The sequence below is a fragment of the uncultured Sphaerotilus sp. genome, from assembly GCF_963924895.1.
Classification (GTDB): Bacteria; Pseudomonadota; Gammaproteobacteria; order Burkholderiales; family Burkholderiaceae_C; genus Sphaerotilus.
In genome coordinates, this window is the sequence record NZ_CAWURG010000031.1 from 1 (window position 1) to 57,671 (window position 57,671).

General features: G+C 66.6%; 49 protein-coding genes and 1 tRNA gene (1 of these 50 running past the window's edge). 27 read left to right on the forward strand and 23 right to left on the reverse strand.

What is annotated here, in order from left to right:
* Positions 1-347: 347 nt before the first annotated feature.
* Together AABN02_RS12260 and AABN02_RS12265 are read right to left on the reverse strand one after the other, a co-directional pair.
* Positions 348-785: a hypothetical protein gene (locus AABN02_RS12260; protein WP_338415215.1), complete on the reverse strand. Its 438-nt coding sequence runs from the start codon at positions 783-785 to the stop codon at positions 348-350.
* Between the two features lie 93 nt (positions 786-878).
* Positions 879-1,757: a LuxR C-terminal-related transcriptional regulator gene (locus tag AABN02_RS12265; protein WP_338415216.1), complete on the reverse strand. Its 879-nt coding sequence runs from the start codon at positions 1,755-1,757 to the stop codon at positions 879-881.
* A gap of 407 nt (positions 1,758-2,164) precedes the next feature.
* Between AABN02_RS12265 and AABN02_RS12270 the strand changes: the two genes are divergently transcribed.
* Complete coding sequence (locus tag AABN02_RS12270; RefSeq protein ID WP_338415217.1) at positions 2,165-4,402, forward strand: NADP-dependent isocitrate dehydrogenase; 2,238 nt, start codon at positions 2,165-2,167, stop codon at positions 4,400-4,402.
* Positions 4,403-4,505: 103 nt separating this feature from the next.
* Here the strand turns inward: AABN02_RS12270 and AABN02_RS12275 are convergent, their stop codons facing one another.
* Complete coding sequence (locus AABN02_RS12275) at positions 4,506-5,438, reverse strand: YicC/YloC family endoribonuclease (protein WP_338415218.1); 933 nt, start codon at positions 5,436-5,438, stop codon at positions 4,506-4,508.
* A gap of 29 nt (positions 5,439-5,467) precedes the next feature.
* Here AABN02_RS12275 and AABN02_RS12280 point away from each other — a divergent pair, with 29 nt between their 5' ends.
* The 5 genes from AABN02_RS12280 to hemW all read left to right on the forward strand — a co-directional run bounded on the left by AABN02_RS12280 (position 5,468) and on the right by hemW (position 10,047).
* Positions 5,468-6,436 carry a serine/threonine-protein kinase gene (locus AABN02_RS12280; protein ID WP_338415219.1) on the forward strand — a complete coding sequence of 323 codons (969 nt, stop codon included), beginning with the start codon at positions 5,468-5,470 and terminating at the stop codon, positions 6,434-6,436.
* A gap of 38 nt (positions 6,437-6,474) precedes the next feature.
* Complete coding sequence (locus AABN02_RS12285) at positions 6,475-7,389, forward strand: PP2C family serine/threonine-protein phosphatase (RefSeq protein ID WP_338415220.1); 915 nt, start codon at positions 6,475-6,477, stop codon at positions 7,387-7,389.
* 26 nt (positions 7,390-7,415) lie between these two features.
* On the forward strand, positions 7,416-8,153 hold the full coding sequence (gene rph, locus AABN02_RS12290) for a ribonuclease PH (RefSeq protein ID WP_338415221.1): 738 nt from the start codon (positions 7,416-7,418) through the stop codon (positions 8,151-8,153).
* A 3-nt stretch (positions 8,154-8,156) separates the two neighbouring features.
* Complete coding sequence (gene rdgB / locus AABN02_RS12295; protein ID WP_338415222.1) at positions 8,157-8,804, forward strand: RdgB/HAM1 family non-canonical purine NTP pyrophosphatase; 648 nt, start codon at positions 8,157-8,159, stop codon at positions 8,802-8,804.
* A gap of 64 nt (positions 8,805-8,868) precedes the next feature.
* Positions 8,869-10,047, forward strand: a complete 1,179-nt coding sequence (gene hemW / locus AABN02_RS12300; RefSeq protein ID WP_338415277.1) for a radical SAM family heme chaperone HemW — start codon at positions 8,869-8,871, stop codon at positions 10,045-10,047.
* Here hemW and AABN02_RS12305 read toward each other — a convergent pair.
* Together AABN02_RS12305 and cheD are read right to left on the reverse strand one after the other, a co-directional pair.
* Positions 10,016-11,146, reverse strand: coding sequence for a chemotaxis response regulator protein-glutamate methylesterase (locus AABN02_RS12305; RefSeq protein ID WP_338415223.1), 1,131 nt, complete (start codon positions 11,144-11,146; stop codon positions 10,016-10,018). The genes hemW and AABN02_RS12305 overlap by 32 nt on opposite strands.
* A complete protein-coding gene (cheD, locus tag AABN02_RS12310; protein WP_338415224.1) occupies positions 11,143-11,832 on the reverse strand; it encodes a chemoreceptor glutamine deamidase CheD in 690 nt (229 codons plus the stop codon). Before cheD ends, AABN02_RS12305 begins: the two co-directional genes overlap by 4 nt.
* 202 nt (positions 11,833-12,034) lie before the next feature.
* On the opposite strand from cheD, the gene AABN02_RS12315 reads away from it, so the two are divergent.
* From AABN02_RS12315 to AABN02_RS12325, 3 genes are read left to right on the forward strand one after another with little or no spacing between them, the layout of a single operon-like run.
* Positions 12,035-12,826, forward strand: a complete 792-nt coding sequence (locus AABN02_RS12315; protein WP_338415225.1) for a GGDEF domain-containing protein — start codon at positions 12,035-12,037, stop codon at positions 12,824-12,826.
* Positions 12,823-13,629 (forward strand): AAA family ATPase, encoded by an 807-nt coding sequence (locus AABN02_RS12320; protein ID WP_338415226.1) that lies wholly within the window; start codon positions 12,823-12,825, stop codon positions 13,627-13,629. Before AABN02_RS12315 ends, AABN02_RS12320 begins: the two co-directional genes overlap by 4 nt.
* Entirely contained in the window at positions 13,626-14,024 is a 399-nt protein-coding gene (locus AABN02_RS12325) for a group II truncated hemoglobin (protein WP_338415227.1), read from the forward strand. Before AABN02_RS12320 ends, AABN02_RS12325 begins: the two co-directional genes overlap by 4 nt.
* Before the next feature lie 18 nt (positions 14,025-14,042).
* Here the strand turns inward: AABN02_RS12325 and AABN02_RS12330 are convergent, their stop codons facing one another.
* The gene (locus tag AABN02_RS12330) at positions 14,043-14,702 is read right to left on the reverse strand and encodes a Smr/MutS family protein (RefSeq protein ID WP_338415228.1); all 660 of its coding nucleotides are present in this window, start codon (positions 14,700-14,702) and stop codon (positions 14,043-14,045) included.
* Positions 14,699-15,367 carry a DNA repair protein RadC gene (gene radC, locus AABN02_RS12335; protein WP_338415229.1) on the reverse strand — a complete coding sequence of 223 codons (669 nt, stop codon included), beginning with the start codon at positions 15,365-15,367 and terminating at the stop codon, positions 14,699-14,701. The genes AABN02_RS12330 and radC overlap by 4 nt, the downstream gene beginning before the upstream one ends.
* 100 nt (positions 15,368-15,467) lie before the next feature.
* On the opposite strand from radC, the gene AABN02_RS12340 reads away from it, so the two are divergent.
* The 5 genes from AABN02_RS12340 to AABN02_RS12360 all read left to right on the forward strand — a co-directional run bounded on the left by AABN02_RS12340 (position 15,468) and on the right by AABN02_RS12360 (position 22,122).
* Positions 15,468-15,920, forward strand: a complete 453-nt coding sequence (locus AABN02_RS12340; RefSeq protein ID WP_338415230.1) for an FKBP-type peptidyl-prolyl cis-trans isomerase — start codon at positions 15,468-15,470, stop codon at positions 15,918-15,920.
* Positions 15,920-16,927 carry a 4-hydroxy-3-methylbut-2-enyl diphosphate reductase gene (gene ispH / locus AABN02_RS12345; protein WP_338415231.1) on the forward strand — a complete coding sequence of 336 codons (1,008 nt, stop codon included), beginning with the start codon at positions 15,920-15,922 and terminating at the stop codon, positions 16,925-16,927. Before AABN02_RS12340 ends, ispH begins: the two co-directional genes overlap by 1 nt.
* A gap of 29 nt (positions 16,928-16,956) precedes the next feature.
* A complete protein-coding gene (serS, locus tag AABN02_RS12350) occupies positions 16,957-18,261 on the forward strand; it encodes a serine--tRNA ligase (RefSeq protein ID WP_338415232.1) in 1,305 nt (434 codons plus the stop codon).
* A gap of 39 nt (positions 18,262-18,300) precedes the next feature.
* Positions 18,301-18,388, forward strand: a tRNA-Ser gene (locus AABN02_RS12355).
* Positions 18,389-18,564: 176 nt separating this feature from the next.
* Complete coding sequence (locus AABN02_RS12360; protein WP_338415233.1) at positions 18,565-22,122, forward strand: DNA methyltransferase; 3,558 nt, start codon at positions 18,565-18,567, stop codon at positions 22,120-22,122.
* Between the two features lie 154 nt (positions 22,123-22,276).
* Here the strand turns inward: AABN02_RS12360 and AABN02_RS12365 are convergent, their stop codons facing one another.
* From AABN02_RS12365 to AABN02_RS12375, 3 genes are all read right to left on the reverse strand, one after another.
* Entirely contained in the window at positions 22,277-22,633 is a 357-nt protein-coding gene (locus AABN02_RS12365; RefSeq protein ID WP_338415234.1) for an FKBP-type peptidyl-prolyl cis-trans isomerase, read from the reverse strand.
* 78 nt (positions 22,634-22,711) lie between these two features.
* Positions 22,712-23,632: a tRNA glutamyl-Q(34) synthetase GluQRS gene (gluQRS, locus tag AABN02_RS12370; RefSeq protein WP_338415235.1), complete on the reverse strand. Its 921-nt coding sequence runs from the start codon at positions 23,630-23,632 to the stop codon at positions 22,712-22,714.
* Positions 23,629-24,597 (reverse strand): LysR substrate-binding domain-containing protein, encoded by a 969-nt coding sequence (locus AABN02_RS12375; RefSeq protein ID WP_338415278.1) that lies wholly within the window; start codon positions 24,595-24,597, stop codon positions 23,629-23,631. Before AABN02_RS12375 ends, gluQRS begins: the two co-directional genes overlap by 4 nt.
* 114 nt (positions 24,598-24,711) lie before the next feature.
* Here AABN02_RS12375 and AABN02_RS12380 point away from each other — a divergent pair, with 114 nt between their 5' ends.
* Entirely contained in the window at positions 24,712-25,422 is a 711-nt protein-coding gene (locus AABN02_RS12380) for a pirin family protein (RefSeq protein WP_338415236.1), read from the forward strand.
* Positions 25,423-25,459: 37 nt separating this feature from the next.
* On the forward strand, positions 25,460-26,236 hold the full coding sequence (locus tag AABN02_RS12385) for a DUF599 domain-containing protein (RefSeq protein ID WP_338415237.1): 777 nt from the start codon (positions 25,460-25,462) through the stop codon (positions 26,234-26,236).
* Here AABN02_RS12385 and AABN02_RS12390 read toward each other — a convergent pair.
* The 3 genes from AABN02_RS12390 to AABN02_RS12400 are packed head-to-tail and all read right to left on the reverse strand — an operon-like array spanning position 26,211 to position 31,656.
* Positions 26,211-26,966, reverse strand: coding sequence for a sulfurtransferase (locus AABN02_RS12390; protein WP_338415238.1), 756 nt, complete (start codon positions 26,964-26,966; stop codon positions 26,211-26,213). The two genes, AABN02_RS12385 and AABN02_RS12390, sit on opposite strands and share 26 nt — an antisense overlap.
* 53 nt (positions 26,967-27,019) lie before the next feature.
* Positions 27,020-28,657 carry an OmpA family protein gene (locus tag AABN02_RS12395; protein WP_338415239.1) on the reverse strand — a complete coding sequence of 546 codons (1,638 nt, stop codon included), beginning with the start codon at positions 28,655-28,657 and terminating at the stop codon, positions 27,020-27,022.
* 8 nt (positions 28,658-28,665) lie between these two features.
* Positions 28,666-31,656: a tubulin-like doman-containing protein gene (locus tag AABN02_RS12400; protein WP_338415240.1), complete on the reverse strand. Its 2,991-nt coding sequence runs from the start codon at positions 31,654-31,656 to the stop codon at positions 28,666-28,668.
* Positions 31,657-31,907: 251 nt separating this feature from the next.
* On the opposite strand from AABN02_RS12400, the gene dnaE reads away from it, so the two are divergent.
* Complete coding sequence (gene dnaE, locus AABN02_RS12405; RefSeq protein WP_338415241.1) at positions 31,908-35,483, forward strand: DNA polymerase III subunit alpha; 3,576 nt, start codon at positions 31,908-31,910, stop codon at positions 35,481-35,483.
* On the opposite strand, the gene AABN02_RS12410 is transcribed toward dnaE, so the two are convergent.
* The 3 genes from AABN02_RS12410 to AABN02_RS12420 form a co-directional block, all read right to left on the reverse strand.
* Positions 35,462-36,784 carry a TIGR03862 family flavoprotein gene (locus AABN02_RS12410; RefSeq protein ID WP_338415242.1) on the reverse strand — a complete coding sequence of 441 codons (1,323 nt, stop codon included), beginning with the start codon at positions 36,782-36,784 and terminating at the stop codon, positions 35,462-35,464. The genes dnaE and AABN02_RS12410 overlap by 22 nt on opposite strands.
* Positions 36,785-36,957: 173 nt before the next feature.
* A complete protein-coding gene (locus AABN02_RS12415; protein WP_338415243.1) occupies positions 36,958-37,341 on the reverse strand; it encodes a PIN domain-containing protein in 384 nt (127 codons plus the stop codon).
* A 5-nt stretch (positions 37,342-37,346) separates the two neighbouring features.
* Positions 37,347-37,550 carry a type II toxin-antitoxin system VapB family antitoxin gene (locus AABN02_RS12420; protein ID WP_338415244.1) on the reverse strand — a complete coding sequence of 68 codons (204 nt, stop codon included), beginning with the start codon at positions 37,548-37,550 and terminating at the stop codon, positions 37,347-37,349.
* 125 nt (positions 37,551-37,675) lie between these two features.
* Between AABN02_RS12420 and AABN02_RS12425 the strand changes: the two genes are divergently transcribed.
* The 4 genes from AABN02_RS12425 to AABN02_RS12440 all read left to right on the forward strand — a co-directional run bounded on the left by AABN02_RS12425 (position 37,676) and on the right by AABN02_RS12440 (position 43,042).
* Positions 37,676-40,078, forward strand: coding sequence for a class I SAM-dependent DNA methyltransferase (locus tag AABN02_RS12425; RefSeq protein WP_338415245.1), 2,403 nt, complete (start codon positions 37,676-37,678; stop codon positions 40,076-40,078).
* Complete coding sequence (locus tag AABN02_RS12430) at positions 40,075-41,259, forward strand: restriction endonuclease subunit S (protein ID WP_338415246.1); 1,185 nt, start codon at positions 40,075-40,077, stop codon at positions 41,257-41,259. Before AABN02_RS12425 ends, AABN02_RS12430 begins: the two co-directional genes overlap by 4 nt.
* A gap of 539 nt (positions 41,260-41,798) precedes the next feature.
* The gene (locus AABN02_RS12435; RefSeq protein WP_338415247.1) at positions 41,799-42,173 is read left to right on the forward strand and encodes a hypothetical protein; all 375 of its coding nucleotides are present in this window, start codon (positions 41,799-41,801) and stop codon (positions 42,171-42,173) included.
* A gap of 8 nt (positions 42,174-42,181) precedes the next feature.
* Positions 42,182-43,042, forward strand: a complete 861-nt coding sequence (locus AABN02_RS12440; RefSeq protein WP_338415248.1) for a hypothetical protein — start codon at positions 42,182-42,184, stop codon at positions 43,040-43,042.
* Between the two features lie 126 nt (positions 43,043-43,168).
* Here AABN02_RS12440 and AABN02_RS12445 read toward each other — a convergent pair whose 3' ends face one another.
* Positions 43,169-43,291 carry a hypothetical protein gene (locus AABN02_RS12445; RefSeq protein WP_338415249.1) on the reverse strand — a complete coding sequence of 41 codons (123 nt, stop codon included), beginning with the start codon at positions 43,289-43,291 and terminating at the stop codon, positions 43,169-43,171.
* Positions 43,292-43,350: 59 nt separating this feature from the next.
* Here AABN02_RS12445 and AABN02_RS12450 point away from each other — a divergent pair, with 59 nt between their 5' ends.
* From AABN02_RS12450 to AABN02_RS12475, 6 genes are all read left to right on the forward strand, one after another.
* Positions 43,351-44,334 carry an alpha/beta hydrolase gene (locus AABN02_RS12450; protein ID WP_338415250.1) on the forward strand — a complete coding sequence of 328 codons (984 nt, stop codon included), beginning with the start codon at positions 43,351-43,353 and terminating at the stop codon, positions 44,332-44,334.
* 119 nt (positions 44,335-44,453) lie between these two features.
* Entirely contained in the window at positions 44,454-47,633 is a 3,180-nt protein-coding gene (locus AABN02_RS12455) for a type I restriction endonuclease subunit R (RefSeq protein ID WP_338415251.1), read from the forward strand.
* A gap of 6 nt (positions 47,634-47,639) precedes the next feature.
* Positions 47,640-48,389, forward strand: a complete 750-nt coding sequence (locus AABN02_RS12460; RefSeq protein WP_338415252.1) for a SprT family zinc-dependent metalloprotease — start codon at positions 47,640-47,642, stop codon at positions 48,387-48,389.
* Positions 48,386-48,835: a hypothetical protein gene (locus tag AABN02_RS12465; protein ID WP_338415253.1), complete on the forward strand. Its 450-nt coding sequence runs from the start codon at positions 48,386-48,388 to the stop codon at positions 48,833-48,835. Before AABN02_RS12460 ends, AABN02_RS12465 begins: the two co-directional genes overlap by 4 nt.
* The gene (locus AABN02_RS12470) at positions 48,832-50,151 is read left to right on the forward strand and encodes a ParA family protein (protein WP_338415254.1); all 1,320 of its coding nucleotides are present in this window, start codon (positions 48,832-48,834) and stop codon (positions 50,149-50,151) included. Before AABN02_RS12465 ends, AABN02_RS12470 begins: the two co-directional genes overlap by 4 nt.
* Positions 50,148-51,626, forward strand: a complete 1,479-nt coding sequence (locus AABN02_RS12475; RefSeq protein WP_338415255.1) for a hypothetical protein — start codon at positions 50,148-50,150, stop codon at positions 51,624-51,626. The genes AABN02_RS12470 and AABN02_RS12475 overlap by 4 nt, the downstream gene beginning before the upstream one ends.
* 10 nt (positions 51,627-51,636) lie before the next feature.
* On the opposite strand, the gene urtE is transcribed toward AABN02_RS12475, so the two are convergent.
* The 6 genes from urtE to AABN02_RS12505 all read right to left on the reverse strand — a co-directional run.
* Entirely contained in the window at positions 51,637-52,329 is a 693-nt protein-coding gene (gene urtE / locus AABN02_RS12480; RefSeq protein WP_338415256.1) for an urea ABC transporter ATP-binding subunit UrtE, read from the reverse strand.
* A gap of 28 nt (positions 52,330-52,357) precedes the next feature.
* Positions 52,358-53,242, reverse strand: a complete 885-nt coding sequence (urtD, locus tag AABN02_RS12485) for an urea ABC transporter ATP-binding protein UrtD (RefSeq protein ID WP_179634249.1) — start codon at positions 53,240-53,242, stop codon at positions 52,358-52,360.
* Positions 53,239-54,306: an urea ABC transporter permease subunit UrtC gene (urtC, locus tag AABN02_RS12490; RefSeq protein WP_338415279.1), complete on the reverse strand. Its 1,068-nt coding sequence runs from the start codon at positions 54,304-54,306 to the stop codon at positions 53,239-53,241. Before urtC ends, urtD begins: the two co-directional genes overlap by 4 nt.
* 50 nt (positions 54,307-54,356) lie before the next feature.
* Positions 54,357-55,919: an urea ABC transporter permease subunit UrtB gene (urtB, locus tag AABN02_RS12495; protein WP_338415257.1), complete on the reverse strand. Its 1,563-nt coding sequence runs from the start codon at positions 55,917-55,919 to the stop codon at positions 54,357-54,359.
* 11 nt (positions 55,920-55,930) lie between these two features.
* Complete coding sequence (gene urtA / locus AABN02_RS12500) at positions 55,931-57,217, reverse strand: urea ABC transporter substrate-binding protein (protein WP_338415258.1); 1,287 nt, start codon at positions 57,215-57,217, stop codon at positions 55,931-55,933.
* A gap of 71 nt (positions 57,218-57,288) precedes the next feature.
* On the reverse strand, positions 57,289-57,671 hold the final stretch of the coding sequence (locus AABN02_RS12505; protein ID WP_338415259.1) for an oxygenase MpaB family protein. It continues 532 nt past the right edge of the window; the window shows 383 of its 915 coding nt (coding positions 533-915); its start codon lies off the right edge, out of view; the stop codon is at positions 57,289-57,291.

The window sequence follows — 57,671 nt, forward strand, 5'->3', positions numbered from 1 at the left end:
GCCATGAACTCCGGCAGCGACATCCCCTGCTGGAACTGGATTCGGTTCATCGGCATGTGCTCGCTCCTGCGCTTGGTCTGTCCTCTACGCTACGCCTGACCTTCGGCTGGCTCCTTGCTGAAGATCATTGCTAATCAGGAAAGCTGATGGGATGAGGCTCAGGCTCGCCGACTGAAAGTCCACAGATCCAGGGTCTGAGCCAAACACAACACAAACACAAGTCGAAAATCCAGACTTACAGCTAAAGCCGGCGGTTTTAACCTTGAGATGGAAAATAAATCAAACAGTGACCGCCAATAGTATCCTCAATGAAGAACTTCGGCGATTTTTAGATACGATGACCCTATTCAATCGACAATCCAGACGGAACACAAATCCTCAACCACAGCAGGTAGCAAAAAATTAACCAGAACTGCCGCAACAATCCCAGCGATCACTGCAGGCCACCCAAACTGAGCCAAAAACAATCCAGAAACGACTTTGATAGCATCAGCGCTATCAACATTTTTTAAATTTAAAGCAGATTTAAGACGATCCAAACAGTTTACTGCCCCATCTTCACTGCACCCCCCGCAAAAAAATTCTTTCGCCTGCTTATTCAATCGTCGAAAATATAGCTTACCAACCGTCTCATCATTTTCATCCGATAAATTTTTTACTCCATCAACCAAAGTAATGGGACCATTAAGCGCTATCTCGTCTTCTTTATTTATTGCTCCGAGATGCGAATAAAGCTCATCTTCCGACATTTTTGCCAACTTACTAGCAGCAATACCAGTAGTCATGAGAATCTCCGGTTCAATCAAGTTGAAGTAGGATTAAGTATTTTCCCAAGCAGCCAACACTACATCGCATGAACTGATGACTTAATACAACCATCATCTAAGCCACCCCACCCTCTTCGCCTCAAACACTGCCTCATTCTTGCTATGCACCCCCAACTTCGCATAGAGCCCGCGAACATGCGTGCGCACCGTATCGACTGACGCCCCGAGGCAATCCGCCACCTCGACATAGCTGTAGCCTTTTGCCATCAGGCCCAGCACCGCCGACTCCTTGGGCGTGAGCTTCTCGGGTTTTTCCCAGGGTGGTGAGTCAGCAGCAGGCGCCGCCGCCTTTGTAAACACCGCTTGGCACTCACCCACATGCCGCGGCGGCTTAGCGATGATCTCGGCCGCACATCCCACCACAAGGTGCCCGACCACATCGCTCAGTGCATCGGTAGCGAACAAATCGCGGTACTCGAACAGCGTTTCCGCCGCGTGCCGCAGCAGCGTGGCGGTCGGGTGGGCGCAGGGCAGCGTGGTCGCGGTCGCGCAGTGCAGGTCCGGCACCAAAGCCCGGATCGCCTGTGCAGGCATGATCAGCACGGTCTGTTCGAAACTCGCCTCGAACGCCAGTTCATACGGCCGGTCACTGGTGTAGAGCGCCACATCACCCGGCACCAGCGCCGCTTCACGCCCGTCCTGGCGCACCGCCGAAGTGCCGCGTCGCTGGATGTTGACCAGCACCTGCTCCTCGCTGGACTGGGCGATGACCTCGGGGGTGAGGCGCAACCGCTGGGCTTGCGACCGGATACGGGAGACGCTCAGCGCGCCAAGCTGCCGTTGTTCGATGTGACCGGAGAACCGGGCGGGCTGCGTCACTTCGAGGCAGTTGACCTTCACCAGATGGGCACACACCAGATCGGCCCAGTAGGCGTGTCGTTCGGAGGCATCGACGTGGCTGGTCGAGATGCAGACGTGGCGATGCGACATCAGAACTCCCCCTGGAGACTCTCGACACCCTCGGCCAGAACATCTGACACCAGTCTGGATTGCGAAAAGTCAAAAGCAGGATATCGCGAGAGGTCACTCAATGTGACAAAACGCACGCCCCATTGACCTCGCCACATCATCAAATTTGATGACGTTTGCGACTGCACCCGATTGGCCAACACCACGATCGACCGCCGGCCAGCGCTCAGTCAGCACCTGCACAGGATCTGATGGCAAAGTGCTCCGTTCGGGTACAGGGTTCGCACATCGATCGGAACCTGATGCCCGCAGTGTCCTGCGACCTCCAAGCACCGGCCTGCACGTCACCCCATGGCGCTGACGCACCGGTCCGGCCGCCGCAGGCAGGAGACAATCGGGCCACAAGCCCCCTACACGGAGATTCGTGAATGACGACCAAGCAGCCGACCATCATCTACACCCTGACCGATGAAGCGCCCTTGCTGGCGACTTGCGCTTTCCTGCCCATCGTGCGCACCTTCACGGCGCCGGTCGGCATCAACATCCAGAAGGCCGACATCTCCGTGTCCGCCCGCGTGTTGGCCGAGTTCCCGGAATACCTGACGGCCCGCCAGCAGGTGCCCAACACGCTCGCCGAGCTGGGCAAGAAGACGCTGGAGCCGGACGCCAACATCATCAAGCTGCCGAACATCAGCGCCTCGGTCGCCCAGCTGGTGGCCTGCGTCAAGGAACTGCAATCCAAGGGCTACGGCGTTCCCGACGTCCCGGAAAACCCGACCACCGACGAGGAAAAGGCCATCAAGGCCCGCTACGGCAAGTGCCTGGGCTCCGCCGTGAACCCGGTGCTGCGTGAAGGCAACTCCGACCGCCGCGCGCCGCTGGCGGTCAAGAACTTCGTCCGCAAGCACCCGCATTCGATGGGCGAGTGGAAGCAGTGGTCGCAGACCCATGTCTCCCACATGGAGCACGGCGACTTCTACCACGGCGAAAAATCGCTGACGCTGGACAAGGCCCGCAACGTCAAGATGGAGTTGCTCACCGCCAGCGGCAAGACCATCGTGCTGAAGCCGAAGCTGGCCCTGCTCGACGGCGAGATCATCGACTCGATGTTCATGAGCAAGCAGGCCCTGTGCGACTTCTACGAGGCCGAGCTGGAAGACTGCCGCCAGTCCGGCATCCTGTTCTCGCTGCACGTCAAGGCGACGATGATGAAGGTCTCGCACCCCATCGTCTTCGGCCACTGCGTCCGGATCTACTACAAGGACGCCTTCGAGAAGCACGGCGCGCTGTTCGACGAGCTGGGCATCAATGTCAACAACGGCATGGTGAACCTGTACGACAAGATCAAGACGCTGCCGGAATCCAAGCGCGACGAGATCATCCGCGACCTGCACGCCTGCCAGGAGCACCGTCCGCGTCTGGCGATGGTGGACTCGGCCAAGGGCATCACCAACTTCCACTCGCCCAACGACATCATCGTCGACGCCTCGATGCCGGCGATGATGCGCCAGGGCGGCAAGATGTGGGGCGCCGACGGCAAGTCCTACGACAGCAAGTGCGTGATGCCGGAGTCGACCTTTGCCCGCATCTACCAGGAGATGATCAACTTCTGCAAGTGGCACGGCAACTTCGACCCGCGCACGATGGGCACGGTGCCGAACGTCGGCCTGATGGCGCAGCAGGCCGAAGAGTACGGCTCGCACGACAAGACCTTCGAGGTCGCCGAAGCCGGCGTGGCCAACATCACCGACCTGGACACGGGCGAAGTGCTGCTGAGCCAGAACGTGGAAGCCGGCGACATCTGGCGCATGTGCCAGGTCAAGGACGCCCCGATCCGCGACTGGGTCAAGCTGGCCGTCACGCGCGCCCGCAATTCCGGCATGCCGGCCGTGTTCTGGCTGGACCCGTACCGCCCGCACGAGAACGAGCTGATCAAGAAGGTGGAAACCTACCTGAAGGACCACGACACCACGGGCCTGGAAGTCCGCATCATGAGCCAGGTGCGCGCGATGCGTTTCACCCTGGAGCGCGTGGCCCGCGGCCTGGACACCATCAGCGTCACTGGCAACATCCTGCGCGACTACCTGACCGACCTGTTCCCGATCATGGAACTGGGCACCTCGGCCAAGATGCTGTCGATCGTGCCGCTGATGAACGGCGGCGGCATGTACGAGACCGGCGCCGGCGGCTCGGCCCCGAAGCACGTGCAGCAGCTGGTGCAGGAAAACCACCTGCGCTGGGACTCGCTGGGTGAGTTCCTGGCGCTGGCCGTGTCGCTGGAAGAGCTGGGCATCAAGGAAGACAACGCCCAGGCCAAGCTGCTGGCCAAGACGCTCGACGCTGCCACCGGCAAGCTGCTCGACAACAACAAGTCGCCCAGCCCGAAGACCGGTCAGCTCGACAACCGCGGCAGCCAGTTCTACCTGGCGATGTACTGGGCCCAGGAACTGGCCGCCCAGACCGAGGACGCCACACTGGCCGCCCACTTCGGCAAGCTGGCCGCCGTGCTGACCGAGAACGAGGCCAAGATCGTGGCCGAGCTGAGCGCGGTCCAGGGCCAGCCGGCCGACATCGGCGGCTACTACCTGGCCGATGCAGAGAAGACCAAGGCCATCATGCGTCCGAGCGCCACGCTCAACGCCGCGCTGGCGGCGGCGCGCAGCTAAGACCTGCGGCGAGCGGCAACGCCCGCTACGCCAAAAAGAAGGGCCACCCTCGGGTGGCCCTTCTGCCTTCTGCATTGCGACGGGCCGCCGGGCCCGCGCCCGTTCACTCGATGTTCTGCACCTGCTCGCGCATCTGCTCGATCGCGACCTTCATCTCCACCGAGATCTGCGTCAGCTCCAGCGCGGCGGACTTCGAGCCCAGGGTGTTGGCCTCGCGGTGCAGCTCCTGGATCAGGAAATCGAGCCGCTTGCCCAGCTCGCCGCCCTTGCGCAGCAGCCGGGTGATCTCGTCGAGGTGGGCTCCCAGCCGGCCGAGTTCTTCCGCGACGTCGATGCGGATCGCGAACGCCGCGGCTTCCGACATCGCCCGCTCGGCCAGCGACTGCGCGGAGACGCTCTGGTTGGCGCCCGCCGTGGCGAGTGCCTCGTTCCAGCGCTCCAGGAAACGCTGCTGCTGGCGCGCCACCACCTGCGGCACCAGCGGTGCCGCCTGGGTGGCCAGCCCGCGCAGGTGCTCGACACGCTCCATCAGGATCGCGACCAGCCGGTCTCCCTCGCGGGCGCGGGCCTCGCCCAGCCGCTCGACGCACAGGCGGGCGGCGACCAGCGCGACATCGTCGAGCATCGCCACCGGCGCGGTGCTGCGGCACCACTGCAGCACCTCGTGCACCGACATCAGCTCGGCGTCGCGCAACTGCGAGCGCACGGCCACCTGCAGCGCCGCCAGCCGGGCGAGCTGCTCGGGGTGTGGCAGCGCGGCGGCGGCGTCGGGCGCGCGGTCCGGGTTCAGGCGCAGCTCGATCTTGCCGCGCTTGAAGGTCCGGGTGAGCAGTTCGCGCAGCGCTGGCTCCAGCGCGCGGAATTCGTCGGGCAGGCGCAGCGCCAGATCCAGGAATCGGCTGTTCACGGAGCGCAGTTCCACCGTGACCGATCCTGCGGAGCCCGCTTGTGCGGCAGTGTTCTCGGTGTGTTCCCCGGCCTCGGGCAGCGCGCTGGAGGAGGCGCTGGCATAACCGGTCATGCTGTAAACTGACATCGCGGATTTCGCCCAATCAAAATACGATTATGTCAAAGCAAAAACCTGCCCCGTTGCCGCCCGGCACGGTGGTAGGCGGCTACCAGGTCATCCGGAAGCTGGCAGCGGGTGGATTCGGGGTGGTCTATCTCGCCGAAGATGCCGAGCGCCGTCTGGTGGCCCTCAAGGAATACCTCCCGTCTTCGCTGGCCGAGCGCTCTGCGGGGGAGTTGATTCCGCGCGTCAAACCGGAGAAGCAGCCGCTCTACCGCCTGGGCCTGAAGAGCTTCTTCGAGGAAGGCCGCTCGCTCGCGCAGATCAGCCACCAGAGCGTCGTCTCGGTGCTGAACTTCTTCCGCGAGAACGAGACGGTCTACATGGTGATGAACTACCTGCAGGGCGACACGCTGCAGGACTTCATCGTGACCGCCCGCGACCTCAAGCGCGACAAGGTCTTCCGCGAATCGACCATCCGCAGCCTGTTCGACGAGATCCTGCGCGGCCTGCGCATCGTGCACCAGCACAAGATGCTGCACCTGGACATCAAGCCGGCCAACATCTTCGTCACCAACGAGAACAAGGCCGTGATGCTCGACTTCGGCGCCGCACGCGAAGTGCTGTCGAAGGAAGGCAACTTCATCCGGCCGATGTACACCCCCGGCTTCGCGGCACCGGAGATGTACCGCCGCGACGGCCAGCTCGGCCCCTGGACCGACATCTACGCCATCGGCGCGTGCATCTACGCCTGCATGCAGGGCTACCCGCCGAACGACGCCCCGCAGCGCATCGAGAAGGACCGCCTGAGCCTGTCGCTCTCGCGCCTGCGCAATGTCTACTCGGACAACCTCATCGAGGTGACCGAATGGTGCATGTCGCTCGATCCGCTGGCGCGGCCGCAGAGTGTCTTCGCGCTCCAGAAGGAGCTGTCCCGGGAAACCGAACGCCGCTACACCAAGCTCAGCTTCAGCGAGCGCCTCAAGCTTCAGCTTGAAAACATCAAGTCCGGTGCCAAGGCGTGAGCGCCACCGCGCCGGAATCTTCCTCGGAACCCCTGCCCATGCGTTTTTCCGTCTACCAGATCAGTCGCCGTGGCGGGCGCGAGAAGAACGAAGACCGCATGGGGTATTGCTACACCCGTGACTCCGGCCTGTTCGCGCTCGCCGACGGCATGGGCGGCCACCCCGAGGGCGAAGTCGCCTCGCAGATGTCGCTGCAGACCATGGCCGGCATGTTCCAGCGTGACGCCAAGCCGGTGATCCGCGAGCCGCGCCGCTTCCTGACCGAGTCCATCCTCGCCGGCCACCACGCGCTCATCCGCTACGCCACCGAACGCGCCCTGCTCGACACCCCGCGCACGACCATCGTCGCCTGCATCCTGCAAGGCCGTGACGCCTACTGGGCGCACTGCGGCGACTCGCGCCTCTACCTCGTGCGCGGCGGCCGGCTGCAGGCCCGCACCCGCGACCACTCCTACTCCGAGCTGCAGGAATCGCTCAACGGCGTCGTGCCGCTGGGCGACAAGGTCAACCGCAACGTGCTGTTCACCTGCCTGGGCAGCCCGGGCAAGCCGGTGATCGACCTGGTCGGCCCCGTGACGCTGCAGCCCGGCGACAAGCTGCTGCTGTGCTCCGACGGCCTGTGGGGCGCCCTTGACGACGACACCATCACCCGCATCCTCGCCGACGGCACGATCACCGAAGCCGCGCCCGATCTGGTGGAGCGCGCACTGCGCATCGCCGGCGAGAAGAGCGACAACGTCACCGTGATCGCCGTCGAGTGGGAGTCCGCCGAGGACGACGAGACCCTCACCGGCATCGAGACCGACGCGCTCGGCGACGATGTGTTCGCCTCCACCATCCAGGCCGGTGCCGGCGTCGGCAACCCGGACGACCTGCTCGACGAAGCCGAGATCGAACGCTCGATCCGCGAGATCAACGAAGCCATCAAGCGCAGCGCCCAGAAGCGCAGCTAAGCCGACCAGACAGACCAGACATCCCCATGACCATGACCCGCCCCAACGACCGCGCCCCCGACGCCCTGCGCACCGTCCAGCTCACCCGCGGCTACACCAAGCACGCCGAAGGCTCGGTGCTGATCGCCTTCGGTGACACCAAGGTCCTGTGCACGGCGTCCGTCGAGGAACGTGTCCCGCCGCACAAGAAGGGCTCCGGCGAAGGCTGGGTCACCGCCGAATACGGCATGCTGCCCCGCGCCACCCACACCCGCAGCGCCCGCGAAGCCGCCAAGGGCAAGCAGACCGGCCGCACGCAGGAGATCCAGCGCCTGATCGGCCGCTCGCTGCGCAGCGTGTTCGATCTGAAGAAGCTCGGCGAACGCACGATCACGATCGACTGCGACGTGCTGCAGGCCGACGGTGGCACCCGCACCGCCGCCATCACCGGCGCCTTCGTCGCGGCACAGGACGCCGTCGGCACCCTGCTCGCCAAGGGCCTGATCGCCGAATCCCCGATCCGCGACCACGTGGCCGCCATCTCGGTCGGGCTGCTGGACGGTGTCGCGCTGCTGGACCTCGAATACGTCGAGGATTTGGCCTGCGACACCGACATGAACGTCGTGATGACCGGCTCGGGCGGCTTCGTCGAAGTTCAGGGCACGGCGGAAGGCACGCCCTTCAGCCGCGCCGAGATGGACACGCTGATCGCGCTGGCCGACAAGGGCATCCGCGACCTCGTCGCGCTGCAGCGCCAGACACTGGCCGCACCGATCGCGGGCTGAGCGATGGCGGGTCTGCGACATCGTCTGGTACTGGCGTCCAACAACGCCAAGAAGCTGAAGGAACTCGGCGCGCTGCTGGCCCCCGTGTCGGTCGAGCTGGTCACGCAAGGCGCGCTCGGCATCCCGGAAGCCGAGGAGCCGCACCACACCTTCATCGAGAACGCGCTCGCCAAGGCCCGCCACGCGGCAGCCGCCAGCGGCCTGCCCGCGATCTCGGACGACTCCGGCTTGTGCGTGGACGCGCTGGGTGGAGCGCCAGGCGTGCAGTCGGCGCACTACGCGGCGGTGGAATTTCCGGCCGGCATCGACCGCGAGGCGCAGCGCGCGCTTCAGGACGAGGCCAACAACCGCAAGCTGCTCGCCGCCCTCGACGGCGCCGCGACCCGCCGCGCCCGCTTCGTCTGCGCGCTGGTGGCCGTGCGCTCGGCGGACGATCCCGAGCCGTTGATCGCCTTCGGGCGCTGGGAGGGCGAGATCCTGGCCGAGCGGCGCGGCGCGGGCGGTTTCGGCTACGACCCGCTGATGTTCGTCCCGGCGCAGGGCCTGACCGCTGCCGAGATGCCCGCCGACGTCAAGAACGCCCAGAGCCACCGCGCACTGGCCTGTGCGCAGATGCTGACCCTGATGCGCGAGGTCTGGCAGCTTGGCTGAGTTCATCCCGATCCAGCCCGCCCAGGCCGCCGCGGACACCTCGGCCACCGCCAATGGCACCGACGTGGTGGCGCGCTACCTGCGCCCCGGCACGCTGCAACTCGGCGCACCGCCGCCGCTGGGGCTCTACATCCACCTGCCGTGGTGCCTGCGCAAGTGCCCCTACTGCGACTTCAACTCGCACGAGGCGGCCAGCGGCGGGCACCCGGAGGCCGCGTATCTGGACGCCCTGCGCGCCGACCTCGAAGCCGCACTGCCGCTGGTCTGGGGCCGCAGCGTGCAGTCCATCTTCATCGGTGGCGGCACGCCCAGCCTGTTCTCGCCCGAGGGCATCGAGCGGCTGCTGAGCGACGTGCGGGCGCTGATGCCACTGGCGCCGGGCTGCGAGGTGACGCTGGAAGCCAATCCCGGCACCTTCGAGCGCGAACGCTTCCGCGCCTTCCGCCACGCGGGGGTGACGCGGCTGTCGATCGGCGTGCAGAGCTTCGATGACGACAAGCTGCGGGCGCTCGGGCGCGTCCACAACCGCGGGCAGGCGCTCGCCGCGGCCGAGGAAGCCGCGCAAGCCTTCGACACCTTCAACCTCGACCTGATGTATGCCCTGCCCGGCCAGACGCTCGCCGAGGCTGCGGAAGATCTGCGCACGGCCCTGGCGCTGCAGCCGCCGCACCTGTCGGTCTACCACCTGACGATCGAGCCGAACACGCTGTTCGCCGTGCATCCACCGACCGTGCCAGACGACGACCTGGCCAGCGACATGCTCGACCAGATCGTGGACATGACCGGCGCGCAGGGCCTGTCGCGCTACGAGGTTTCGGCCTTCGCGCGGCCGGGTCACCGCTGCACGCACAACCTGAACTACTGGCAGTTTGGCGATTACCTCGGCATCGGCGCGGGCGCGCACACCAAGCTGAGCTTTCCGCACCGGGTCGTGCGGCAGGTGCGCTGGCGCGAACCGGCGATGTACATGCAGAAGGCGCTGGCCGGACAGGCAGTGTCGAACGACGAAGAGGTCGGCCGCAAGGCGCTGCCCTTCGAGTTCATGCTGAACGCGCTGCGGCTGAAGGACGGCTTCGATCTGGGGCTGTTCCGCGACCGCACCGGGCTGCCGCTGTCGAGCATCGAGGCGGCGCTGGCGCAGTCCGAGCAGCGCGGCCTGCTGGTGCGCGACTGGGAGCGCGCCGCACCCACCCCGCGCGGCTTCGACTTCCTCAGCGATCTGCAGGGGCTGTTTCTGGCCTGAGCCGCGTGCCGGGGGCCGTTGGCGCCGCCAGCCCCAGCAGCGCCATCACCCGTGGGCCGATGGCATCGAGCGGCAGCACCTCCTGGCAAGCCCCCGCCCGGATCGCCTCGCGGGGCATCCCGAAAATCGCGCTGGTCGCTTCGTCCTGCGCCAGGTTGTAGGCACCCGCCTCGCGCAGCAAGCGCATCGCCAGCGCGCCATCGCCGCCCATGCCCGTGAGCATGATGCCGATGGCGCGGTCGCCGGCCACCCTGGCCACCGATCGGAACAGCACGTCGACGCTGGGCCGGTGCCGCTGCACCAGTTCACCCGCCGAGACGCGCGCCACCAGGCCGCCGGCGGGTCCGCGTTCCACCGACAGGTGCTGCCCGCCCGGCGCGACATAGGCGTGGCCGGTCTGCAGCGGCTCGCCGTCGCAGGCTTCGCTGACCGCCAGCGGACCCAGTCCGTTCAGGCGCGCCGCATAGCGGGCCGAGAAGCCCACCGGCATGTGCTGCACGATCAGCACCGGCGGCACGGCCGGCGACAGGCCGGCGAGCAGGCGCGGCGTGGCTTCAGTGCCCCCCGTCGATGCACCGATGGCGATGAGGCGGCCGGACGTCGACGGGGCCGCCACCGCCACCGTGCCGGCAGCGCTGCCCCGGCGGAGCGTCTGGCGTGCGCGCACGGCGTCGCGCAGCCGGGCCACGATGTGCTTCTCGAAGGCTTCGAAGGTGCCCGACACTCCGGGCATCGGTTTCTCGATGAAGGCCACCGCGCCGAGCGCCGTGGCGCGCAGCACGTTCGTCTGGTGCTGGCGGGTCGCGGAGGCGACCACCACCACCGGGGTCGGCCGCAGCCGCATGAGCCGCTCCAGGAAGTCCATGCCGTCCATCCCCGGCATGACCATGTCGAGGGTGACCACGTCCGGATCGAGCCCGCGGATCATCTCCCGGGCCTGCAGCGCGTCGGCGGCCTCGCCGACGCAGACCAGGTCGCTGTGGCGGGCCAGCACGGCGCGGATCATGGCCCGCGCAGCCGAGGAATCATCGACCACGAGCACGCGGATGGGGGCGCCTGGCGCGGACGTGCGGAACGAACAGGCAAGGGGGGGGATCACGGCAGATCGGCAAACGACGTGTTCATGGTGCCGCCACCGGCCTTGCGCCGGGCCTCGCGTTCCAGCGCCAGCACGAGGTTGTGCTGGGTGGGGGGCAGTCGGCGCACCATCACCCGCCCGGTCTGCGGGAACAAGCAGACCTTGCGCGGGCTGCTGCCGAGCACGTCCTTCGAGATCAGCGTGATCTCGTGGTCGCGCAGGTAGTCAATGGCGAACCGGGTGTTGCGCTCGCCGACATTCAGCGAGCCCGGTCCCGGGATCATCGCGGCGCCGCCGAAGAGCTTGCACTCCAGCGTGCGGCGGGTCGCCCCCTGCCGCAGCAGCGTGCTGATCAGGCGCTCCATGGCCTCGATGCCGTAGCGGCCGGCGTCGGGCGCCGAGCCGGAGCCGCCGGGCAGCATGAAGTGGTTCATGCCGCCGATCTGTGCCTGGCGGTCCCACAGGCAGGCGGCGATGCACGAGCCGAGCGTGGTGGTGATGACGATGTCCTCGCCGTGCACGAAGAACTCGCCCGGCATGATGCGGACCGCGTCGGCGTTGAAGACCACCTCGCGGTAGAAGAAGTTCGCCTGCCCGTCGACCCGCGGCAACGCACGCAGCCGTTCGATGCGCCCGGGCACGACACGGGCCAGGGCAGGTTCGGCCCAGGAGGTTTCTGCGACCGGAGGAATAGGCAGTTGGGGCAAGGACAGCTCACTGTGCAATTCAGGGCACTGTGCTGCGCGCAGCCGCCGGCCCGCCCGTGGAGAAGCCCGCCAAACACCAGCCATCTCCCACTCAAGTCGAGGGGGTCATGCCGTAGACTGCAAATGCCTCACTTTCGGAGGTCTTTTTCCAGTCTTTTTCCAGTCTTTCCTCCGCCTTCGTCCCGATTTGCCAGCGCCCCCCATGTCCCAGACGTCCCCACTCGCGCGTGAATCGTCCGTGATCACGGTCGGCGGACACACGTTGCAGGTGGGACTCGCGCTGCAATTGCTGGAACGCGCCGGCCAGCACGACTGGATGGCCCGGCTCGAACCCGGCTCGCCCGCCTGGATGCAGGCGCTGATCGACGGTCTGTGCACCCTGTCCAGCCGCGACCCGCTGACGGGGCTGTTCAACCGCCGCCAGTTCGAGGCCAGCCTGGACAGCGAGATCGACCGCGTGGCGCGCACCGGCGAGTCCGCGCTGCTGCTGCTGCTCGACATCGACCATTTCAAGCGCGTCAACGACACCTACGGACACGGCGCCGGCGATGTCGTCATCCGCCACATCGGCAAGGCGCTGCAGGACAGCGTGCGCCCGATGGACACCGTCGCGCGGCTGGGGGGCGAGGAATTCGGCGCCGTGCTGCCCAACTGCCCGGCCAGTTTTGGCCAGACCGTGGCCGACCGGGTGCGCCATGCGATCGAGACCACGGTCGTCACCGCCGCAGCGGCGCAGCGCATCACGGTCACCGTCAGCGTTGGTGGCGCGTTTGCGCCGCGGTGGGTGCGCTCGTCGTCGCACCTGTGGATGGAGCGGGCCGACCAGCAGCTCTACCGCGCCAAGGCCGCCGGCCGCAACCGCATCTGCCTGGAGTCGCAGCCGCACTCCGAGGTGAGCACCGAGGAGCGGGACATGCTCTTCAGCGCGGTGTCGGCCTTCGTGCCGGACGCCATGGACACGAGCACGGACCCCACGCTGGATTCGATGCCATGAGCGCGGCCCACATCCTGGCCATCACCAGTGGCAAGGGCGGTGTCGGCAAGACCATGCTCAGCGCCAACCTGGCCGCGGCACTCGCCCGCCGCGGCGAAAAGGTGCTCGTCATCGACGCCGACCTGGGCCTGGCCAACCTCGACGTGGTGCTCAACCTGCACCCGCGCACCACGCTGCACGAGGTCTTCACCGGCAAGGCCCCGCTCGACCAGGCGGTGATCGACGCCCCGGGCGGCTTCCAGGTGATGCTGGCCGGCTCGGGCCTGATCGAATACTCGCGGCTCACGCCCCAGGTGCGCGAACAGCTCGCGCTGCTGCTCGACACCGTCCGCCCGCGTTACGACCGGGTGCTGATCGACACCGGCGCCGGCATCTCGGACATCGTGCTCTACGCCGTGTCGCTGGCCGACGAGGTGCTGGTCATCGCCACGCCCGAGCCGCCCGCGCTGGCCGACGCCTACGCCACGATCAAGGTGCTGGCGATGCAGCAAGGCCGCACCTCGACCATGCTGGTGGTCAACCAGACCCTGCGCCCCGGCGAAGGCCGCCACGTCGCCACGCAGCTGCAGGCGGTCCTCCAGCGCTTCGTGCAGCTGGCGGACGGCGCGTCGATCACCTTGCAGCCGCTGGGCGACATCGTGCAGGACACGGCCGTGCGCCAGTCCGTGCAGAAGCGCCAGCTGCTGATGCTGGCCTTTCCCGGCTCGGACGCGGCCCACGACATCCGCGAGATTGCCCGCCGGCTGGCCGAGGTGACGGCAACGGCAACACCCGCCGCGGCTGGGCTACAGTCCCCGCCATGAACCCCGAGACCCCCGACCAGCCCGCGACCCCCTATGCCTGGGTCGGCGGCGACGCCCGCGTGCGCGCACTCGTCGACCGCTTCTACGACCTGATGGACCTGGAGCCCGGCTACCGCGAACTGCGCGCCGCCCACGGCACCACGCTCGACGACGCCCGCGACAAGCTCTACTGGTTCCTCAGCGGCTGGCTGGGCGGCCCGAACCACTACATCGAGCGCTTCGGCCACCCGCGGCTGCGCATGCGCCACATGCCCTTCTCGATCGGCGTGCAGGAGCGCGACCAGTGGGTCGCCTGCATGCACCAGGCAATGACCGAAGTGGGCGTCGACCCCGTGCTGATCGAGCGGCTGACCGAGAGCTTCTTCGGCACCGCCGACTGGATGCGCAACCGCTGAGCGGCTGCGGCCCGGCCGTCAGCGCAAGCGCCCGTCCGAGCGCCGCGCCGAGGCCAGCAGCACGATCAGCGCCCCCGCCCCGCCATCCGGCCCGCGCGCCTGCGTGAAGGCCAGCACCTCCTTGCGCTGCACCAGCCAGTTGCGCACCTTGCCCTTGAGCACGGGCTGCCGGCCGGGTGAGCCCAGCCCCTTGCCATGCACGACGCGCACGCAGCGCAAGCCGCGCTTGCCGGCGTCGTTGAGGAAGCCCGCCAGCGCCTCGCGCGCCGCGTCGCGGTTCAGGCCGTGCAGGTCGATCTGGCCCTGCAGCGTCCAGCGGCCCAGGCGCAGGTGCTTGAGCACGTCGTCGCCGATGCCCGACTGGCGGTAGGAGAGCTGGTCGTCGGTCTCCATCAGCGAGGCCGCATCGAAGTCGTCCGACAGCGACACGCGCAGCACCTCGGCCTCGTCGAGCGCCCGCTGGAAGGGTTCGGGCAGCGGCCTCGGGCGGGCGATGTCGGCCAGGTTGGCATCGCGCAGCGGCGTGACCTCGCCCACCGTGCGCGCAAACAGGTCGCGCTCCCGCTGCCGGGCCGCTTCGATCGCTGCGCGCCGGGCGGCCTCCTCTTCGGCGCGCTGGCGCTGTTCGCGCAGCGCCCGGTGGATGGCGGCCAGCTCCGACAGCGAATGCGCCTTCACAGCAGCCCCCGCTCCGCAAACGACACCACCGGCCCGCGCCCGACAACCATGTGGTCGAGCACCCGCACATCGACCATCGCCAGCGCCGACTTCAGGCTCTGCGTCAGGAACTCGTCGGCGCGCGACGGCTCCGCGACACCGGACGGATGGTTGTGGGCCAGGATCACGGCCGCCGCATTCAGCGCCAGCGCCCGCTTGAGGACTTCCCTTGGATACACGCTGGTCTGCGTCAGCGTGCCGCGGAACATCGGCTCGTAGGCGATCAGCCGGTGCTGCGCGTCGAGGAAGAGCACGGCGAAGACCTCGTAGCCCAGCTCGCCGAGCTGCAGCTTCAGGTAGTCGCGCACCGACTGGGGCGAATCGAACACCGGCCGCTGCGCCAGCTCCATCGACAGTGCCCGCCGCGCCAGCTCCAGCACCGCCTGCAGCTCGGCGCGCTTGGCCGGACCGAGGCCCTTCACGCTCTTCAACGCATCCCCCTCGGCGCGCAGCAGACCGCCGATCCCGCCGAAGCGGGCCAGCACCTGCTCGGACATCTGCAGCACGCCCGTGCCCTGGATGCCGGTGCGCAGCAGCAGCGCGAGCAGCTCGGCATCGGCCAGCGCGGACGGGCCTTGGGCGAGCAGCTTTTCGCGCGGACGCATCGCAACAGGAAGGTCTTTCATCGGCGGCACCTAAAATCGGGGTCAGTCTACCCAGAACTGACCGCGCTCTGCCCCCGTATCCCCCATTTCCCCCTTCCACTCCCCCAACAGGATCACCGCCGTGCCTCAGGTCCAACCGGGTTCATTCCTGACCCTGCATTACCGCCTCGCCGGCCCCGACGGCGGCGACATCGTCAACACCTTCAACGACAAGCCCGCGACGCTCTCGCTCGGCGCCGGTGAACTCGCGCCCGCCATCGAGTCGCGCCTGCTCGGCCTGGAAGAAGGCACGCGCACGACCATCGCGCTCGAACCCGGCGAAGCCTTCGGCCCGCGCAGCCCCGACATGGTCCAGAAGCTCAAGCTCGCCATCCTGCGCGAGATGGGCGACCCGCACGAGCAGTACAGCGTCGGCGACGTGGTGCAGTTCCCGACGCCGGACGGCCGCGGCTCCTTCGCCGGCGTGCTGCGCGAACTCGGGCCGGCATCCGAAGACTGGGCGGTGTTCGACTTCAACCACCCGCTGGCCGGCCAGCCGCTGACCTTCGAAGTGCAACTGATCGGAGTGCTGTGATGACCGCGATCCGCCAGGAAACCCTGCAAGGCCATGTCGAGGAAGTCGTGCTGGCCCAGCCGCGCGGCTTCTGCGCCGGCGTGGACCGTGCGATCGAGATCGTCGAGCGGGCACTCGCGAAGTTCGGCGCGCCGATCTACGTGCGCCACGAGATCGTCCACAACACCTACGTCGTCAACGACCTGAAGGCCAAGGGCGCGATCTTCATCGAAGAACTGTCGGACGTGCCGCCCGGCGCGACGCTGGTGTTCAGCGCCCACGGCGTCAGCCAGGCCGTGCGCGCCGAGGCCCGCGCGCGCGGCTTCGAGGTGTTCGACGCGACCTGCCCGCTGGTCACCAAGGTCCACGTCGAAGTCGCCAAGCTGCGCCGCGAGGGCTACGACTTCATCATGATCGGCCACAAGGGCCACCCGGAAGTCGAAGGCACGATGGGCCAGCTCACCGAGGGCATCCACCTCGTCGAGGACGTGGCCGATGTGGCCGGCGTGCAGGTGCCCGATGAAAGCCGCCTTGCCGTGGTGACGCAGACGACGCTGAGCGTGGACGACGCCGCCGAGATCCTGCGCGCCGTGAAGCAGCGCTTCCCGCAGGTGCGCGAGCCGAAGAAGCAGGACATCTGCTACGCGACACAGAACCGCCAGGACGCCGTCAAGGTGCTGTCCGGCGAGGTGGACATCGTCATCGTCGTCGGCAGCCCGACCAGCTCCAACAGCAACCGCCTGCGCGAAGTGGCGCAGCGGCTGGGCACGGCGTCGTACATGGTCGACAGCGCCGACGAGATCCAGGCCGCGTGGTTCGAGGGCCGTCCGCGCGTGGGCCTGACCGCGGGCGCCTCCGCCCCCGAACTGCTGGTCGATGCGGTCATCACCCGGCTGAAGGAGCTGGGCGCGCTGAGCGTGCGCAAGATGCCGGGCGTCGAGGAGCACATCGAATTCCCGCTGCCCAAGGGGCTGGGCGACAAGGCGATGGCCGAAGCCGGTGTCACCGCCGCGCCGCGCCCGCACTGAACACACTGCACTGCAACACGAGACTTTCCATGCTGGACATCACCCTGCTGCGCCGCGACCTGGACGGCGTCCTCGCCCGCCTGGCCACGCGCAAGAACCCGCAGCCCTTCCTCGACGCCGACACCTTCAGCGCGCTGGAAGCCGAGCGCAAGACCCTGCAGATCCGCACCGAGGAACTGCAGGCGCGCCGCAACCAGCTCAGCAAGCAGATCGGCGGACTCAAGGCCAAGGGGCAGGACACCACCGCCGTGATGGCCGAGGTGGGCGGCATCGGCGACGAGATGAAGGCCGGCGGCGAGCGGCTGACGCAGATCCAGGCCGCGCTGGACGCGATGCTGCTGCACGTGCCCAACCTGCCCGCCGCCGACGTGCCGGTCGGCCCGGACGAACACGCCAATGTCGAAGTGCGCCGCTGGGGCACGCCGCGTGCGTTCGACTTCACGGTGAAGGACCACGTCGACCTGGGCGCGCCGCTGGGGCTGGATTTCGAGACCGGCGCCAAGCTCTCCGGCTCGCGCTTCACCTTCATGCAGGGTGCCGCCGCCCGCCTGCACCGCGCGCTCGCGCAGTTCATGCTCGACGTGCAAACGACCGAGCACGGCTACACCGAGTGCTACACGCCCTACCTCGTGCAGGCCAAGGCGCTGCAGGGCACGGGCCAGCTGCCCAAGTTCGAGCAGGACCTGTTCCACGTCACCTCGGGTGATGGCGACGCGGCCGGCAGCAAGTGGTACCTGATCCCGACCTCGGAGGTCACGCTCACCAACGCGGTCGCCGAGACGGTGCTGGCGATCGACCAGCTCCCGATCAAGCTCACCGCGCACAGCCCGTGTTTCCGCTCGGAAGCTGGCTCGGCGGGCCGGGACACCCGCGGCCTGATCCGCCAGCACCAGTTCGACAAGGTCGAGATGGTGCAGATCGTCCACCCCGAGCACAGCGACGGCGCGCTGGCGGAGATGGTCGGCCATGCGGAAGCGATCCTGCAGAAGCTGGGGCTGCCCTACCGCGTGCTGCTGCTGTCCACGGGCGACATGGGCTTCGGCGCGGCCAAGACGTTTGACCTGGAAGTCTGGGTGCCGGCGCAGTCCACCTACCGCGAGATCAGCTCCTGCTCGAACTGCGAGGCGTTCCAGGCGCGGCGCATGCAGACGCGCTTCAAGAACGCGCAGGGCAAGAACGAATTCGTGCACACGCTCAACGGCTCGGGGCTGGCGGTGGGGCGCACGCTGGTGGCCGTGCTGGAGAACTACCAGAACGCCGATGGCAGCATCACGGTGCCGGAAGCGCTGCGTCCGTACATGGGCGGCGTCGAATTATTGCGACCCACTTGCTGAACCTGAGGAAATAGCGCTACAATCGCGTTCTCGCATCCAGGAAGGGTGGCAGAGTGGTCGATTGTACCTGACTCGAAATCAGGCGTACGGAAACGTACCGAGGGTTCGAATCCCTCCTCTTCCGCCAAACAAGAGAAAGCCCGCCACAAGCGGGCTTTTTTCTTTTCTGGCGCACACACGTGCGGTACCGCCTCCGGCGGCGATAGTTCACGCTTGGCGAGACGACCCAAAGTGAACAATTCACGCACTCCCCTAAGATCCCTGCGCTTTCCGGACCACCAGACCAGAACACCCAGGGATTCCATGTCGTCATCGCCCCCGGCCACCTCGGCCACCACCCCCGCCGCCATCCAGTCCTTCATCGACCGCTGGACCGGCGTCACCGCCTCCGAACTCTCGACCTCGCAGAGCTTCATCATCGACCTGTGCGAGCTGCTGGACGTGCCGCGGCCGCACCCGACGCCCGAGCGCGACTACATGTTCGAGCGGCCGGTCACGTTCCAGAACGGCGATGGCTCGACCAGCCCGGGGCGGGTGGATTGCTACCGGCGCGGTGCCTACGTGTGGGAGTCGAAGAAGCTGAACCCGGGTGCGCAGGCGGCCGTGACGGGCAAGACGACCAGGAGCTTCGACAACGCGCTGCTGCTGGCGCGCACGCAGGCGGAGTACTACGCCCGTGCGCTGCCGGCCAGCGAGGGCCGGCCGCCGTTCGTGGTGGTGGTGGATGTCGGGCATGTGTTCGAGCTGTACGCAGAGTTCAGCCGCTCCGGCTCGACCTACACGCCCTACCCCGACGCCCGCTCGCACCGCATCCGGCTGGCCGATCTGCACGACCCGGCGATCCGGGCGCGGCTGCGGGCGCTGTGGGTCGATCCGATGTCGCTGGACCCGTCGCGCATCAGTGCGCGGGTGACGCGGGCGGTGTCGGCGGAACTGGCGGAGCTGGCGAAGAGCCTGGAGGACTCCGGACACGCCGCGCAGCAGGTGGCGGGCTTCCTGACGCGCTGCCTGTTCACGATGTTTGCCGAGGATGTCGGGCTGCTGCCAGCGGACGAGGACGGGCTGGGGGCCTTCGTGTCGCTGCTGACGCGCTGGCGCGAGCAGCCGGAGCGGTTGACCAAGATGCTGCAGGCGCTGTGGGCCACGATGGACAGCGGCGGCTTCAGCCCGGTGCTGGCGCAGGACGTGATGCGCTTCAACGGCAAGCTGTTCAAGGGCGCGGGGCAGCCGGGGTATGTGCTGCCGCTGACGACCGGGCAGATCGACGGGCTGCTGCGCGCGGCCAAGGCGGACTGGCGCGAGGTGGAGCCTGCCATCTTCGGCACGCTGCTGGAGCGGGCCTTGAGCACGACCGAGCGCCACGCGCTAGGGGCGCACTACACGCCGCGGGCGTATGTGGAGCGGCTGGTGATGCCGACGGTGATCGAGCCGCTGCGGGCCGAGTGGGCGCTGGCGCTGGGCGCGGCGCTGGTGCTGGCGGCCGAGGCCGAGGCGCTGGACGGCAAGAAGCGCGAGGACAAGCTGGCCGAGGCGCGGGCCGAATTGCGGCGGTTTCACCACCGGCTGTGCCATGTGCGGGTGCTGGATCCGGCCTGCGGGAGCGGGAATTTCCTGTATGTGACGCTGGAGCACCTGAAGCGGCTGGAGGGCGAGGTGCTGGACCGGCTGGAGGCGCTGGGCGAGTCGACGCAGGGGCAGCTCGCGATGGAGGGCGGCACGGTCACGCTCAAGCAGATGCTGGGCATCGAGCTGAACCCGCGGGCGGCGGCGCTGGCGGAGCTGGTGCTGTGGATCGGCTGGCTGCAGTGGCAGATCCGCACGGGCGGGTCGCAGAGCGTGGCGGAGCCGGTGGTGCATGACTACGGGAACATCCAGTGCCGGGATGCGGTGCTGGCGTATGACCGGCAGGAGCTGGCGACGGACGCGGACGGGCGCACGGTCACGCGCTGGGATGGCAAGACGACCAAGGTGCATCCGGTGACGGGCGAAAAGGTGCCGGACGAGGCGGCGCAGGTGCCGGAGTGGCGTTACGTGAACCCGCGTCAGGCCGAGTGGCCGCAGGCGGAGTTCATCGTGGGGAATCCGCCGTTCATTGGCGCCGGGCCGATGCGGCTGGCGCTGGGCGACGGCTACACGCAGACGCTGCGGGCGACGTGGCCCGAGGTGCCGGAGAGCGCCGATTTCGTCATGTACTGGTGGCACCAGGCGGCGCAGCAGGTGCGCACCGGGCGGGTGGAACGCTTCGGCTTCATCACCACCAACAGCCTGCGCCAGACCTTCAACCGGCGCGTGATCGAGCAGCACCTGAACGCCAAGGAGCCGCTGACGCTGGCGTTCGCGGTGCCGGATCACCCGTGGGTGGACAGCGCGCACGGCGCGGCGGTGCGCATCGCGATGAGCGTCGGCACGGCGGCGGCTGGGGAAGGCCGGCTGCTGACGGTCACGGCCGAGCGCGGCAACGGTCAGGACGAGATCGACGTGCAGCTGGAAGAGCGGCGCGGCGTGCTGCACGCCGACTTGCGCGTCGGCGCCAATGTGGCGAGCACCAAAGCACTTGCTGCTAACGGAACACTCACCAGTCGAGGCGTCATGCTGTTCGGAGCCGGATTCATTGTTACAAATGAAGAGGCATCCTTGCTTGGTCTGGGCAAGACGCCGGGACTCGACCGACATATCCGCTCCTATCGCAATGGCCGCGATCTGACAGACAAGCCAAGAGGTGTCATGGTCATCGACCTTTTCGGCCTCAGCGCCGAAGCAGTGCGAACACGATTTCCGGCGGTCTACCAATGGATAAACGAGCGTGTAAAGCCCGAACGAGATGCCAATCGAGACCCAGCAATCCGAAGCAACTGGTGGCTCCATGGACGTTCACGCGGTGAAATTCGACTTGCGCTGGCAAACCTGCCTCACTACATCGCAACGGTCGAAACAGCCAAGCACCGCGTATTCCAATTTCTAGACACCACCGTATTGCCCGACAACAAACTGATCGCGATTGCACTGAGCGGCAGGGAACATCTTGGCGTTCTCAGCAGTGTTGTGCATGTCACTTGGGCATTGGCGAGCGGCAGCAGGCTCGGGGTAGGAAATGACCCCGTTTATGTCAAAACCCGCTGCTTCGAAACGTTCCCATTCCCGGAGCCAGAAGTGGCAACAGCCAACCGCATCAGCAAACTCGCCGAAGAACTCGACGCCTTCCGCAAGGCCCGCCAAGCCGCCCACGAGTCCGTGACGCTGACGGGCATGTACAACGTGCTGGACAAGCTCCGCCGCGAGGAGCCGCTGAACGCCAAGGACAAGGCGCTGCACGAACAGGCACTCGTCGGCGTGCTGCGCACCCTGCACGACGCACTCGACGCCGCCGTGCTCGACGCCTACGGCTGGCAAGACCTCGGCCCCGTGCCCTGGACCGACGAAGAAGCCCGCCAGGCGTGGACCGAGCGGCTGCTGGAGCGCCTGGTCGACCTCAACACCCGCCGCGCCGCCGAGGAAGCCCGCGGCACCATCCGCTGGCTGCGCCCCGCGTTCCAGGACCCCACGGCGCTGAAGGCCGAGCCGCAATCCGCCATCGAACTCGTCGGCGGCGCCCCGGCCCCCGAAGCCGACACCGAAGACGAAGCGCCGGCCACCCCCGCCGCACCCGCCGCCCGCCAGCCCTGGCCCGCCGACCTGCCCGCGCAGATGCGCGCCGTCGCCGATGCCCTCAGCACCAGCGCCCAGCCGCTCGACGAGGACGCGCTGGCCAGCCGCTTCACCGGCCGCGGGCCGTGGAAGAAGCGGCTGCCGCAGATCCTGGAGACGCTGGTGGTGCTGGGCAAGGCGCAGCGGGAGGCGGGGGGGCGCTGGCGCGGGGCCTGAAACGCAGACGCCCCTCGAAAGGGGCGCCGCTGCCAATGGACGGACTGACGGGCATCACCCCACACACCGTCATGCCCGCGCAGGCGGGCACCCAGACAGGTCAGCCACGGTCGGTGGCGAGGGTGGATCCTCGCCTTCGCGAGGATGACGGAGATCAGTAACCGAGGAAATCCACCTCGAACACCAGCGTCGCATTCGGCGGAATCACGCCGCCCGCGCCACGGGCGCCATAGCCCAGGTTCGGCGGGATCAGCAGCACGCGGGTGCCACCGACCTGCATGCCCTGCACGCCTTCGTCCCAGCCGCCGATGACCATGCCGGCGCCGAGCGCGAAGCGGAACGCCTGGCCGCGGTCCTTGCTGGAGTCGAACTTGCGGCCGCGGCCGTCCGGCGCGGTGGCGTCGTGCAGCCAGCCGGTGTAGTGGACGCTGACCTGGCGGCCGGCGACGGCGGTTTCACCGGTGCCGACGACCGTGTCTTCGTACTGCAGACCCGAGGGGGTGGAAATCATGTGGAAACCTTTGCGAGGGGAGGAACAACGGAAACGGGCGCGATCATGCCACCAGTTCCGGCGTCCGCCCACCCGTTGTCACACTTGACACCGGGCGGCCCAGCGCGACACCGCCTCGGTCAGAAATTGATGGGCCTCAATTCCAGCAGGTACCGCGAGGTCCAGCGCCTGCGCCGCCGCCTGCAGCACGGCCAGCGGCTGGCGCGTGTCGATCGCCGCAGCGCCGGTCTGCTTGGAGAGCTTCTCGCCCTGCCCGTCCAGCACCAGCGGCGTGTGGCGGTAACGCGGGGTCGGCAAGCCCAGGCAGCGCTGCAGCCAGACCTGCCGCGGCGTGTTGTCGGCCAGGTCTTCGCCGCGCACGACGTGGGTGATGCCCTGCGCCGCGTCGTCGACCACCACCGCGAGCTGGTAGGCCCACAGCCCGTCCGCGCGGCGCAGCACGAAGTCACCGACCTCGCGGGTGACGTTCTGGTGCTGCGGGCCCAGCCGGTCGTCGGTCCAGTCGATGCAGACGTCCACCCCACCCGGCTGCACGGTCAGCAGCCGCACGGCACGCGCCTCGGCCCACGGCACCGGCTGCGCGCCACCGGGGCGGCAGGTGCCGGGGTAGACCAGCTCGCCATGGCGGCTGCGGTCGTGGCCGGCAGCAGCCAGCGCCAGCGCGATCTCGCGGCGCGTGCAGCGGCAGCCGTAGGCGAGGCCCGCCGTGTGCAGCGTGTCCAGCGCGTGGGCGTACAGATCCCCACGGCGCGACTGCCACACCGGCGGCTCGTCCGGGTGCAGCCCGCAGGCGGCCAGCTGGCGCAGGATCTCCAGGTCCGCACCGGGGATGCAGCGTGGCGTGTCCACGTCCTCGATGCGCACGAGCCAGCGCCCGCCGTGCGCCCGCGCATCGAGCCACGAGGCCAGCGCGGCGACCATCGAGCCGGCGTGCAGCGGCCCGGTCGGCGACGGTGCGAAGCGGCCGACGTAGCCGCCGGCTCCTGGCGCCGCACTCACAGGATGAGACCGGCGTGCTGCTCCAGCAGCGCCTGGCGGGTGACGGGGCTTTCCAGCTGCTGCAGCCACCAGGCCAGCGCACGGCCGACGCCCGGCCCGCCCCGCCATGCGTACTGCAGATCGACCTGCGCCGCCGGCTCCTCGGTGCGCTTGACCACCAGCCGCCCGGCCGCGACATGCGCGCGCAGCAGCGGCTCGGGCAGCCGGCCGCAGCCCAGGCCGCGGATCTGCGCCTCCAGCTTGGCCACCAACGACGGCACGGTCAGCACGTCCTGCCCGGGCTGGATGCCATAGGTGCGGCGGTCCGTGCGCTGCGCGGTGTCGGCCATCGCGACGATGCGGTGCTGCGCGACGGTCTGCATCGACAGCGGCTCGGGCAGCGCCGCCAGCGGGTGGTGCGGCGCGACCGCCAGCAGCATCTCCAGCCGGCCCAGCGGCGCGCACTGCAGGCCCTGCGGCAGGCTGACTTGCCCGGCCAGACCAATGGCCAGATCGACCTGCCCGGAGGTCAGCGCCTCCAGCGTGCCGGCCATCACCTCGTTGCGCAGCCGCAGCCGGGTCGGCAGCGGGCCGGCGTCGGGCGACTCGGTGCAACGCAGCGCGTAGAACGCCTCGATCAGGTCGAAGATCGCCCGCGGCGCCACGATGTTGTCCACCGCGATCGCCAGCGTCGTCTCCCAGCCCGTGGCCACGCGCTGCACGCGGTTGGCCACCGCATCCATCTGCGCGAGCAGGCGGCGTCCTTCGTGCAGCAGCTCGGCGCCGGCCGCGGTGGGCTGCGCCTGGCGCGAGCTGCGGTCGAACAGCAGCACGTCCAGCGCCTCCTCCAGCTGCCGCACGCTGTAGGTCAGCGCCGAGGGCACCTTGCCCAGCTCGCGCGCCGCGGCGGCGAAGCTGCCGGTGCGGGCGATGGTGTCCATCATCTCCAGCGCTTCGGGGGTCAGGGCGTGGCGGCGGTCGGTCATCGGCGGGGTGCGCAGGCGCTCGAGTTCAAGTCTTTTGAATGATGCCATCACGCCGCCGCTGCCCCAGGCGAACCCCGGACGCGCATCATGGACACCTAGACGAAAGGCACTGCCATGATCACCCTGCGCCCCTCCCTGGCCCGCGGCCACGCCCAGCACGGCTGGCTCGACAGCTTCCACAGCTTCTCCTTCGCCGACTACTTCGACCCGGCCCACATGGGCTGGGGCAATCTGCGCGTCATCAACGACGACCGCATCGCCGCCCACACCGGCTTCGGGATGCACGCCCACCGCGACATGGAGATCGTCACCTACCTGCTGGCGGGCGAGCTGGAGCACCAGGACAGCATGGGCAATGGCGCGACCATCCGCACCGGCGAGGTCCAGCGCATGAGCGCCGGCACCGGCGTGCGCCACAGCGAGTTCAACCACAGCGACGCCCAGACCCACCTGCTGCAGATCTGGCTGCTGCCGACCGCCCGCGATCTGCCGCCCAGCTACGACCAGCAGGTCGTTTCCGACGCCGACAAGCGGGGCCGCCTGCACCTGGTGGCGGCACCGGTCGGCGCTGGCGACGCGGCGCAGGCCACCCTGCAGATCAACGCGGATGCGCGCCTGTGGGCCGGCCACTTCACCGGCGACGCGTCGGCGACGCTGGCGCTCGACCCGGCCCGCAAGGCCTACGTGCACCTCGCCCGCGGCCGGCTGACGGTCAACGGCCACGCGCTCGTCGCCGGCGACGCGCTGCTGCTGGCGCAGGAATCCGCGCTGGCGATCGGCCAGGGCGAGGACGCGGACGTGCTGGTCTTCGACCTCGAAGCCTGAGCCGGGCAGAGCGTCCGGGCGCGCTACAGTCGCGCCCATGGACTTCCTGCTGCGCGTGATCCGGGTGCTCCCGCTGGCCGACTGGCTGGCGCTCGGCACCTTCTTTGCCGGATGGATCGGCTACGTCCGGTTCGCCAAGGCCCGGGCCCAGCGCCGCCCGTCGGTGCTGGCCTCCACCAACCGCATCCGCGGCGAGTGGATGCTCGAAGCCACCTTCCGCGACAACCGCATCGTCGACGCGGCGGTGTCGCAGAGCATGGCGTCCAGCCCGAGCTTCTTCGCGTCCACCACCATCTTCATCATTGGCGGCCTGATCGCGGCGATCAGCGCGTCCGAAAAGACGGCCGAGCTGGTGCACGAGCTGCCCTTCGCCACACCGACCACCACGCTGGTGCTCGACCTGAAGCTGCTGGTGCTGACCAGCATCTTCGTGCACGCCTTCTTCCGCTTCACCTGGTCGATGCGGCAGTACAGCTTCGGCGCGCTGATGATCGGCGCCGCGCCATCGTCGCAGGACTTCGACACCGCGACCGACCCCGATTTCCGCCGCCGCTACGCCGACCGCGCCGGCCGCGTGATGGCACTGGCGGCCGAAACCTTCAACGACGGGCTGCGCGCCGTGTACCTGAGCTTCGCGGCGGTGCTGTGGTTCATGTCGCCCCTGGCCTTCGTGGTCGGCACGGGTGGGGTGATCGCGGTGCTCTACCGGCGCGAGTTCCACTCCGAGGTCGTGGCGCTGCTGAACGAGCCCATCGGCGCCCTGAACAGCCCGTCGGAGCCGCCTCCGGTCAGGTCGACGGCCGGATCGGCGTGAGCTGGGCGCCGAGCGCCTCGCGCTCGTCGAAGACGAAGCAGCCACCCTGCCAGCCGGGCGCGCCGTCGGTTTCCTCGAAGTACTTCAGGATGCCGCCTTCAAGCTGGTAGACGTGGTCGAAGCCGATGTCCTGCAGGTAGATCGCCGCCTTCTCGCAACGGATGCCGCCGGTGCAGAAGCTGACGATGGTCTTGCCGTCGAGCTGGTCGCGGTGGGCCTGCACGGCGTCGGGGAACTCGCTGAACTTGCGGATGCGCCAGTCGATCGCACCGGCGAAGCTGCCGTGGTCGACCTCGAAGGCATTGCGTGTGTCGAGCGTGACGACCGGGCGCCCCTCGTCGTCATGCCCCTGCGCCAGCCAGCGCGCCAGCACCGCCGGCGCCACGCTCGGCGCGCGGCCCGCCTCGGGGCGGATGCTGGGGTGGTTCATGCGGATGATCTCGCGCTTGACCTTGACCTTCAGGCGCAGGAAGGGCGTCGTCGCACTCCAGCTTTCCTTGGGTGACAGATCAGCAAACCGTGCGTCAGCCCGCAGGTAATCGACGAAGGCCCGCACGCCGTCCGCAGGCCCGGCCAGGAAGAGGTTGAGGCCCTCCTCCGCCAGCAGGATGGTGCCCTTGAGGTGGTTCGCCGCGGCGTTGCCCTGCAGCTGGGCGCGCAGGGTCTCGGGGTCGGCCAGCGAGACGAACTTGTAGGTGGAGATGTTGAGGATGGGAAGGGAGGTATTCACGGCGCTGATTGTAGAAAGTCCGGCGCCGGACACCCCCCGGTTACATCAACCCCTCAGGGCGCCGAAGCGGCTCCACCGACCATGGCGACCTGCCCGGTGCCCGAAATGCATTTGAACGGCGCGGGCTGGCGCACCGGGGCATCGGACACCCAGACCTCGACCCGGCGCTCGCGGGCCGCATCGTCGGCGCCCACGGCCGGCGCTGGCGCGAACCGGCCGACACCGCGCACGACACGCACCTGCACGCCCTGCGCCGTCAGTACATCGGCCACCGTGGCGGCACGCTTGTCCGACAGCGACCGGTTCGCGCAGAAGCCGCCCGGGTCATTCGCCACACCCAGCACCAGCACCGAGACCGGTTTGCCTGAAGCCTGCTCCTTGAGCTGGCGCGCCAGGCGATCGATGTCGACATGGGCCACCGCATCCAGCGCGGCCGATTCGGAGGCAAAGCCGATGCGCCCGGTCATCAGTTGCGCACCGCGGGTCAGCGCGAGGTAGTCCTTGGGCAGCTTCACGGCGGCCCCCACCGTCAGCGGGCCCGCATTCGCCTGGTCGATGAGCACGGGAGAAGCGCTGGCCAGCCCGCTGCTGCGCAGTTTCGTCTGGGCCGCCGGCCCGGCCAGGAACTGGGCATAGCGCAGCGCCACCGGAGACGAGGCGGCCGGCATCTGCATCACCAGCCGGTGCGTCAGCGGATAGCGCTCGGTCGCGACCGCTTCCGGCGTGGGCTTCCAGACCGAGCCGGTCGAGTCGACCACCGCCAGCACCTTGGCCGAGCCGACCGCCGACAGCGGCACCAGCCCCAGCGCGTGCGCGTCGGCGCCGACGGCCGCGACCAGGGCCGCGTCGGAGTCATGGCGCTGCAGTTCCGCCCCGGCGCTCGCATCGCCGAGCACCTGGTGCCAGACCAGATTCCAGCTGTCGGCGGCTTCGTTGCGCACCTTCACCCGGACCGGGCCAGCGAGGCCACCCAGGCGGCTGCCATCGACCACCCGGCCCGACAGCAGCTCGCGCAGCTGCGCGAGGCTCACGTGGTCCATGGGGTTGTCCGGGTGCACGATCACCGCCAGGGCGTCCATGCCGACCAGCACCTGGTTGTCCTTCAGGTCGGCGCCGGAGGTGGACGAGACCCGGCGCAGGCTGGCGTCGCTCGGGGCGGCAGAACCGCCGTCGAACTCGAGCCGGATGTCCTGGCGCAAACCGCCGGGCCGCCGTGCGGAGACCAGCACGGCGCCATGCGGATCCGGTGGACTGCGGTGGACTTCCACATGGCCCTCCTGCGTCAGGAAGGCCTCCATCAGCTCGCCGCTGAGCACGGGGCCGAGCACGTCCATGCCGTGCAGCGCGAAGACGTTGGGCGTGCCGACCCCGGGTGGCTCGGATTCGAGCGCCGAGGCGGCCTGCGCCACCGCCAGCGCGGCCGGTGTCGCCAGCGCCATGGCGCCGGATGGCTGCGCCGCGTCCGCCGGCGCGCTCTGGGGCCACCAGTTCCAGCCGGCCCCCAGCGCCAGCGCCACGGCCAGCGACGAGGCCGCCCAGCGCACCGCACCAGTGCCCTTGCCATCCCCGGCGCCATCGCCGATCGGCAGCAAGGCTGCGCCACAGGTGGGGCAGCGGGCATCCTGATCGGGACAGGGCAGCACAGCCCTGGCCGCCGCCTGGCTGCAGGCAGCGGGCAGATTGGTACACACACCTCGACTCATTGCACGGATTCCTGTCTGGCCAATTTCATGGCGGCACGGGCCGCCTCGTTCCATTCGCGACTGACGGTGTCGCGCTGTTCTGGCGGCGCCTGGTTGCGCAGCAGATCGATGCGCTGGCGCATGGCGTCACGCAGTCCGTTCTGCACCTGGGGTTCCTGCATGTCGCGCGCCCGCAGCCGCAGCGTCACCTCGTCGTGCAGGTCGTGGAGCACCCGCTCGCGCGCCTGTTCCACCGCGTCGACCGGTCCCCGGCCCAGGCTGACCCGGTCCAGCTCGAAGCCGTCCTCGTCCAGACGCACATGCAGCAGCACCGGCTCGGCGCTGACCGGATCGGTGTCCTCGCGCAGCAACCCGAAGGCCTCGGCCAGCAGCACCACAGTGCGGGCACGGGCCTTCTGCGCCTGCACGTCGGCCGCCAGCAGTTCGGGCAGTGCGGCTTCGTCGTCCAGTTGCAGCCAGAGTGCGGCGCGTCCAGCCTGCAGCCGGTGGGCTTCGTGGCGCAGGTGCAGCTCCTGCACCCGCGGCAGCGCCTGCAGCGGCAGGCCACGCACCATGCGCAGCAGCACCAGCTCGCCCTGCCCTTCCTGGAGTTCCTGCACCAGCGGCTGCAGGCGGCTGACGCGGTGAATCATGTCCGCCACGCTCGGCAGCAACGGCAGCACACGGGCCACCGGGCGCCGGACCACGGTCTGCCCGCCGTCCAGGTCCAGATCGTCCGGATCAGCACCGTCGCGCTCGTTCTCGTTGGCGGCGTCTGTGCCGGAGACCTCATCGTCCTCCACCGGCGCCGGCCGCGGAGGTGCCGGCACGCGCAGCAGTTCGCTCTGCACCAGGCGACCCGCGGCCACGGCCGGCAGCCAGGCCAGCCCGATGCTGGCGCGGGTCTGCAGCGTGGCGAGGTCGCGCGCCGCGGCGTCCGATTCGCCATGCAGACGCATCACCCAGGCGTCCCAGGCCGCCGCCGCCACCGGCTGCAGGGCCGACGGCGGGAGCCGCTTCGCGCAGGCCGCCAGCAGCGCATCGCAGGTCTCCTGCTCGCCGATGCGCTGCGCGAAGATGCGGAAATTGGCGTGTTCACCCAGCTGCGCGAACAGCCCGGCCCGCAGCACGCGCAGGTGCTCGCGCTGCACGGATTCGCGGGTGACGAGCTGGGTGCGCCAGTGGGCCAGCAGCTCGCGGGTGTCGAGCCGGCCATCGGCGTCGGCGGCGTTGAGCGGTGGCAGCGTCGCGGTGGCGGCGACATCGGTTTCCTCGGCCAGCGTGGCCACGGCCATCTCGCCGCCGTCGACCATGCCCTGCAGCGTGGTGAGCTGCGACTGCACCTCGGTCAGCAGCCGCAGGCTCAGCGAGATGGCGCTGGAGCGGGTGCGGGCCAGCGCGTATTCGCGCAGCAGCGTCGTCGCCTCGGACAGGTCGCGCTCGCGCACGCCGCGCAGCAGGCCGAGGGACTGCAGCGGGCCGCTCGCCGCCTGCTCCAGCGTGTCGAGCTGGCGGTTCAGCACGGTGGCCTGCGTCTCCAGCCCGCGCTGTTCCTGGTGCAGCGGCTCGATCCGGTCGGCCAGATCGGCCAGCACGGACGCCAGCAGCTGCCCGCACTCGTGCAGCGCGCGGCGGCCCTGGCGCCAGTCGTCCCACAGGCTGTTCTCGACCCGCTGGCGCACCACGACCGCGCGGCGGCGCAGCGTGTGGTCGGGCTGGTCGAACACGGCCTCGATGCCCTGCCCGCGGAAGCGTTCGGACAGGCCCTGGTCGAAGAGCCGGCGCAGCTCGTTGATGCGGCGCGAGGGCGTCACCAGCGAGATCAGACCAACAAAGTGGGTCTCGAGCATCTGCCATTCCTGCTCGATCGACAGGCTGGGCGGCGTGTCGCCGTCGATTTCCGGCAGCGGCACGGCGAGCTGGAAATGGGCGTCGCTCAGGCCCCAGGCGTTCATCAGCTCGGTCAGCGATTCGTGCTCGACGGAACGTGGATGCGCGACGAAGCCCAGGCACGCGCGCCAGTGGTTGTAGCGCAGCTGGGCCAGCATCCGCAGCATCAGCTCGTGGCTCAGGTGGGCGCGCACGGCGTGGCGGTCCGCGCTCCGCTCGGCCAGTCCGAAGGCCGCGAACTCGCCGACCCGGACGGCGCCCGGCGCGCGCACCGGCGCCGACAGCGGGTCCCCGGCCTCGGCCATGCGGTGGAACAGCCAGTCCGCCAGCCGGTGTTCCCGGCCCGCGGCGTCGAAGGGCTGCAGGCCGCGCTCGTCGGTCATCGCGCCCAGGAAACACAGCTCGAACAGCCCCGACTGCGCGGCGGCCTGCAGCTCGCGCAGCGCGGCGTAGGCCTGGACCTCGGCCAGCGGCGCCGGGTGCGGCCCGGCGCTGTCCTGGTCGGGCAGTTCGACATGGACCTGCACCACGCAGCGCAGCGCGGGCGGATGCCGCTGCAGCAGCGCGAGGGTGTCCAGCAGCAGGCCGGCACCGGTCGTGCCGCCCAGGTGGGCCACGACGTGGATGGTCAGCGCCTTGTCGGCGTTGCGCGCCTGCAGGGCCTGCACCGCGGCATCGACGCCGCAGCGCACGCGCGCCTGGTGCAGCGCCAGCAGCAGCCGGCCCAGACGGCGCGTCGGCCAGCCCGGCAGGCGCTCGGCCACGCGCGACAGCGGTGCATCGACGGCGCCGAGCTGCTGCAGACGCTCGGCCCAGCCCTGGCCGTCCGGTGCCACGGTGGAGCGCAGGTCGGCGCGCGCCTGCAGCAGGGTTGTCAGGGCCTCGCTGTCCGCGGTGAGCAGCACGCGCTGCGTGGCGGGCGGCAGCGTGCGCACGCCCAGCACACGCCAGCCCGGTGCGTGGTCGGCCAGTGTGCGGGCATCGGTGTCCAGCAGGACCGCCTCGACCGCCGGTCGGCGGCTGGTCGGCGCGCCTTCCGCGCGGGACTGCAGGCGCTGCTGCAGCGCCTGCCAGACCCGGACACCGGCTCCACCGAGCCCGAGAAACAAATGGTTCATTGAATGGTCAAGCCTTGAATACAGGTCGTCCGTGTCGCTGCTGCCCGGCATCGGGCGCGACGTGTGCATATGGTGTGGGCGTTCAGCCGATCAACTTACCCCGGCCGGCTTCGGACTGCACCGGAAACAGAGGGGTGAAAGCGGCGTCATTCTGCGATATTCTCAATTTCGGGCGCGCGCGTTAAACGGCACTTTCCGGCACATCCGGCACATCCGGACCGGGGGGTGGCATGGCTGCCTACAATTCCCGGATGAACTTCGTCCACCTGCGCACCCACACCGAGTACTCCGTCGTCGATGGCACCCTGCGGATCGATGACGCGGTCAAGGCCGCAGCCAAGGACGGCCAGGCCGCCATGGCCATCACCGACCTGTCGAATCTCTTCGGCGCCATCAAGTTCTACAACGCCGCCCGCAAGAAGGGCGTGCAGCCGCTGCTCGGCGCCGACCTCTGGCTCGAACCCGAAGGCCCGGCCACCGCGGGCGACGCGCGGCCCCCGTCCCGCCTGCTGGTGCTGGTGCAACACCGGCAGGGTTACCTGAACCTGTGCGAGCTGCTCTCAAGGGCCTGGATCACCAATGTGCAGCGCAACAACCAGGCCTGGGTGAAGTGGGCCTGGCTGGAGGAATTGGGCGAAGGCCTGATCGTGCTGTCCGGCGGCGTGATGGGCTGCGTGGGGCAGGCGCTGGCGATGGGGGATCTGCCCCGGGCGCGCGATCTGGCGAAGCGGCTGGCGGCGATGTTCCCGACGCGCTTCTACCTGGAGGTGCAGCGCGCCCAGTTGCCGGGCCACGAAGCCAATGTGCGCGCCACGGTGCCGCTGGCCGCGAAGCTCAAGCTGCCGGTGGTCGCCACGCACCCGGTGCAGTTCCTGGAAGCCGACGATTTCGACGCCCACGAGGCGCGCGTCTGCGTGGCCGAAGGCGACACGATCGGCAACCCGAAGCGGGTCAAGCGCTTCAGCCGCGACCAGCATTTCAAGACGCAGCAGGAGATGGCCGATCTCTTCGCCGACCTGCCCGGTGCGCTGGAGAACACGGCCGAGATCGCGCGCCGATGCAGCCTGACGCTGGTGCTCGGCAAGCCGCAACTGCCTGATTTCCCGACGCCCGAACTCGCCGACGGCAGCCACATGCCGATGGCCGACTACTTCCGCGAGCTGTCGTTCGAAGGGCTGGAGCAGCGCCTGGCCATGCTCTACCCCAAGGTCGCGCAGCGCGACGCCGAGCGCCCGCGCTACGTCGAGCGGCTCGAATTCGAGATCGGCACGATCCTGAAGATGGGCTTCCCCGGCTACTTCCTGATCGTGTCGGACTTCATCCGCTGGGCCAAGGCCAACGGCTGCCCGGTCGGCCCAGGGCGGGGGTCCGGCGCTGGCTCGCTGGTCGCCTACGCGCTGTCGATCACCGACCTCGACCCGCTGCAATACAACCTGCTGTTCGAGCGCTTCCTGAACCCCGAGCGCGTGTCGATGCCCGACTTCGACATCGACTTCTGCCAGGGCAACCGCGACCGCGTCATCGACTACGTCAAGGACCGCTACGGCCGCGCCGCCGTCAGCCAGATCGCCACCTTCGGCACGATGGCCGCCAAGGCCGCGCTGCGCGACATCGGCCGCGTGCTGGGCATGGGTTATGGCCATGTGGACTCGATCGCCAAGCTGATCCCCGCCCCGCCGGGCAAGTCGGTGACGCTGGCGCGTGTGCCGGCCGAGCCGGACAGCGGTGTCATCTACGCCCGCAAGGAAGCGCCCGAGCTGGAAGAGCGTGAGAAGAACGAGGAAGAAGTCGCCGAGCTGCTGAGCCTGGCCATGCGCGTCGAAGGCATGGTGCGCAACATCGGGATGCACGCAGGCGGTGTGCTGATCGCCCCCGGCAAGATCACCGATTTCTGTCCGCAGTACCAGCAGCCCGGCAGCGACTCGGCGGTGAGCCAGTACGACAAGGACGACGTGGAGGCGATCGGCCTGGTGAAGTTCGACTTCCTGGGGCTGGCGACGCTGACGATCCTGGAACTCGCCAAGGAGTTCATCGTCACCCGCCACGAGCACCGCAAGGACTTCGCCTTCGAGACCATCCCGCTCGACGACGCCGCGGTCTACCGGCTGTTCTCGGACGGGCTGACCGAGGCGGTGTTCCAGTTCGAATCGGGCGGGATGCAGCGCATGCTGCGCGACGCCAAGCCGAGCCGGCTGGAAGACCTGATCGCGCTGAACGCCCTGTACCGCCCCGGCCCGATGGACCTGATCCCGAGCTTCGTCGCGCGCAAGCACGGCCGCGAGGTGGTCGAGTACCCGCACCCGCTGGTGGAAAAGGTGCTCGCCGAGACCTACGGGATCATGGTCTACCAGGAACAGGTGATGCAGACCGCGCAGGTGCTGGGCGGCTACTCGCTGGGTGGTGCGGACATGCTGCGCCGCGCGATGGGCAAGAAGAAGGCCGACGAGATGGCCGAGCACCGGGCCATCTTCCGCAAGGGCGCGGCCGCGAAGGACATCAGCGAGGCCAAGGCCGACGAGGTCTTCGACCTGATGGAGAAGTTCGCGGGCTACGGCTTCAACAAGTCGCACGCCGCCGCCTACTCGCTGCTGGCGTACCACACGGGCTGGATCAAGGTCCACCACACGGCCGAGTTCTTCGCGGCCAACATGACCATCGAACTCGACGACACCGACAAGCTGCGGGTGTTGCGCGACGACGCGATGAAGAATTTCGGGATCGCATTTGAAGCGCCCGACATCAACCTCGGCGTCTACCGCTTCGAGCCGGCGCCGGGCAAGGCGGGCAACAAGCTGATCCGCTACGGGCTGGGCGCCGTGAAGGGCACGGGCCAGGGCGCGATCGAGGCCATCATCCGGGCGCGCACCGAGGGCGGGCCCTTCCGCTCGCTGTTCGATTTCGCGGCGCGGGTCGACCGCAAGAGCCTCAACAAGCGGGTCATCGAGGCGCTGATCAAGGCCGGCGGCTTCGACAAGCTGCACCCGCTCGGGCTGGATGGCCGCGCGCAACTGCTGGCCAGCGTCGGCCTCGCGCTCGAATACGCCGATTCACAGGCGGCGCACGCGGACCAGGTCGGCCTGTTCGATTTCGGTGGCGCGGACGATGACCACGGCAGCTCGACCCGCGAGCCGGACTACCCCGTCGTCGAGACCTGGGACGTGAAGACCCGGCTCACGCACGAGAAGGTGGCACTGGGCTACTACTTCTCGGGCCACCTGTTCGACCAGGTCGAAGCCGAGGTGCGCCAGTTCGCCCGCCGCTGCATCGGCGACGCGCAGGACAGCCGCGAACCGCAGACCCTGGCCGGCATCGTCGCCGAGCTGCGCATCGTCAATGGCCAGCGCGGCAAGGCGGCGATCTTCAAGTTCGACGACAAGACGGGGTCGATCGAATCGGTGGTGGCCGAAGAGCTGCTCAACGCCCACCTGGCGCAGCTCAAGGACGACGAGCTGCTCATCCTCACCGGCAAGGTGCAGAACGACCGCTTCAGCGGCGGCCTGCGCTTCAACGTGCAGCAGATCACCGACCTCGCCACGGCGCGCAGCCAGCGGGCGCGGCACCTGCTCGTCCCGGTGACGGACACGCTGCCGGCGTTCGAGGCGCTGCTGGCCGAGCACCCGGCGCGCCCGGCCCCGCCCTCGGAGTTCGGCGAAGAAGCGCGCCCGCAAGGCGTCAACGTGCGGCTGCGCATCCAGCGCGAGACGGCCACGGGGGATGTGGACCTCGGCGACGCGGTGCGCTTCTTCCCGAGCGACGCCGCGCTGGCGTGGTGGAAAGTGCAGACGCGCGGCGCGGCGCGGATGGTCTACAGCGACGAATCGGCCTGAGCCGGTGCGGCGGCACGGGCAGCGGACCACCAGTCCAGCGCGCCCTGCCCCGCCACGCGCCCGCTGGCGAAACACGCGGTCAGCAGGTAGCCGCCGGTCGGCGCTTCCCAGTCCAGCATCTCGCCCGCGCAGAACACGCCGGGCAGCGCCGCAAGCATCAGCCCCGCGTCCATCGCCTCCAGACGCACGCCACCCGCGCTGCTGATCGCCTCGTCGATCGGGCGTGGTGCGGTCAGCCGCAGCGGCAGCGCCTTGATGCGGCCAGCGAGCGCAGCGGGATCGGCACACAGCGCGGTCCACTGCGCCGCGTCCAGCCCCTCGCGCAGCAGCGCCGCCTTCACGCCGGTCAGCCCCGCCTGTTCCTTCAGGTGGTTGGGCATCGAGCGGGCGCCGCGGCCCTTGGCCAGCGCGGTGGTGAGCGTCGGCAGGTCCTTGGCGGGCAGCAGGTCGAGGTGCAGGTCGGCGTGGCCGTTCGCCGCGATCTCGTCGCGCAGCAAGGCGGACGCCGCATAGACGAGGTTGCCCTCGATGCCGTTGGCGCTGACCACGGCTTCACCCAGGCGGCTGAAGTGGTGGCCGAGGCGGTCGGTGAACGTCAGGCGCACGCCCTTGAGCGGCGCGCCGGCCTGCTTGCCCTTGAGGTGCTCGCTCCAGGCAATGTCGAAGCCGCAGTTGGACGGCGCGAGCGGGCGCACGTCCACGCCCTGCCCCGCCAGCCACGGCTGCCACGCGCCGTCCGAGCCGAGCCGCGCCCAGCTCGCGCCGCCGAGGGCGAGCACGACGGCGTCGACCGTGGTGGTCTGCGGGCCGGCGGGCGCGTCGAAGGCGAGTTGCCAGCGGCCGGCGCCGGGCTCGGCGGCCGGCACGACTGCGCCGTTCCAGCGGTGGCGCATGTGCAGCGTCAGGCCCGCCACGCGCAGCCGGTGCAGCCATGCGCGCAGCAGCGGCGCGGCCTTCATCTCGGCGGGAAACACCTTGCCGGAGCTGCCGACGAAGGTGCTGATGCCCAGCTCGCCCGCCCAGGCGCGCAGGCCGTCGGCGTCGAGCCGGTCGAGCCAGGCGGCCACCTCGGGCTGGCGCTCGGCGTAGCGGGCGCGGAAGGTGGCGGTCGGCTCGGCGTGGGTGAGGTTCAGGCCGCCCTTGCCGGCGAGCAGGAACTTGCGGCCGACGGAGGGCATGGCGTCGTACAGCTCGACGCGGGCGCCGCCGGCGAGCAGGGTTTCGCAGGCCATGAGGCCGGCGGGGCCGCCGCCGATGACGGCGATGTGGGGGGGCAAGGCAGAGCGGAGGGGCGTAGACATCTGGGGAGTCTAGTGGCCTGTCACGGCCAACTTGACAGACAGCCTGCGCGACCCCATCCCGTCATGCCCGCGAAAGCGGGCACCCACGCATCGAAATGACCGTATTTGGCAGGCGTGGATCCTCGCATTCGCGAGGATGACGGGGGGCGGGGGGGCTTGGGGTGCGACAGCGGCTAATGCGCAGCAGGCCCGTAGCAGACGCCCATCCGTGCAGCCAACCCGGCCAGTCGCTTGTCCAGCGTCCACAGCGTGGCCCCCGGCGTGATGCAAGTCGAGGCGAGCAGCACCAGATCCACCAGCCCGCATCCCAGCCCGTACAAGCGCTCGCGCTCGATCAGCGCCATCACCTCGGACAGCGTGGCCTGCCGAACGGGCTGGAGCTGCCCAATGTCGTCGAGTGTCTGTTGGCGTGGTGCAGGTGGTGTTCCGCAAGCCAGTTCGGCCACCACCATCGGGTGTGTCCAGGCCATGTCCAGGCCGAGCAGGGCGACCAGCGCGCCGTTGTGGTGGCGAAAGTGGTCCACCCAGACGGACGTGTCGATGAGCACGCAGGCCATGACGCTCACGCCGCAGGCGCTTCGTGGCGGCGCGGTACGTCCTGCATGTCCGGCACGGCCCCACCCAGCGCCGCCAGCCGCTTGGCCGCCTGCACCCGCACGAAGGTCTTGACCGCTTCACGGAAAAGATCGGCCTTGTCCATGGTGGGATCGGCCATGGCGAGGGCTTTTTCGTACAGCTCGTCGTCGAGGGTGACGGTGGTTCTCATGGCGGGCTCCTGCATCTGGATGGATGATGATTGGCATCATATTCGACACCAGGTGCGATTCCTGTGCTGGGCACGGAGCAAGGTACGCTCCGCCCCGCGTGTTCAGCCAACCGAGACCAGAACAGATGGCCGTCAAGAAATCAGAACTGTATGCATCGCTGTGGAAGAGCTGTGATGAGTTGAGAGGCGGCATGGACGCCAGCCAGTACAAGGACTACGTGCTGGTGCTGCTGTTCATGAAATACGTCAGCGACCGGTATGCGGGTGATCCGGACGGCCAGATCTTCGTGCCCGAGGGCAGCCGCTTCAGTGATCTGGTGGCGCTCAAGGGCGACAAGGAGATCGGCGACAAGCTGAACAAGGCGATCGCCGCGCTGGCCGAGGAAAACGACCTGACGGGCGTGATCACGCTGGTGGATTTCAACGACCCGGACAAGCTCGGCAAGGGCAAGGAGATGATCGATCGGCTCTCCAACCTGATCGGCATCTTCAACGCGCCGGGGCTGGATTTCAGCGGCAACCGGGCCGAGGGCGATGACCTGCTCGGCGACGCCTACGAATTCCTGATGCGCCACTTCGCCACCGAGAGCGGCAAGAGCAAGGGCCAGTTCTACACACCCGCCGAGGTCTCGACGGTGATGGCGCGGCTGCTGGGCATCGGGGCGGACACGCCGGCGTCGAGGAGCGCGCATGACCCGACCTGCGGCTCCGGCTCGCTGTTGCTGAAGGTGGCGGCCGAGGCGCCGAACGGGCTGACGCTCTACGGGCAGGAGATGGACAACGCCACCAGCGCGCTGGCCAAGATGAACATGATCCTGCACGACTGCACCACGGGCGCGATCGAGAAGGGCAACACGCTGTCGTCGCCGCAGTTCCGCGACGCGGCGGGGCAGTTGAAGACCTTCGATTACGTGGTGGCCAATCCGCCCTTCTCCAGCAAGGCGTGGAGCAACGGGCTGCAGCCGCAGGACGACGAGTTCGGCCGCTTCGTGTATGGCGTGCCGCCGGAGAAGAACGGCGACTACGCTTTCCTGCTGCACATCCTGAAGGTGTTGAAGAGCACCGGGCGGGCGGCGGTGATCCTGCCGCACGGGGTGCTGTTCCGGGGTGGCGCGGAGGGGCTGATCCGGCAGCGGCTGCTGAAACAGGGCTTCATCCAGACGCTGATCGGGTTGCCGGCGAACCTGTTCTACGGCACTGGCATCCCGGCCTGCATCCTCGTGCTGGACAAGTCGCAGGCAGCGACGCGGGACAGCGTGTTCGTGGTCGATGCGAGCCGGGGCTTCCGCAAGGACGGCAACAAGAACCGGCTGCGGGCGCAGGACATCCACCGCATCGTGGACGTGGTGACGCGCCAGGGCGAGGCGGAGCGGTATGCGCGCCGGGTGCCGCTGGCGGAGATCGAGGCCAACGACTGGAACCTGAACATCCCGCGCTACATCGACGGCAGCGAGCCGGAGGATCTGCAGGACATCGAGGCGCACCTGCGCGGCGGCATTCCGCGGCGGGACATCGACGCGCTGCAGCGTTACTGGGCGGTGTTTCCGGGGGTGCGGGCGGCCTTGTTCGAGGATCTGGCGGGGCGACCGGGGCATGTGCGGCTGAAGGTGCCGGCGGCGGAGATCCGGGCGGCGATCTTCGGCCATGCGGAGTTCACGGCGTTCAATGCGACCGTGAGCGGGCGGTTTGCGGCGTGGCGCGAGGAGAGCACGGCGGGGCTGCGGGCGCTGGCGGTGGGGGATGCGGCGCGGGCGCTGGTGCGGGCGTTGGGGGAGTCGATCCTGGCGCGGTTCGAGGGGGCGCCGCTGATCGACGCCTATGACGTGTACCAGCACCTGATGGATTACTGGGACGAGGTGATGCAGGACGACGTGTCGCAGATCGTCCAGGACGGCTGGCGGGCGCAGCGGCCGTGGGCGACGGCGGGGCGGATGGAGCCGAACACGGACCTGATCCCGATGGCGCTGGTGGTGGCGCGTTATTTCGCGGCGGACGCGGCGTGGGTGGCGGAGCTGGAGACGGTGCGCGACGGGTTCACGCGGCTGCTGGAGGAACTGAAAGAGGAACACGGCGGCGAGGACGGGCTGCTCGGGGCCGAGGCGCGCACGGACAAGGGCAAGCTGACGGCATTGAGCGTCAAGGCGCGGCTGAAGGCGGTCAAGGGCGATCCGGGGGCGGCGGACGAGCGGGTGCAGTTGGAGGCATGGCTGGTGCTGAACGACCAGGAAGCCGATGCGGGGCGGCGCATCAAGGACGCCCGCAAGGCGCTGGAGACGAAGGCCGCCCGTCAATACGCGGCGCTGACCGACAACGAGATCCGGGCGCTGGTGATCGATGACAAGTGGATGACGCGGCTGGCGGCGGATGTGCAGTCGGAGCTGGATCGGGTGTCGCAGGGGTTGACGGGGCGGGTGCGGGAGTTGGGGGAGCGGTATGCAGTTCCGTTGCCGGATTTACTCACCGATTTAGATAATCTTTCGACCCGGGTTGATGCCCATCTCAAAAATATCTGCTCAGCTCAGCAATGAATAATTCAAATACAGCCAGCAACTGGCCACAAATACCTATTGGCAAAACGGGACAAGTCCTTGGTGGACGCCAAAGATCGCCGCACGCCACGGGTTCCCCACAGAAATATCTTCGAGTTGCCAACGTATTTGATGGATACATAGATTCCAGCGATGTATTTGAAATGCCTTTCAGCGAGGAGGAAAGTAAGCGTTTTCTTCTTGCGCCGGGCGACATTCTTCTCAATGAAGGCCAAAGCCTTGAACTTGTCGGACGGAGTGCGATCTATCGCGGCGATCCGCCGGACTGCTGCTTTCAGAACACGCTGATTCGATACCGAGCGAATTCGGATGTACTGCCGGAGTTTGCTCAATACACTTTTCAGAATTTTCTTCGGCTTGGAACATTCGCTGCCATCGCATCGCAAACAACCTCCATTGCGCACTTGGGTACAGGTCGTTTTGCCGCGCTGCCAATGCCCGTACCGCCGCTGGACGAACAACGCGCCATTGCTTCCGCCCTGTCGGACACGGACGCCCTGCTCGCCAAGCTCGACCAACTCATCGCCAAGAAGCGGGATATCAAGCAGGCGGCGATGCAGGAGTTGTTGACGGGGAGGCGGAGGTTGCCGGGGTTTTCTGACGTTTGGCGCACACAGAAACTCCGCGATGGAATCAGCCTACTCTCAGGACAGCATGTGCTAGCCGAGCACTGCAACACTGACGAAATAGGATGCCCATACATTACGGGCCCATCTGACTTCCAAGATGGAAAAATTCAGCACAGCAAATTCACCACAAGCCCGACAACTCTCTGTCAAGCCGACGACATACTGATTACAGTCAAAGGCTCAGGTGTCGGCACAATGGTCATGTCAGACGGCACCTATTGCATCAGTCGCCAACTTATGGCCATCAGAGTCGAGTCTGACTGGTGTACCCAATTCATACACCAGCTTCTTCAACAAGATGCGTCCATAATCGGGGCCGCAGCGACTGGCTTGATTCCTGGTATCTCTCGCAGCGACATTCTGAACAAAGAAATTCGCACCCCCAGGGCAGCAGAACAGACCGCCATCGCCGCGGTTCTATTCGACATGGACACCGAGATCACCGCCCTCGAAGCCCGCCAAGAAAAAACCCGCCTCATCAAGCAAGGGATGATGCAAGAGCTATTGAGCGGCCGGGTTCGATTGATCTGACCAAACTACCCGCCAGGCCGGAATGCACCGGCTTGGCGCACCACGCGGCGTCACTCGCTCGCCGCAAGATTCCACCATGTGAATGCATGGATCTGGATCAAAAAATCCCTCGATGATGAACTGAACCCCGCCCAAGCTGGCGGGATTGGCTTGCTCCCACCGCCACCAGTCGGCACTTTTCGTGAACAACGTCACGCTACAAGCGTGCCGAAGTTCACAAATTCATCATTTCAGATCGAACGTTGAGATGGCGTTGACTTGCGGTCAAAGCGCACTGCAGTGAGGCGTGAAGCGGCTGTTCATCCTACAAATTAAGGATGACGGCCTTTCGCTCTCGGCTCAAGATCAAGACGAGTGCTCTGGCCTTCTGTTTTCCTCAGAATTTATTTTGGCATCCAGAGCAATTCGTGGCGGAGAAAGTCAATAACTTTTCTATCCAGAAATCAATCCGACAAAGACAAAAGAAACTTGCGAACAAAAGCATTCAATTCATCAAGGATTTGACCCCATAACCCAACAACCAAAAACTGGAGCGCATGATGACAAAATCTGTTTTAAAGACCCCATCCTCAAAGCAACTCGCAGGTGGAAACACAATTCAGCCAGCAACCGCAACACAATCGGGGGAGGCTGCAGAAAGCTCCTCTGGGGAAACAGGACTTACAACTCACAAGGTAAAGATTATTCTGAGATTTCATCTGAGGAACCTGAGCACGAACAATACATTAGTCACTGATGAGACCATATTCAAAGATACCCTCAGTGACCTTGATATTGCTGGAATTAGTTCTCGAACACTGTTCAAGGCACTCTCGCGACGAGACATCGTGCGCAATGGAGGGCATGACAAAAAATGGCCAGAATCCTGGATTGATGAGAACATTTCGTCTTTAGCACCAAAAATTTCAGGTTGAGGTGAAAAATGAAATACATTATATTCACTCTGGCTACACTTGCAATTTTTGACATATGCCCCGCTCAAGAAGCAGCTAAGCCTCTGACGCTTTCGTTGGGTTCCGTCAAAGAGCGTGCAGAGGCGGCAACTGTTCGCGCACTTGTCAAATATGCGAATCGAAACGAGTTGGAAGATGCGCTTGTCAGCGCCAATGGATCTTCTTTTTATGTCATCAAGCGCAACATTGACCTTGATGTGACAGACAAAGGCACGCTTGGCGGCTTGGCGGTTCGTTATGGCGCGGTGAGGTTCTCACCTACGCAAGAAGACGTTGTTGTGGACGGGGTACGAGCAACTCCGTCTGCAGCGTGGATACACACAATTCCCGTCACGCTAGGGCTTGACGCTGACCGCAGCTTCCAAAACCGTGACTATCTTTTTGAAGCCGGATATGTACCGTTCAAGGGATCCAGTGACCCGTCTTGCTTCAAGCTTGGCGGCAACCCAATAGTTGGTGTAATTGGTCAACTGGGTCATAGAACTCGCGAAAATCCAGCAGTCGGTTTCAATTCCTCACTCAGGCGTATCAAGGTCGAAGTGAAGTCAGCTTTCGAAATAGGTAAGTGCTTCGGGATTAAGCCTGCGACTGGTGTGGCGGGTACACTGTTGGATGCACTTGGGACAGATTTAGCGAAGTGGCGCATTCTGATTGAGGCCAACGCCACGCGAGATTTCTCAGAAAAAATTAGCTATAACTATGCGGCATTGACTATACGTATTCCGATGAACGACCATACTTACTTCGATTTCAAGCGAGATTATGGAGCTACTGCACCTGCTTTCGAGAAAACTTCACAGTACGGATTATATCTGACTGTTCAATATTAACCATCAGCAGCAGACAAATTATGAAAAACTACATTATAAGTACGTCATCTGCATTAATATCTCTTATTTTATTTGGCTGCGCATCAAATAATGACATAGCACCTCCTGCACCTATAGAAACCAGACCTACTGCACCTGCACCTGCACCTGCACCTGCACCTGCACCTGCACCTGCACCTGCACCTGCACCTGCACCTGCACCTGCACCTGCACCTGCACCTGCACCTGCACCTGCACCTGCACCTGCACCTACATCAATGCCATACCCATCGGCATCACCTGCCCCTGCTCCATCACCTCCAGTGTTAATGCCTTTAGGCAACATCTATCCGGTTTGGTATGGAACGACCAGAAAAACAGCAACTAAAGCCAACGGAGACACCATATACACAAACGACAGAGGTCAATCCACAAACTATGGAAAAGCCTTCGTAAAAATCAGCGAAGACTATCTAAAATCACTCGCCCCCAAGAATATTATCTCGAATCTTTTTTCCAGTCAATCAGAGTCTCATCTAAAAATACGAAACACCTTGCCAATGATTTCGTCGGAATTTTTCAATAACCTGCAATCAGAATTATCCAGTCAAAGAAGCGCAGACAAATATTGCGTGGTCTACATACATGGATTTCAGACCACATTCGAAGAAGCAATTCAGAGATCCGCGAGCATAGGATATCAACTCCGAGTACCAGCCATGGTCTCATTCAGTTGGCCCTCAAAGGGCAGCACCGCCGCCTATATCGCAGACCAACAGGCCGCGAGAACCAGTGCTGAGTTGCTGGCACAATTCCTCATCAAAATATCCAAAGAATCCCGCGCTGAAAAGATACACCTCATTGCACACAGCATGGGCAACTATGCTCTACTGCAAACCATGCTTCGCCCCTCCATGCAAGCAGCGATCGGAAAAGGTCTGCGCTTCGGGCAGATAATTCTGGCTGCGCCCGATGTCGATGCCGATGAATTCATACAGGACGCTGGCATATACACTGAAATCGCGGACAGAGTCACCCTTTATGCCTCAACCAAGGACAGGGCCTTGAGCGCATCGAAAACGCTGTCTGACTATCCGCGGGCGGGCCTTCTCCCGCCCCCAATGATCTTGCCAAAAATGGACACCATTGATGTCAGTTCCGCCGACTTGAGCCTGCTCGGCCACTCCTACGTGGCCGAAGAAATCGACGTGCTGCTCGACATGTATAGGCTGATCACCGACAACCGTTCCCCTCGTGAAAGGCCCAATATCTCGCCCGTGCAGAATGGGCGTTACTGGAAGATGACCCAGTGATTCGCGACATGATTCACACGTAGATCGGTGCTGACGGTGGAATTCCTGTCTGCCTTGGTCTGGCGCCCACTGCTCAACTACGCTTGCGCCCTAGCGTGCGAGTCCCAGGGAACCAGTCCATGTCAACAATCGACCTCAAAGAATCCGCCACCCAAGCCCGAGTGACCCGCCTCTTCATCAAGTCCCTCGGCTACACCTACCTCGGCCACTGGTCCGACCGTCCCGACAACCGCAACATCGAGCCCGCCCTGCTGCGGGCTTTTCTCTTGGCGCAAGGCGTGGACGCCGCACTCGCCAACCGCGCGATATTCCACCTGGAACAAACCGCCAACGACCGCGTCCAGCGCCTGCACGACCGCAACCGCGCCGTGTACGAGTTGCTGCGCTACGGCGTCAAGGTGCGCCCCGACGCGGGCGAGCAGACCCGCGATGTCTGGCTGATCGACTGGAAACACCCCGAGCGCAACCACTTCGGCATCGCCGAGGAAGTCACCGTCAAGCCGCACGACCCGCGCGCCCACACCAAGCGCCCCGACCTCGTGCTGTACGTCAACGGCATCGCCCTCGCCGTGATCGAGCTGAAACGCTCCACCGTCTCGGTGTCCGAAGGCATCCGCCAGAACCTCGACAACCAGAAACCCGAGTTCATCGAAGGCTTCTTCTCGACGCTGCAGTTCGTCATGGCCGGCAGCGACACCGAGGGCCTGCGCTACGGCACCATCGGCACGCCCGAGCGCCATTACCTGACCTGGCGCGAAGACGGCGCCGACCTCGCCGACGACCCGCGCAGCCCGCTCGACCAGCACCTCGGCTGGCTCTGCACCAAGGCGCGGCTGCTGGAGCTGGTCCACGACTTCGTGGTGTTCGACAGCGGGCGCAAGAAACTCTGTCGCCACAACCAGTATTTCGGCGTGCGCGCCGCCCAGACCCACCTGCAGCGCCGCGAGGGCGGCATCCTCTGGCACACCCAGGGTTCGGGAAAAAGCCTGACGATGGTGTGGCTGGCCAAATGGATCCGCGAACACATCGCCGACGCCCGCGTCCTCATCATCACCGACCGCACCGAACTCGACGCCCAGATCGAAAAGGTCTTCCACGGCGTGCAGGAACAGCTCCACCGCACCCGCGACGGCGCCGATCTCGTGCGCGTGCTGGGCGACGACCGGCCGTGGCTGATCGGCTCGCTGGTCCACAAGTTCGGCGGCGTCAGCCGGAAAACCGCGCGCGACGAACACGACGGCGGCGATGCGGGCGACGTGGCCGGGTTTGTCGAAGCGATCCGCAAGGCGCTGCCCCCAGGCTTCCAGGCGCGGGGCCGGCTCCACGTCTTCGTGGACGAATGCCACCGCACCCAGTCCGGCCTACTGCACGACGCGATGAAGGCCATCCTGCCCGACGCGGTCTTCATCGGCTTCACCGGCACACCGCTGCTCAAGAGCGACAAGCAGCGCAGCATCGAGGTCTTCGGCGGCTACCTCCACACCTACAAGTTCAACGAGGCGGTGCGCGACCGCGTGGTGCTCGACCTGCGCTACGAAGCGCGCGACATCGACCAGCGCATCACCTCGCAGCGCAAGATCGACGACTGGTTCGAGGCCCACACCGCCGCGCTGACCGACCTCGCCAAGGCGCAGCTCAAGGCGCGCTGGGGCACGATGCAGACGCTGCTGTCGAGCCGCAGCCGGCTGGAGCAGATCGTGGCCGACATCCTGCTCGACATGGCCACCCGCGACCGCCTGAAGAGCGGGCGCGGCAACGCGATGCTGGTGGCGGGCAGCGTGTACGAGGCGTGCCGTTACCACGACCTGTTTGCGCGCACGCCGCTGGCAGGGCGCTGCGCGGTGGTCAGCTCCTACGTGCCGAAGGTGGCGGACGTGAAGGGCGAAGCGACCGGCGAGGGCGTGACGGACGCGCTGCAGAAATACGAGACCTACCGCCGGATGCTGGCCGACTGGTTCAAGCTGCCGCCCGACGAAGCCGTGCAGCGCATCGACGACTTCGAGACCGAGGTGAAACAGCGCTTCATCGACGAGCCGGCGCAGATGCAACTGCTGATCGTCGTGGACAAGCTGCTGACCGGCTTCGACGCACCGCCCGCGACTTACCTCTACATCGACAAGCCGATGCGCGACCACGGCCTGTTCCAGGCGATCTGCCGCGTCAACCGGCTGGACGGCGACGACAAGGAGGTAGGCTGCATCGTCGACTACAAGCACCTGTTCGAGCGCGTCGAGGGCGCGATCCAGGACTACACCCGCGGCGCGCTCGACGGCTACGACGCCACCGACATCGCCGGCCTCATCACCAGCCGCATCGACAAAGCCCGCGAGCGGCTGGACGAGGTGCTCGAATCGGTGCGGGCGCTGTGCGAGCCAGTCGAGACGCCGCGCACGATGGAAACCTACCTGCGCTTTTTCTGCGGCACGGCAGCGGGAGACGCGGCGGAACTCAAGGCACGGGAAGGCCAGCGGCTGGCGCTCTACAAGCTGACCGCGGCGCTGGTGCGCGCCTACGCGAACCTCGCGGGTGATTTCGCGGAAGCCGGCCTCACGCCCGACGAGGTGAAGGCGCTGAAAGCCGAGGTGACGCAGTTCGAGGCGGTGCGCAGCGCGGTGAAGATCCGCAGCGGCGACTACATCGACCTGAAGGCCTACGAACCGGCGATGCGCCACCTGATCGACACCTACGTGCAGGCGGGCGACAGCGAGAAGCTCTCGGCCTTCGACGACCTGACGCTGGTGCAGATGCTCGCCACGCGCGGCCCCGAAGCGGTCGAGGCGCTGCCGGACGGGTTGCGCACCAGCACCGAGTCGGTCGCCGAAACGATCGAGAACAACGTGCGCCGGGTCATCATCGACGAGTCGCCGGTCAACCCGAAATACTACGAGCGCATGTCGGCGCTGCTGGACGCGCTGATCGCGCAGCGGCGGGAACAGGCGATCGACTACGCCGAATTTCTCCAGCAGGCCAGCGCGCTGGCGCGGCAGGTGCAGTCGCCCTCCTCCGGCGCGGCCTACCCGCGCGCTATCGACACACCCGGCAAACAGGCGCTGTTCGACAACCTCGACCAGAACCAGCCGCTCGCGCTCAGCGTCCACCACGCCGTGGTGACACACCGGGAGGACGACTGGCGCACGGTCAACGCGAAGATGAAGACGCGCAAGCTGCGCACGGCGATCAAGCTGGCCTTGGGTGCGCCGGGCGTGCTGATCGCAGCGGAAGGCAGCGGCGCGCAGGAAGAACTGGATGCACGGGCGGACCGTATCCTTGAGCTGGTCCGGAACCAGCCCGAATACTGATCACCGATGCCCTCGCCCTCGCCTTCTTCTCCATCGCAGACCCACCACCTCGACATCAGCGGCCTGCGCGTCGAGATCGCCCGCCAGCGGATCAAGCACCTGCACCTCGGTGTCTACCCGCCGGACGGGCGCGTGCGCGTGGCGGCGCCGCTGGCGGTGGACGACGAGGCGGTGCGGCTCGCGGTCGTGCAGCGGCTGGGCTGGATCCGCCGGCAACAGGCGCGGTTTGCGGCGCAACCACGCGAATCACGGCGCGAGATGGTCAGCGGCGAGAGCCACCAGGTGTTCGGCCAGCGGCGTCGGCTGCGCGTGGTCGAGGTGGACGCGCCGCCCAAGGTCGAGCGCGTCGGGCTGACGACGCTGCGGCTGCAGGTGCGCCCCGGCATGGACCGGGACCGGCGTGCGCGGGTGCTGCAGGAGTGGAGCCGCGCCGAGATGAAGCGGCTGGTGCCCGAGCTGCTGGCGCGCTGGGCGCCGGTGCTGGGCGTCACGGTCGGCGCCTGGGGCGTGAAGCGGATGAAAACAAAATGGGGCAGTTGCACGCCCGCGACCGGCCGCATCTGGCTGAACCTCGACCTGGCGCGGCACCGGCCAGCGTGCATCGAGTACGTCGTCGTGCATGAACTCGCGCACCTCGTCGAGCGGCGGCACGACGAGCGCTTCAGGGCGCTGCTGGACCGGGTGCTGCCGGCGTGGGCGTCGCTGCGGGCGGAGCTGAACCAGGGGACGCTGGCGGACGAGGTGTGGCGGGAGTGACGCCTGCCGAGCGGCCAAGTGATGTAATCACCGTCATCGCACCAACAAGGCATCGGCAGATCGTGGCGTATACAGCGGACATGGGCAGTGCAGCCAACCGTCACTTCGTGGATGGCTGCAAGCTGCAAGACGAATCTCGTCTGGACAATGCGGCCTATCACTTCGGTCTGGCCGCCGAATGTGCGGTCAAGCACCAACTGCAGCGCCACCACAGCGTGCTGACCGATCACCCCGCTTACTGGAAACATTGGCCGGACCTCAGACCGCTGGTTCTGGATGCCTTGAGTGGCCGCAGTGCCGCACCGCTGCGCGGGCTGATGCAACGAGACAACTACCTCCAGCACTGGAGCATTGAAATGCGCTACGCCACGACGGGAACAGTGAGCCCGGCACAGACCGCCCGGTGGAGAACGCACGCCGATGAAGCCATGGGGTTGATGCTGTGACCCAGGACACGCCCCGCTTCGACGACAGTCTGCCCAGACTCGCCCAGGCGCTGGTCGGCGTACTCGGCACTGACGCCGTGCAAACCGGTCAGTTTCTTCGCAATGCCAATGGGCAACTGGCCTTCATCAGTGCCGTGTCCATGCAGGAAGCACAGACAGCCGCCGCGCAAACGGCTGCCGAAACCGCCATCGGCCGCTATGCACGCACCCATTCGGCGATTCTGCTTCCCACACAACCCGGCTTGACCAGTCTGCGCCAACAGGCCCGTGGTTACAGCGAACAGATCGCGCTGGAGGGTGGCGCCACGCTGCGGGTCAGCGTTCTGGAGCAACGCATCGTTGGTCAGGATTGGCTCCATGCCCCAGTCGGTCGGATCACGACAGCACACCCGTCGCGTCATGTGTTTTTCAGCATCAAGGGCGGTGTTGGTCGCAGCACGGCGCTGGCCGTCAGCGCGACTGAACTAGCGAGGCAGGGCCGCAAGGTGCTGGTGATCGATCTGGATCTGGAAGCGCCTGGACTGGGCCACATGCTGTTGGTACCCGAGGAATTGCCGCGCTACGGTCTGCTGGATGCGCATGTAGAAAGCCATGTCGGAACACTGGACGACGAGTTTCTGCTCGACATGATGTCGGCCAGCCCCTTCGGCAAAGGACAGGGGCTGATCGATGTGGTACCAGCCGTAGGCACACTGGCGCAGCGGCATCCCGCCAATGTGTTGGCGAAAATCGCCAGGGCTTACCTGGAGAGCTTCGACGAGGAAGGCCGAACCCTCAGCTTTCTCGACCGAACACGCCAGCTCACGGATCGCCTGACCAGCCTCAAGCGTTACGACGTCGTGCTGATCGATGCGCGGGCAGGACTCAATGAATCCACGGCTGCAGCGTTGCTCGGGCTGGAGGCGCAGGTGCTCTTGTTCGGCGAGAACACGCCCCAGACCTTTGCCGGTTATCGGTACCTGCTAGCGCACCTGGCCCGTTTCGACCGACCCGCTGACGATGACTGGCTCGATCGATTCCACATGGTGCATGCCAAGGCATCGGCGAACGCCGAGGAGCAGCAAGTGTTCCGGGACCGCGCGCACGCGATTTTTCAGGAGTGGATTTACAAGGATCTTCCTCTGGATGACAGCCAAGCTGACACCGTGACCTTGCCGGAATATTCGGTGGACGATCCCGAGGCACCGCACCATGCGTGGCCGGTATTGCGAGATTCCAACTACGTGGAATTCAATCCGCTGGCAAAACCATCTGAACTGATGCCTGACCTGTATGCGCGGACGTATGGCGCACTACTGCAACAATTCCGACCATGATTCAGACAATGATCGATCCTGTTGCCACGCTGCGCACGACCTTGGGCCATCTGGAGCCCGCCCCCAGCAGTTCTGCAACGGTGCCACCGACACTGAGCCAGATCTATGCGCCAGAAGGCCACGAAGCGGCGCTTGATCCTGAACGGCCTGTCGTGGTGGGTGGAAGAGGCACCGGCAAGAGTTTCTGGTCGGCCACCTTGCTGGACACGACGACCCGACATTTTGTGGCCGGTAGCTATCCACGTCTGCAACTGGAACGGTGTGATGTCTCGCTTGGTTTCGCCGGTGGGGACAGCGACCACCATGGCGCCCCCAGTCGGGAGGAACTGGACGATCTGATCAACACCGATGGCCACCCACCAGAAAAGGTGTGGCGTGCAGTCGTGCTGCGCAGCGTGGCAGCCCATGTCGATCTGCAGGTACCCACCAAGCTGCGAGGACCCGATGGGCTTGTCACCTGGGTCAGCGCCGATGCAGCCAGAACGCAAAGTTTGCTCCGCCAAGCGGACGAGACGCTGCGCCAGGCGAACAGGCGTGTCGTCGTGCTGTTCGATGCGCTAGATCACTTGGGGCAGGACTGGCGCCAGATCCGTGAACGCACACGGGCACTGCTTCAGGTCACGCTGGCCATGCGGACCTACCGATCCATCAAACCCAAGATATTTTTGCGGGTCGATCAGGCGGACGACACAGGCATCGGTGCATTTCCTGATGCATCGAAACTCCTGAGCCCAGGGTCTCGCGTCGATCTGACTTGGGAGGAACGAGATCTGTATGGCTTGCTCTACACGCTATTGGCAAACGATGTCCAAGCGGCCCCCCTATTTTCCGACATGGTGCGAGAGGCTTGTTCCATCGTTCTCCCGCAGGACCATCAGCCGACTCTGCCCTCTTCCTTGAAAGATGACACTGGCATACAAGCCAAGGTATTTTCGGAAATGGCCGGAGAATTCATGGGGGCGAACAAGGAAAAAGGGCGTACCTACACTTGGCTACCCAAACACCTCGCCGATGCACATGGACGTGTCAGCCCCCGCACATTCCTCGAAGCTGTCCGCCAAGCCGCTCGACACCGAGACGCTTCTCAATCCAGACGCGCACTCAATCCCAGCGGACTGCGTGCCGGTATACAGGGCGCATCCGAGCTGCGTCTTCAGCAACTGAAAGAAGATTACGGCTGGATCGAAGAAGTTATCTCCCCGCTGGCTGACCAGCAGGTACCTTGCGGAGAAGGCGAGTTATTCACCCGATGGAATGAGGCCCGAACGCTTGGCGCCATCTCGCATTCGAATGGCCGGTTTCTGGAGCCGATTGAGCTGAGTGAGACAGACAATCCGCAGCCGGCCGCGATTCTCAAGGCGCTGCTACGCATCGGGGTGGCGGAACGCCGGGCGAACGGTCGAATCAACATCCCGGACATCTACCGCGTCGCGGCCAAGATGCTGCGCAAGGGTGGTGTGACTCCAAAGCGTTGAGGTGCTGGCCTCAGATCGACATCAAGCGCCGAACCCCCTCCACCTCCATGTCCTTCCCACGCCCCCGCTGAATGATCTCCCCCCGCTCCATCACGAGGTACTGATCCGCCAGCTCCGCGGCGAAGTCATAGAACTGCTCCACCAGCACGATCGCCATGTTCCCGCGGTCGGCGAGCATGCGGATCACGCGGCCGATGTCCTTGATGATGCTGGGCTGGATGCCTTCGGTCGGCTCGTCCAGGACCAGCAGCTTCGGCCCCGCCGCCAGCGCGCGGGCAATGGCCAACTGCTGCTGCTGCCCGCCCGACAGGTCGCCCCCGCGGCGGTGGATCATCTGCTTGAGCACCGGAAACAGCTCGAACAGCTCGGCCGGGATCGGCTCGCTGGCTTTCTTGTACGCCAGCCCCATCAGCAGGTTGTCCTCGACCGTGAGCCGGCCGAAGATCTCGCGGCCCTGCGGCACGTAACCGAGGCCCTTGCGCACACGGTCGTAGGGCGTGTCCTTCGAGATGTCCGCGCCGTCGAGCGCGATGGTGCCGGTCTTGATCGGCACGACGCCCATCAGGCTCTTCAGCAGCGTCGTCTTGCCCACGCCGTTGCGGCCGAGGATGACGGTCACCTCGCCGAGTTTCGCCTCGAAATCCAGCCCGCGCAGGATGTGCGAGCCGCCGTAATACTGGTTCAGACCTTGGACCTTGAGCATGGTGTCGACCCTTCTTCCCTTCTTCTCTTCAGCGGCCGAGGTAGACCTCGACCACCTTCTCGTTGGCCTGCACCTCAGACAGCTTCCCCTCCGCCAGCACACTGCCTTCATGCAGCACGGTGACGGTCTTGCGCCCTTCGGTGAGCTGGTCGACGAACTTCATGTCGTGCTCGACCACCACCAGCGAGTGCTGGCCTTCGAGCGACAGGAACAGCTCCGCGGTGCGCTCGGTTTCCTCGTCGGTCATGCCAGCGACCGGCTCGTCGAGTAGCAGCAGCTTCGGGTCTTGCATCAGCAGCATGCCGATCTCCAGCCACTGCTTCTGCCCGTGCGAGAGGAGACCGGCGGTGCGCTGCGCGTCGTCCTTCAGGTGGATGAGCGCCAGGATCTCGCCAATGCGGTCGAGCTGGGTGCCGGTGAGGCGGTGGAAGAGGCTCGCGCGGGCGCGGCGGTCGGCCTTCAGCGCCAGCTCCAGGTTCTCGAACACGCTGAGCTGCTCGTAGACGGTGGGCTTCTGGAACTTGCGGCCGATGCCGATCTGCGCGATCTCGTTCTCGCGCAGGCGCAGCAGGTCGATGGTCGAGCCGAACGAGGCCTTGCCCGCGTCCGGCCGGGTCTTGCCAGTGATGACGTCCATCATGGTCGTCTTGCCGGCGCCGTTCGGGCCGATGATGCAGCGCAGCTCGCCGACGTTGATCGTCAGGCTCAGCGCGTTCAGCGCCTTGAATCCGTCGAAGCTCACGGTGATGTCGTCGAGGTAGAGCGCGACGCCGTGGGTGAAGTCCGGCTCGCCGCCCTTGAGCAGCCGCCCGAACGCCGCGGCGCGGTCGCCGGACTCGCCCTGCGTCTGCGCCACCCGCGCTTCGTGGCGCGCGCGCAGCTCGGACATCGATTCCATCAGGTCGGGCGTCATGCGCGCTTCTCCTTCTTGTCACCCTTGGCCGCAGCGGACGAGAACTTGTCGAACAGGCCGACGATGCCGCGCGGCAGGAACAGCGTCACCGCGATGAACAGCGCGCCGAGGAAGTACAGCCAGAACTCGGGGAAGACCTGCGTGAACCAGCTCTTGGCGCCGTTGACGAAGAACGCGCCGAGGATCGGGCCGATCAAGGTGCCGCGCCCGCCGACCGCCGTCCAGATCGCGATCTCGATCGAGGCCGCCGCGCTCATTTCACCCGGGTTGATGATGCCGACCTGCGGCACGTAGAGCGCGCCCGCCACGCCGCACATCACCGCGCTGAAGGTCCAGATGCTCAGCTTGTAGGCGATCGGGTCGTAGCCGGTGAACATCACGCGGGTCTCGGCGTCGCGGATGGCCTGCAGCACGCGGCCGTACTTGCTGCCGACGATCCAGCGCGCCAGCAGGTAGAAACCGATCAGCGTCAGGCCCGTCAGCACGAACAGCGTCATGCGGGTCGACGGCTGCGCGAGCGGGATGTTCAGGATGCGCTTGAAGTCGGTGAAGCCGTTGTTGCCGCCGAAGCCGGTCTCGTTGCGGAAGAACAGCAGCATCGCGGCGAAGGTCATCGCCTGCGTGATGATCGAGAAGTACACGCCCTTGATGCGGCTGCGGAAGGCGAAGAAGCCGAACACCAGCGCCAGCAGCCCCGGCACCAGCACGACCAGCGCCATCTGGAACAGGAAGCTGTCCGAGAAGGTCCAGGCCCAGGGCAATTCCTTCCAGTCGAGGAAGACCATGAAGTCCGGCAGGTCGCTCTTGTAGTTGCCGTCGCGGCCGATCTGGCGCATCAGGTACATGCCCATCGCGTAACCACCGAGCGCGAAGAACAGGCCGTGGCCGAGGCTCAGGATGCCGGTGTAGCCCCAGATCAAGTCCATCGCCAGCGCGCAGATGGCGTAGCACATGATCTTGCCGATCAAGGAAACGGCGTAGTCACTGAGGTGGAAGGCGCTGTCGGCAGGGACCAGCAGGTTCAGGATCGGCACCAGCACGACCACGGTGACCGTCGCGGCCATCACGGCGGCCCAGCCCTTGGCGCCCAGGAGGGAATTGGTCATCACGGCGCTCATGCCTCTGCACTCCGGCCCTTCATGGCGAACAGACCCTGCGGACGTTTCTGGATGAAGACCACGATGCACACCAGCACCATGATCTTGGCCAGCACCGCGCCGGCAAAGCCTTCGAGGAACTTGTTGAGGATGCCCAGCCCGAGCGCGGCGTAGACCGTGCCCGCGAGCTGGCCGACGCCACCGGTGACCACGACCATGAAGGCGTCCACGATGTAGCTCTGCCCCAGGTCAGGCCCGACGTTGCCGACTTGGCTCAGCGCGCAGCCGGCCAGACCCGCGATGCCGGCGCCGAGCGAGAAGGCGTAGGTGTCGATGCGGGCAGTGTTGATGCCGACGCAGGCGGCCATGCGGCGGTTCTGCGTCACGCCGCGCACGAAGAGACCCAGCCGCGTGCGGTTGATCATCAGCGTCACGCCGGCCAGCACGAAGAAAGCGAAGGCGATGATGGCGAGCCGGTTGTACGGCAGGATCAGGTTGGACATCACCTGCACGCCGCCGGAGAGCCAGGACGGGTTCTCGACCGCGACGTTCTGCGCGCCGAACAGCGTGCGCACGCCCTGCATCAGCACCAGCGAGATGCCCCAGGTGGCGAGCAGGGTTTCGAGCGGCCGGCCGTAGAGCCAGCGGATCACCGTGCGCTCCAGCACTGCGCCGACCAGCGCCGCCACCGCGAACGACGCAGGGATCGCCAGCACGATGTACCAGTCGAACAGGCTGGCGGGCAGGTACTGGCGGAAGGCGTTCTGGACCAGCCAGGTCGCGTAGGCGCCGATCATCATCAGCTCGCCGTGGGCCATGTTGATCACGCCCATCAGGCCGTAGGTGATCGCCAAGCCGAGGGCGACCAGCAGCAGGATCGAGCCGAGGCTGGCGCCGGTGAACACGACGCCCAGCCGCTCGCCCCAGGCCAGCTTGCCTTCGACGGCGGTCTGCGCGGTCATCAACGCGCCGCGCACAGCGTTGTCGGTTTCGGCGCCGGGGGTCAGGCGTTCCTGGATGAGGCTCTTCACCGCCGGCTCGCTGCTGCCGGCCAGCGACTGCGCGGCGGCCAGGCGCTTGGCCGGGTCGGCCGAGGTGATCAGGATGGTGGCGCGCATCAGCTCCAGCCGCGCCTTCAGCGTCGCGTCGGTCTCGGCGGCGTAGGCTTTCTCGATCAGCGGCAGTTGCGCCTCTTCGAGCGACTGCTTGCGCAGCTCGTCCAGCGCCTCGGTGCGCACCTGCACGTCGGGCGACACCAGTTTCAGTGCGCCGAGCGCGGCTTCGAGGGCGCCACGCATCCGGTTGTTGTTGATGACGTCTTCGGCGGTGTCGGGCGCGGTGGCGTCACCCCGCACGACAAAGACCTTGCCGTCGGCGACCTTGACTTCGCCGTCCAGCAAGGCCCGCACGAAGTCGGCCAGCGCGGGGTCGGCCTCGGCCGCCGCCTGGTTCAAGGCAGCGATGCGCGCATCGGTCTCGCCTGTGGAGAGGGAAAGCGCCTGTTGCGGCGTGAGCGCGTGCACCGCGCCCACGCACCACAGCAGGCCACTGAACAACAGGGGCAGGAACCGGGTGCACATCGCCAACAGCCTTACTTCTTCTCAGGCACGTTCTTCTTGCCCTTGTTCTCGGCGATGTAGTCGCTCCACGGATCGGCCACGACCGGACCCGGCGTCTTCCACACCACGTTGAACTGGCCGTCCGCCTTGATCTCGCCGATGAAGACCGGCTTGTGCAGGTGGTGGTTTTCCTTGTCCATCGTGGACATGAAGCCGCCCGGGGCCTTGAAGGTCTGGCCGGCCATCGCCGCGATCACCTTGTCGGTGTCGGTCGACTTGGCCTTCTCGACCGCCTGCGCCCACATGTGGATGCCGAGGTAGGTGGCTTCCATCGGGTCGTTGGTCAGCGGCTTGTCCTTGTGGCCGGCGATGCCCTTGGCCTTGGCATAGTCGCTCCACTGCTTGATGAACGCCGTGTTGGTCGGGTTCTTGATCGACATGAAGTAGTTCCATGCGGCCAGGTGCCCCACCAGCGGCTTGGTGTCCACGCCGCGCAGCTCTTCCTCACCCACCGAGAAGGCCACCACCGGCACGTCGGTCGCCTTCAGGCCCTGGTTGCCCAGTTCCTTGTAGAAGGGCACGTTCGAGTCGCCGTTGATGGTCGAGATGACGGCGGTCTTCTTGCCTTCGCTGGAGAACTTCTTGATCTTGGCGATGATCGACTGGTAGTCGCTGTGACCGAACGGGGTGTACTCCTCGATGATGTCCGACTCGGCGACGCCCTTGGACTTCAGGAAGGCGCGCAGGATCTTGTTGGTCGTGCGCGGATAGACGTAGTCGGTGCCCAGCAGCACGAAGCGCTTGGCCGAGCCGCCGTCCTTGCTCATCAGGTACTCGACCGCGGGGATGGCCTGCTGGTTCGGCGCCGCGCCCGTGTAGAACACGTTCTTCGACAGCTCTTCCCCTTCGTACTGCACCGGGTAGAACAGCAGCGAGTTCTTCTCTTCGAACACCGGCAGCACCGACTTGCGCGACACCGAGGTCCAGCAGCCGAAGGTGACGACCGCCTTGTCCTGGTCGATCAGCTGCTTGGCCTTTTCGGCGAACAGCGGCCAGTTGGAGGCCGGGTCGACCACCACAGGTTCGAGCTTCTTGCCGAGCACGCCGCCCTTGGCATTGATCTCTTCGATGGTCATCAGGGCCACGTCCTTGAGGACGGTTTCCGAGATGGCCATCGTGCCCGACAGCGAGTGCAGGATGCCGACCTTGATGGTGTCGGCTGCGTTGGCCAGCAGCGGCAGCGTGGTCACGGCGACGCCGAGGGCGACGGCGCTGAGCTTCTGGGCAAACGAGCGGCGGGTGGCAGAAACGAGTTTCATGACAGGTTGACTCCGGAAGGGGCTGGTGAGCGGGTGGATCGGATGCCCGCAGTGTCCCGGCCGGGGTCGGATCAGGAAATACGCCGGATGGCGTAGAGATGGTCCCGCGGCAGGCCGAGGCGGCGGCAGGCCTGCACGGCGGGATGGGCGTCGAGGATGACGCGGTCTGCCGCGGCACCCGCCAGGCAGACCAGCTGGCGCTGCCACGCCGAGAGCCGCCACCGCGGTCCGTCCAGCCCGAGGTGGGCGCGCAAGTCCGCCGGGATGGTCTGCACCGCCGCCCGGATCAGCAGCGCCTGCAGCCACCGCAGCGGCCCGGGCAGCAAGGGCACCCGCTGCATCAACGTGAGGAATTCGACCAGACTGTCCGAGCGCTCCAGCCGCGGCTGCATCCGTGCCAGCAGCGCGCGCATCTCGGTCTCGGACCGCGGGGCGGAGGTGGCGCCATACAGGC

What these genes read in the sequence shown, in the direction of transcription:
- AABN02_RS12260 (WP_338415215.1), bottom strand. Translation starts at nt 785, where the DNA reads ATGACTACTGGTATTGCTGCTAGTAAGTTGGCAAAAATGTCGGAAGAT.
- AABN02_RS12265 (WP_338415216.1), bottom strand. Translation starts at nt 1,757, where the DNA reads ATGTCGCATCGCCACGTCTGCATCTCGACCAGCCACGTCGATGCCTCC.
- AABN02_RS12270 (WP_338415217.1), top strand. Translation starts at nt 2,165, where the DNA reads ATGACGACCAAGCAGCCGACCATCATCTACACCCTGACCGATGAAGCG.
- AABN02_RS12275 (WP_338415218.1), bottom strand. Translation starts at nt 5,438, where the DNA reads ATGTCAGTTTACAGCATGACCGGTTATGCCAGCGCCTCCTCCAGCGCG.
- AABN02_RS12280 (WP_338415219.1), top strand. Translation starts at nt 5,468, where the DNA reads ATGTCAAAGCAAAAACCTGCCCCGTTGCCGCCCGGCACGGTGGTAGGC.
- AABN02_RS12285 (WP_338415220.1), top strand. Translation starts at nt 6,475, where the DNA reads ATGCGTTTTTCCGTCTACCAGATCAGTCGCCGTGGCGGGCGCGAGAAG.
- rph (WP_338415221.1), top strand. Translation starts at nt 7,416, where the DNA reads ATGACCATGACCCGCCCCAACGACCGCGCCCCCGACGCCCTGCGCACC.
- rdgB (WP_338415222.1), top strand. Translation starts at nt 8,157, where the DNA reads ATGGCGGGTCTGCGACATCGTCTGGTACTGGCGTCCAACAACGCCAAG.
- AABN02_RS12315 (WP_338415225.1), top strand. Translation starts at nt 12,035, where the DNA reads ATGTCCCAGACGTCCCCACTCGCGCGTGAATCGTCCGTGATCACGGTC.
- AABN02_RS12320 (WP_338415226.1), top strand. Translation starts at nt 12,823, where the DNA reads ATGAGCGCGGCCCACATCCTGGCCATCACCAGTGGCAAGGGCGGTGTC.
- AABN02_RS12325 (WP_338415227.1), top strand. Translation starts at nt 13,626, where the DNA reads ATGAACCCCGAGACCCCCGACCAGCCCGCGACCCCCTATGCCTGGGTC.
- radC (WP_338415229.1), bottom strand. Translation starts at nt 15,367, where the DNA reads ATGAAAGACCTTCCTGTTGCGATGCGTCCGCGCGAAAAGCTGCTCGCC.
- ispH (WP_338415231.1), top strand. Translation starts at nt 15,920, where the DNA reads ATGACCGCGATCCGCCAGGAAACCCTGCAAGGCCATGTCGAGGAAGTC.
- serS (WP_338415232.1), top strand. Translation starts at nt 16,957, where the DNA reads ATGCTGGACATCACCCTGCTGCGCCGCGACCTGGACGGCGTCCTCGCC.
- AABN02_RS12360 (WP_338415233.1), top strand. Translation starts at nt 18,565, where the DNA reads ATGTCGTCATCGCCCCCGGCCACCTCGGCCACCACCCCCGCCGCCATC.
- AABN02_RS12365 (WP_338415234.1), bottom strand. Translation starts at nt 22,633, where the DNA reads ATGATTTCCACCCCCTCGGGTCTGCAGTACGAAGACACGGTCGTCGGC.
- AABN02_RS12375 (WP_338415278.1), bottom strand. Translation starts at nt 24,597, where the DNA reads ATGACCGACCGCCGCCACGCCCTGACCCCCGAAGCGCTGGAGATGATG.
- AABN02_RS12380 (WP_338415236.1), top strand. Translation starts at nt 24,712, where the DNA reads ATGATCACCCTGCGCCCCTCCCTGGCCCGCGGCCACGCCCAGCACGGC.
- AABN02_RS12385 (WP_338415237.1), top strand. Translation starts at nt 25,460, where the DNA reads ATGGACTTCCTGCTGCGCGTGATCCGGGTGCTCCCGCTGGCCGACTGG.
- AABN02_RS12400 (WP_338415240.1), bottom strand. Translation starts at nt 31,656, where the DNA reads ATGAACCATTTGTTTCTCGGGCTCGGTGGAGCCGGTGTCCGGGTCTGG.
- dnaE (WP_338415241.1), top strand. Translation starts at nt 31,908, where the DNA reads ATGAACTTCGTCCACCTGCGCACCCACACCGAGTACTCCGTCGTCGAT.
- AABN02_RS12410 (WP_338415242.1), bottom strand. Translation starts at nt 36,784, where the DNA reads ATGTCTACGCCCCTCCGCTCTGCCTTGCCCCCCCACATCGCCGTCATC.
- AABN02_RS12415 (WP_338415243.1), bottom strand. Translation starts at nt 37,341, where the DNA reads ATGGCCTGCGTGCTCATCGACACGTCCGTCTGGGTGGACCACTTTCGC.
- AABN02_RS12420 (WP_338415244.1), bottom strand. Translation starts at nt 37,550, where the DNA reads ATGAGAACCACCGTCACCCTCGACGACGAGCTGTACGAAAAAGCCCTC.
- AABN02_RS12425 (WP_338415245.1), top strand. Translation starts at nt 37,676, where the DNA reads ATGGCCGTCAAGAAATCAGAACTGTATGCATCGCTGTGGAAGAGCTGT.
- AABN02_RS12430 (WP_338415246.1), top strand. Translation starts at nt 40,075, where the DNA reads ATGAATAATTCAAATACAGCCAGCAACTGGCCACAAATACCTATTGGC.
- AABN02_RS12435 (WP_338415247.1), top strand. Translation starts at nt 41,799, where the DNA reads ATGACAAAATCTGTTTTAAAGACCCCATCCTCAAAGCAACTCGCAGGT.
- AABN02_RS12440 (WP_338415248.1), top strand. Translation starts at nt 42,182, where the DNA reads ATGAAATACATTATATTCACTCTGGCTACACTTGCAATTTTTGACATA.
- AABN02_RS12450 (WP_338415250.1), top strand. Translation starts at nt 43,351, where the DNA reads ATGCCTTTAGGCAACATCTATCCGGTTTGGTATGGAACGACCAGAAAA.
- AABN02_RS12455 (WP_338415251.1), top strand. Translation starts at nt 44,454, where the DNA reads ATGTCAACAATCGACCTCAAAGAATCCGCCACCCAAGCCCGAGTGACC.
- AABN02_RS12460 (WP_338415252.1), top strand. Translation starts at nt 47,640, where the DNA reads ATGCCCTCGCCCTCGCCTTCTTCTCCATCGCAGACCCACCACCTCGAC.
- AABN02_RS12475 (WP_338415255.1), top strand. Translation starts at nt 50,148, where the DNA reads ATGATTCAGACAATGATCGATCCTGTTGCCACGCTGCGCACGACCTTG.
- urtE (WP_338415256.1), bottom strand. Translation starts at nt 52,329, where the DNA reads ATGCTCAAGGTCCAAGGTCTGAACCAGTATTACGGCGGCTCGCACATC.
- urtD (WP_179634249.1), bottom strand. Translation starts at nt 53,242, where the DNA reads ATGACGCCCGACCTGATGGAATCGATGTCCGAGCTGCGCGCGCGCCAC.
- urtC (WP_338415279.1), bottom strand. Translation starts at nt 54,306, where the DNA reads ATGGCCGCGACGGTCACCGTGGTCGTGCTGGTGCCGATCCTGAACCTG.
- urtB (WP_338415257.1), bottom strand. Translation starts at nt 55,919, where the DNA reads ATGTGCACCCGGTTCCTGCCCCTGTTGTTCAGTGGCCTGCTGTGGTGC.
- urtA (WP_338415258.1), bottom strand. Translation starts at nt 57,217, where the DNA reads ATGAAACTCGTTTCTGCCACCCGCCGCTCGTTTGCCCAGAAGCTCAGC.